Raw genomic sequence first — 57,671 nt, forward strand, 5'->3', positions numbered from 1 at the left:
AATCGATCTTTTCAACTGTTGCCAGAAAACGTGCAAAATCGATCTGGCGGTGGTTCTTGAGCGTGATCTCGGTGAAGACTGTCAGTGTCTGGCCCAGTTTCGAAACATTGATCTGTGCCGAATATCCGGTGATATAACCTTCCGATTGCAGCTTTTTTACCCGCATCAGGCATGGGCTGGGCGAAAGATTGACCAGTTCTGCGAGTTCGACATTGGTTATCCGCCCATTTTTCTGCATTTCGGATAGGATTTTTATGTCGATTTTGTCGAGCTTCATAGCAAAACCACTCATGCTGTATTCTGAAATCAGATTATTATCTTTTTCGCTTCAAGCTGCAATCGCGCCAGATGCGGTTTTCCATATTCAGTGATCGAGCGAAGCAAACGGGCTTTCTGCGCAATAATCGCCTGTCGCAGCCGCAGCAAACCATATGAAATTCTGTGTAAAGGCAAACTCCGATGCACGTCTTGGCGCGGCGGGCAGTAGGATGTGCAAAACACTGGAGTTCCACACATGTCTGCACCGCTCTTGCACATTGAAACCAGCCCAACCTTGCCAGAGGCAGCGGATGTGGTTGTGATTGGCGGCGGCGTTGTTGGCGTGTTTACAGCCTATTACCTCGCCCGCAGTGGCGTGAAGGTTGCGCTTATTGAAAAGGGCCGCATTGCAGCCGAACAATCGAGCCGAAACTGGGGTTGGTGCCGCCAACAAAACCGCGATGCGCGCGAGCTTCCGATGGCGAGCAGAAGCTTGGAGCTCTGGGATAAAATCGCCGAGGAAACGGGGGAAGATCCCGGGTTTCGCCGTTGCGGGCTTCTTTATCTGTCGCAGGATGAAGCGGAGATTGCAGGCTGGGCGCGTTGGCGTGATTTTGCACAGACTGTTGGTGTAACCACGCATATGTTGAGCGCAGCGGAAGCGGCAGAGCGTGGTAAAGCGACGGGGCGCAGCTGGAAAGGCGGCGTTTTCTCGCCGACCGATGGTATCGCCGATCCGTCACGTGCGGTGCCGGTTGTGGCACGCGGGATTATGGCGGCAGGTGGCAGCGTTCATCAAAACTGCGCTGCGCGCGGTCTTGAGCTGAGCGGCGGACGCGTCAGCGGTGTGGTGACCGAAGCAGGCACAATTGCCACGAAAACCGTGGTGATGGCGGGCGGTGCATGGGCATCTTCCTTCTGCAACCAGTTGGGCATTCGCTTTCCGCAGGCAGCCGTTCGCGCTTCGATCCTGTCGGTCGCGCCCGGTGCTGTCGGTTTGCCTGATGCATTGCATACATCTCAGGTATCGCTCACACGACGCTATGATGGCGGCTATACGCTGGCAATCAGCGGTCGCGCGCGGGTTGATACGACCCCGCAGCAATTGCGTTTTGGCCGTGAATTCATACCGATGTTCATGCGTCGCTGGCGCAGTCTTGCTCCGGGCGGTACTCAGGGCTGGTGTTCAGGTCACGAAACGTTGAGGAAATGGTCGCTCGACAAGATTACACCCATGGAAAGAAACCGTATCCTCGATCCGAAACCGGATGAGGGACAGATCCGACTGACCTATCGAAGAGCGTGTGACCTCCTGCCGGAACTGGCAAAGACACCGATTGCGAACCGCTGGGCGGGCTATATTGACAGCACACCGGACGGCGTTCCGGCGATTGGTGAGATTGAAAATGTTCCGGGTTTCATTCTGGCGGCAGGGTTCAGCGGACATGGATTTGGCATCGGTCCCGGTGCGGGGCATATGATTGCGGATGTGGTTTTGGGACGTAAGCCGATTGTGGACCCTAAACCTTACAGGCCGGAACGCCTGAACCGCAGCGCATGGGGCAAGGTTGCTGACTTTTAAACCAATTCAAGCCAAAGCGCGCATCTATCAGCGATTTAATTTTTCGAACCGCTTAAGCAGCCGTTCGCGCCGCAGACGTGAAAGCCGCTGCACCCAGAAAGTGCCATTGAGCTGATCGATTTCATGCTGATGGCAAACGGCAAGCAATCCTTCGGATTCTTCCGTTTTTTCAATGCCATCGAGGTTTTGATAACGAATTTTGATGCGTGCATGCCGTTCGACGTCTTCGACAACGCCGGGCATTGAGACGCTGCCTTCCTGATGCTTGATCGTCTCGTCGGAAGCCCAGATTATTTCCGGGTTTACATAAATATGTGTGCCGGTTTCTTTTGAAAGCTCAAGAACAACAACCCGTTTGGCGACACCAATATGCGGTGCCGTGATACCGATGCCGGGTGCTGCACGCATTGTATCGAGTAGGTCGTTTGCGAGATCGCGCAAGGTTTGATCAAATGCGGTGACAGGTTCTGCCACTTCGCGCAGGCGTTGATCGGGATATTGGACGATAGGGCGAACGGGCATAGAGCTACTCTGTTTTGTTGATCATAACGCTGTAGCCAAGCCTGTCAGATTCCGCAAAGTGTTTTGGAGCGATCAGGCGGGAATGACGAGCTTGAGAGCAATCAGCCACATGACGGCTGCAATGATTAATTCCAGAATGCGCCATGAGGATGGTCTGGCGAAGACCGGACGAAGCCAGGACGCGCCATAGCCAAGTGTGAAGAAAAACAGGAAAGAGGCTGTCACAGCACCGGCCGCAAAAGAGAATTCCTCTCCGGGAAAGCGCGTCGAAATTGTTCCAAGCAGCATGACTGTATCGAGATAGACATGCGGATTGAGCCATGTGAGGGCAAGGCACGTGATCAATGTTTGCGTGTGGCTGGAAGCACGCATTTCCGCCGATATCAGCGCGCTGGACGATCTTAGCGCCGCGTAGAGGCTTTTTGCACCATACCAAAACAGGAAGGTCGCTCCGCCATAGCGCATCACTGGGTCGAGCCATGGCATGAGCAAGGCAATTTTCTGAAAGCTGGTCACGCCCAGAACAATGAGAAAAGCATCCGAAATCGCGCAGGCCAGCACGACCGTGAGAACATGCTGATTGCGGAGTCCTTGCCGCAGAATGAAAGCATTTTGCGCTCCAATTGCAACAATCAGGCTCAGGCCCATCATCAGGCCGGTCACATAAACTGAACTATTCACCACTTTAAGAAGTCCCGAATTATCATTCAGGCTGTTGCTATCGTATCGGGAATGATTAGGCTAATTAATGTGACTTGTTCAGATTAAGAAAAACTAATCCATGCTTGATTATCCGGCACTGCGCGCGGTAACCACTGTTGTCCAGACTGGCAGCTTTGAAAAAGCAGCCATTGCACTCAACATCACGCCATCCGCTGTTTCACAACGCGTCAAGCATCTTGAAGAGCGGCTTGGTGTGGTCCTTATTGTGCGCGGCAATCCGTGCCTCGCGACTGAAAAAGGTGAATGGCTATGCCGCCATATGGAAAATGTGGGCATGCTGGAGAGCGAGTTGTTCAGACATTTGCCCTCACTGGTCCGCGAAGACGACAAGCAGCAACGCGTGACGCTGCATATCGCAACCAATGCGGATAGTCTGGGCACATGGTTTGTTGAAGCCATGTCCAGCTTTTCCAAACAAACCCGCTATTTGCTCAACATAGCTGTCGATGATCAGGATCATACGGCGGAATGGCTGCAACGGGGACGGGTGCTTGCGGCCGTTACAAGTCTGGAAAAGCCGATACAGGGATGTCGACGCCTTTCACTGGGCGCGCTTCGCTATCGCGCGACTGCCAGCCCGGCGTTTGTTGCGCGTTATTTTTCGAAGGGCGTAACGCAGGTCACATTGGCCGATGCGCCTGCGTTGACCTTTAATCAGAAGGACAGATTGCAGTCGCAATGGATCGCTCAGGTGATGGGCCGCGATCTTGCGCATCCCACGCATTGGCTGCCATCCACGCAGGGCTTCATCGAGGCCAGCCTGTCTGACATGGGCTGGGGTATGAATCCTGAGCACCTGGTGAAAGAGCATTTACAGGCCGGGCGGCTTGTCGAGCTGATCCCAAACACGCCGCTGGATATCGCACTTTACTGGCAGATGAACCGGCTGGCTGCGGATCATTTAAGCGAGCTTACGCGCGAGGTTGTGCGTACAGCAAAGGCTGCTCTCGTCACAGCATAAGCATCATCAGGCCTTCTTTCGGAATGAAGACGCGTCGATATTGAGCTTTTGCAGGCGCGCATAGAGGCTGCGACGCGGAAGTTGCAGCATCTCTGCTGCTTCTCCCACATCGCCATTAAGACGCGTGAGCGTGTCCTGCAAAACCTTGGTTTCGAACTGATCGAGTTGCTGGGTAAGCGGCAGGGCGCTCGGCTCACGCGCCTGATCGACGTCCAGTCCCAGCACGACTTGTTTTGCAAAATTGCGCAGCTCGCGCACATTGCCCGGCCATTCATCGGCGTTGAGCCGCGTTTCTATTGCCCCATCTATGGTCGGTCGCGGCTGACCGAACTGTTTTGCGGCCTCATCAAGGAAATAAGCGAACAAAAGGCCGATATCCTTGCGACGTTCACGCAAGGGCGGAATACGCAGCCTTACGGTTTCGAGCCGGTAAAGCAGATCGGACCTGAAACGCCCTTCCTGTACCGCACCTTCAAGCTCGCCTTTTGCGGCAGCAATGATCCGCAGATTAACGGCTCGGGGCTCGCCTGAAACGCTTGGCAATTCGCGCTCTTCGACAACGCGCAAAAGTTTGCCTTGCAGGACGGGCGACATGCTGTCGACCTCATCAAGAAAAAGTGTGCCGCGCTCAGCGTCAATGATGCGGCCACGCTGGATGCGGTTGCCAAACAGCACCTCATCAGCAATGGCATCGGGTAGCGCTGCGCAATCGATTGCAACAAAGCCACGGGCATGGCGTGCGCTCCAGCGGTGCAAAAGACGTGCGACCAGTTCTTTGCCGGTGCCGGTTTCGCCTTCAATCAGCACATCCACATCGACACTTGCAAGCTGGCGGATGGTTTCGCGCAGTCGCACCATGACGGGCGTCTCGCCCAGCAACGGGAAGCCCTGTTCAGCCTCTGCGGCCGCTTTGCGCAGGCGACGGTTTTCGAGAACCAGACGGCGCATTTCCAGCGCGCGCCGCACGCTTGAAATCATATGGTCCGCCGCAAAGGGTTTAGCTATAAAGTCGAAAGCCCCTTTTTTAAGCGCTGTCACTGCCATGCCAATATCACCATGTCCGGTCATCAGGATGACCGGCAGTTCGGGATCGCGCGTAAGCAGCGCTTCCATCACGGCATGTCCATCGATGCGCGGCATGCGAATATCGGTGACGACAATACCGGGAAAGTCTGCACTCAGATTGGCGAGTGCCGAATGGCCATCGCCGAAGGTCTCGATGTCCAGTCCGGCAATTTCGAAAGAATCCGCAAGAGCCGTGCGAAAGGCCACATCGTCATCGATGAGCATAACGCGCAGTGATTGTGTGTCCGTCATGATTGTTTTGCCTGTTTTAACATGGCTGAGAAGGCAGCGCCGCCTAAGGGGGAAGGCACGATGCGCAAACTGCCTTCGAGTTCTGACATGATGTCGCGTGCAATGCCCAGCCCCAGACCCAGCCCATCCGGTTTGCCGGTGACAAAAGGGCTGAACACATCATCGCCAACCGCAGGATCGATGCCCGGTCCGTTGTCGGCAACGATCAGCGATATATGTTCATTTGCTTGCAAGACATGCAAAGCAACGCGCGGTTTAGATTGGCCTGCCACGGCATCCAGTGCGTTCTGTAAAAGGTTGACCAGAACCTGCTCAAGTCGCACACGGTTTGCCAGAACTGTGAAGTCGCAGCCATTTGGCATTTCAAGCTCAATACCGGCAGTACGAAAGCGATCGCCCATGATGAGAAGCGTGCCCTCCAGCAATTCATCAAGTCGGATCGGGCCGAGTTGGCCATGCCCACGGCGTGCAAAACGGCGCATTTCCTGTGTGATTGATCCGATGCGGGCGGTGAGTTCGATGGATGTGCTCAGGTTGGTTGCAACCTTGTCCAGTTTGCCTTTTGCCAGATGATGCTGTGCATTTTCGGAAAGCGTCTGAATGGTCGCGACAGGCTGGTTTATCTCATGCACGAGGCCTGCGGTAATGGATCCGAGCGATGCAAGCCTGTTTGCCTGCGCCAGTTCCTCGCGGGCTTTGCGAAAACGCTGATCGGCACGCTCGCGTTCTGTTATTTCAGAACGAAGCTCTGCTGTGCGCTCCATGACCGCTGTTTCAAGTGCCGCCCTGTCGGCTGCCAGACGAGCGGCCCGCGTCATGCGCCAGTAAACAGCGCCTGAGAGCATTGCAATAATGAGCAGTGCTGCCACTGTAATCAGCCGTGCCAGATCCTTTGCTGCGCGCATTGCGGGAGCGATGGCCTCAATATGCAGAAGCCTTAATTCCGTTCCGGCGATCTGTTCGCCAACCGTGCGAAATTCTGTGCCTGAGGCACCCCGCATCATGCTTTCAGGTTCGAATGCATAATGGCTGGGTTGCAGATCGGCGATGTTGAACTGACCGCTTTGGGCTATTTTTTCGCGCTCGGCTGCGGAGATTGGTTGAAAGGACCGAAGGTCTTCCGCTTTGTCTGTGGATGCGAGAATGATGCCGCGCGGATCAACCACGAATGTCTGGCCAGGATCGTTCGCCCAGGTCTGAACGAGTCGGTGAAATTCGAATTTAACGACGACAACACCAGCCGGATTGGGCTTATCGCCTATTCGCTGCGCGAGAAACAGGCCGAAGCGCCCACTGACGTCGCCGATAGCGTAATATTCCGCTGCACCTGAATCCATGGCACCCTGAAAATAAGGGCGGAAGCTATAGTTGCGACCGACGAAACTTTCCGGCGTGTTGGCATTGGACGACGCAATCACGGTGCCATCGCGTGCGATCACATAAATGATAGGCGAGCCGATTTCGTCAGCAAGAAATTCGAGTTTTTTGTTTAATCTTGATGTTGCATTTTGCGGCCCGCCGGCAAGCACATCGTGAAGGTCGCCATATTCTTTCAACACGACGGGCAGAAGGCGAAACTTGGCAAGCTCACTGTCGATAAGCCGGGTCTGCTGCCGTGCAATAAGCGTCGCATCCTGACTGAGCCGTTCAAGCGCGCTTGCCTCTGTCCAGGAGCGCGCAGCCGTCCAGACGCCCGCAACAAGCAGGAAAGCCAGCAGGATCAGCAGGACTCTGCTGAGTTTTGACAGTGTCTTCATTTGTGCAGGATTATGCAATTATCTTTGAAAAGTCACGCAGAATTTTGCACAAAATACAAGTAAGAACTGTGGCGGAATTGTGAATAATTCAACCAATTCAAATGATTAAACTTTTTAATCTGTTGCACTGGCGATCAAAAACGATGTCACGCATTTTAGCGCCACTTCGAAATGGGAGTTTCGTAGGGAGGAGCTTATCCGCGTAACCACGAGAATATGATTATTTCTTGTTCGGCATTTACACCGGCAGCCAGGTTTTGTGTGCAACGCACCTGACCGAGGGCAATCAAAAATACCCGGAAGCCTGCGTACTTTGTGGCGTGCTTACAACGGGTGGAACCTCAAAGACTGAGAGATTTGAAGGAGTGACCGCATGGTCTCAATGACATCTGAACGGAGCGATGCGACAAGCACCAATAGCCGTCTTAAATCCATTATCGGTGGATCAACCGGCAATCTGGTCGAGTGGTTTGACTGGTATGTCTATGCCGCCTTCACGCTCTATTTCGCACCGCATTTCTTTCCATCGGAAAGCCAGACTGCGCAACTTCTCAGCGCTGCAGCGGTTTTTGCCGTGGGCTTCATCATGCGTCCGATCGGTGCCTGGATCATGGGGATTTATGCGGATCGCAAGGGCCGCAAGGCTGGTCTTGCCTTGTCCGTGACATTGATGTGTGCAGGCTCCCTGATCATTGCGCTCACACCCGGTTATGAAACGATTGGTATTGTTGCGCCAGCGCTGTTGGTTCTTGCGCGTTTGATGCAGGGCCTGTCTGTTGGTGGCGAATATGGTGCGAGTGCGACTTATCTTTCTGAAATGGCAGGAAAAAGCCGCCGTGGATTCTTCTCATCGTTCCAGTATGTGACGCTGATTTCCGGCCAGCTTCTGGCTATTCTTCTGCTGATTGTGCTGCAAAGAACAATGGAAACCTCAGCGCTTGAATCATGGGGCTGGCGTATTCCGTTCTTCGTTGGAGCATTGCTAGCAGTGGTTGTTTTCTGGCTGCGTCGTGGTCTTGCTGAAACCGAAAGTTTCAAGAATGCGAAGACGAAAGATGCACCAAAGTCCGGCTTCTGGACACTTATCAAGTATCATCCGAAAGAAACGGCTCTGGTCATGCTTCTGACCGCCGGTGGTACGCTCGCATTCTACGCATATTCGATTTATATGCAGAAATTCCTTGTCAACACATCTGGCTTCAGCCGTGAAGTTGCAAGCCAGATCAATGCGATTACGCTGTTTATCTTCATGTGTCTTCAGCCGCTGGCTGGTGCGCTGTCGGATAAGATTGGCCGTAAGCCGCTGATGATCGCCTTTGGTACTGCGGGCGTGCTGTTCACCTATCCAATCTTCTCGACACTTGAGCAGACGCGGGATCCATGGATCGCCGGTCTTCTGGTCATGGGTGCACTGGTCATCGTCACCGGTTATACATCGATCAACGCGGTCGTTAAGGCCGAGCTTTTCCCGGCACACATCCGCGCGCTTGGTGTGGCCTTGCCTTATGCTCTTGCAAATACATTGTTTGGCGGAACGGCCGAATATGTTGCGCTCAGCTTCAAGAACGGCGGTTGGGAGCGTGGTTTCTACTGGTATGTAACGTTTATGATCGGCATATCGCTGATTGTGTATTTGCGGATGCGTGACACCAGCAAGGACAGCTTGATTTCGGAAGATTAAAAACAAGTATGCCGGGCCAAAAGCCCGGCATTTTCATAGAGCGTTACAACAAAGGATTAGAGTGCTGATCCGATCCAATCAGATCGAAACGCGCTCTAAGATGTCGCTTTACGTTGCCGTGTGAGCATCGGTCCATATTCCAGAACATAGAGGCCAAAAGCCAGTATCCATAACAGCGCCGAACCTGCGAACAATGTATGAAAGAAATTCGGTATCATTTCTGCAAAGGGCCGCAAAAGAGCAGCAAGAATAATACATAGATAGGCAATCTGTGTGCTGGGTGTAGCGGTTAATGGCCGACCGGTATGCCCGCGAGTTGCACGTGTCATAACTGCAAGCATCATGGTGCCGATGACGCCAACTGTCATGACATGGAGCGCTGAATAAGGGTTGAGATGGCCAAGAGCTGCACATGCAATGGCAATGTAACCCAGCGGCACGAAAGCATAGGCCACGTGCAGAACCAGCAGTATCTTTTCACGTGCCACGCTCCAGCCGCGCCAGCGATAGAGCCTTATCGTGTGCAGGACTGCCGTAATGATTGCAAGAATGGCCGTAAGAGTTGATTCAGGTGCCACAACCCATGAGATGCACGCCAAAGCCGCAACCATAATGCACAGGACATCGTACCTGTTAAATGGAACCGGAACCCGGGTTGATCCGGTTTTGTTAAGCCAGTTGCGGGTGAAGCTTGGAATGATACGTCCACCAATCAACATGACCAGCAGGACATAGGCGCTGACCCCGATGCGGTTTGCCATCGCAACATCGCCGTCCGTTATTGCCAGATAGTGAAATGTGAAATTGGCAATTGTAACCACGCTGACGGCAATCAGAACTTTTAGATTTTTCCACTGACGGCCCGCAATGATCTCGCGTGCGCTAATAAAAAGCAGCATTGGCAGAAACAGGCTTTCTATCGCAACTGCCAGATAAAGATTGGTGATGTCTGGATTGAGAAAGAGGACGCGCCCGATAAGCCATGTGCCGAAAAGTATCGCAAGCGGAGCGCCGGAAACCGGCAGCCTGCCTGTCCAGTTGGGTATGGCGGTCATTAGAAAACCTGCAAGAATTGCAGAAGAAAAGCCAAAGACCATTTCATGTGCATGCCAGTTCAGCGCGCCATAAGTGCCTCCGACTGAAACGCCGAAAGTCAGCGACAAGATCCAAAGCAGCATGGCCAGAACGGCCCAGATGGCTCCGCCCAGAAAAAATGGGCGGAAGCCATAGCTGAAAATTGCCGGCCCGGTCTTTTTGAGGCCGCGCGCTATTGCGCCTCGGCGTTCGGAGGGCATCGCTGCGGAGGTGGCCAGCAGGCCTTCCTGTACTTTCATAGTATCCTCTCACTGACCGGTTTTAATGCAATTATCGGCAGTCTTTTATTGGGCGTCTGCAATCGCCTTTTCCAGCCGCTTCTGGACCGGCTTTGGCTTCTTGGCCGCGACAATAGCATCAAGATTTGCCGGGTTCTCGCCGACAACCAGCAGCGCAACCATACCCATTGCGTAATGTGGCGTGCATTTTACGAAATAGGCGCCGGGTTCGGTGACCGTGAGTGTGTAGTTTTCGTTGACCTTGCTCTTAAACGCTTCCACGCCTTCCGGGATCATGCCCTTGACCGACTCCACATTGTGGCCCTTGTCGGTAGGAATGAAGGTAATCGTGTCGCCGGGGTTGGCCTTGATATAGGCAGGCTCAAAAACCATCGCACCTTCTGCGCCTTTGTTGAGCATATGAACTTCGATGTTTTCCGCGAGAACGGGTGCTGCCATCATCAGGCTCAGCCCAGCAGCGGTGAGGGAAATAGCAAATTTGCGCATCTTTTTTGATCTCCATAGCTGGCTCAGGCGACATCACAGCGGTGCCTGATAATGACCAGTCTGATGCAGACTTAGAACGGCTTGGCGCTCACATCTTTGATTGGGATCAAATATATTCACATAGTTGAGAATAAAACTCAGATATCGCCTTCTGCCGTGTGCTTTGAGACGGTAGCCTTCTTATTTCTTTGAGGCCCTTGCTGGCTATCTTGCCATGAAGTGCGATCATTGGGTTAAGCTGCTCGGTCTCAGCCGTGATAGCGGCTACTATTGTGCGCGCCAACATTCATCTCTTGACCGACAAACTGCGGGTCAGGCTTACTTCACACGCTAACGCCGATGACGAACGCCTGAAGCTGTCCAGACCAACCGAGCCAACTCTTTACGCATTCTCTGCGCGGTTTCCATTGCTATCGAAGAGATGAAGCTTGTGTGACGGGAAGCTCACCTGAATGGTGCCCTGCGCGTGAAGCGCATCGCGATCCAATGTAAAAACCTTGAAGGGTAAACCGTGAATGCTCAAATGCAGAATGATGCCGAAGCCGGTTGGCTCGACAAGATCGATGGCGGCGGCAATGCCGGCCTCTTTTTCGACCTGCACATGCTCTGGACGAATACCGAGCGTGGCGTTGGCTCCATCCTTGAGCATTAGGGGGTGCGGCAATGCAATGAGCGTGCCGTCTTTGAGTTTAAGACGCGGTCCACCATCCTGTTCGAGATAGGTCACATCAAGAAAGTTCATGGCGGGTGATCCGATGAACCCCGCCACAAAGAGATTGGCCGGGCGGTCATAAAGCTCCAATGGAGCACCAACCTGCTGTACCACGCCGCCATGCATGGCGACGATACGATCAGCTAAAGTCATCGCTTCGATCTGATCATGGGTCACATAGATGGATGTGGCCTTGAGTTCACCATGCAGTTTTTTGATTTCAGCACGCATCTGCTCGCGCAGGCGGGCGTCGAGGTTGGAAAGCGGCTCGTCAAAGAGGAAGGCCTTGGGCTGACGCACAATCGCACGCCCCATGGCAACACGCTGGCGCTGGCCACCGGAAAGCGCTTTTGGGCGTCGTTCCAGCAATGGTTCAAGGCCGAGCTTTGTGGCAGTCGATTTGATGGCGTTTGCGATCTTTTCTTTTGGCGTTTTGCGCAATCGCATACTGTAGCTCATATTGTCGGCAACGCTCATATGCGGATAGAGCGCATAGGACTGAAACACCATCGCAATATCGCGGTCTTTGGGGGCTAGCTCATTGACGCGCTTGCCAGCGATCTGAACCTGCCCGGATGTGATGTCCTCAAGGCCTGCAATCATACGCAGCAACGTAGATTTACCACAGCCGGATGGGCCGACCAGCACGATGAATTCGCCATCTTTGATCTCTAGATCAACGCCGTGCAGAACCGCATGTTCGCCATAGCTTTTGCGGACTGACTGAATATCGATAGAAGCCATAGGGAAAAAACCTTTCAGCCTTTGACCGCGCCAGCCGTGAGGCCCTGCACGAGGTATCGTTGAATGAGGAAAAAGAAGAGACAGGCCGGGATCAGCGCGAGCACGCCCGCTGCCATCATCTGTCCGAAATCGACCGAGAATTTTGAGACAAAGCTCAAAAGACCGACCGGGAACGTGGCTGAATCATTACCGGAGATCAGCATCAGCGCGAATAAAAGCTCGCTCCACGCTGCGGTGAAAACAAAGCCGAGCGTTGCGGCAATGCCGGGAAGCGTCAGTGGCAGAATGATCTGCCGAAAAGCCATGAACTGCGTCGCACCGTCGATCTTGGCCGCTTCTTCGAGGTCTTTCGGAATGCCGTCGAAAAACGATTGCATCAGGAAAGTGGCAAAAGGCACATTGAACGCCGAATAAACGATGATGAGGCCGATCAGGCTGTTGGTGAGGCCGAGCGGTGCCATGATCTTGTAGATCGGCGCAATCAGCATCACGAGCGGAAACATCTGAGTCAGCAGCATCAACGCCACAATCCAGTATTTGGCCCGGAAGTTGAAACGTGACAACGCATAGCCGGAGAGTGATGCCAGCAGCGTCACGATGATGGCAGTCAACCCGGATACGATCAGGCTATTACGGAAGAACAGCGGAAACGAGCTGTGATTCAACACATGGCTGAAGTGATCAAACGTCATACGCGACGGCCAGAGTCTCACGCCTTCGCTGTAAAGCAGATCGTTGGGTGTGACGGAAACTTTCACCAGCCAGAAGATCGGAAACAGTGCAAACAGGACGAATAGCAGAATGGCAATGCGATGTGCACCAACAAGGAAGAGTTTACGGTTGGTCATGGCCTCAATCCTTGTTCAGAAGGGTCTGGCGCAACAGCACGATAAGCATTGAATAGACCATCAGCAGGACAAGCAGGACCATCGCAATCGCCGAGGCATAGCCGAAATCGAGCCGTTTGAAGGCCTGTGTGAAGATGTAGCTGGCGACAATCTGCGTTCGATCAGCGGGACCGCCGCCGGTCATCACGACAATCAGATCGGCACTGTTGGCAATCCAGACAGTGCGTAGCAAAATGGTGATAGCCATCGTTGGCGCAAGGTAGGGAAGTGTGATCGATAGAAAACGCTGCGCGGGGCCAGCCCCATCAATGGCTGCTGCTTCATAAAGATCGCGCGGGATCGCTTGCAAAGCGGCCAGCATGGTGATTGCAAAAAATGGGATCCCCCACCACACACCAGCGGTAATGATACCCCACATGGCAAGATTGGGATCGGACAGGATGTTGTCTGGCGCGCTCAGAATACCGATCGCATGCAGCCAGTGCGGCAGTGGGCCGATCACCGGATTAAAAAGCCACGCAAAGTTAAGACCTGTGAGGAAAGTCGGCACAGCCCATGGCAGGAAGATCAGCGCCTGTGCCAGCCCACGTCCGGCAAATGGTTTGTCCAGCAGCAGGGCAAGAATAAGTCCGAACACGAATTGCAGCAGTACCGAGCATCCGGTCCACCAGAGTGTGTTCTTCAAAGAACGGTAGAAAGCCTGATCGGTCGCAAGTTCGCGGAAATGATCAAGCCCGACATAGCCACCGGAAAACGGGTTTAGTAACTGGATGTCGCGAAAGGCATAGGAGACGCCGAGGATCAGCGGAACCAGTATGATTGCGCCAACCAAGATGAGGGCAGGGGCGCTGTAAAGATAGGGTTCGGAGGCGTGTGCAAGTCGCTGCAGAAAGCTGCGGCGGTCCTGACTTGGTATTTCGCTTGGCACCGGGGCCTTTATGGAAGCGGTGTCGTTCATTATTTTTCCCTTCGCGGGGCTGCATCATTCGCTTTGCAGGCGTGGCTGTTCCACGCCTGCAAACTGTTTATGTTGCTATTGCTTTGAAAGGTGCTTCTGCTGTGCTTTGGTCAGATATTCTGCCCATTGGTCGGCTAGCTGATCCGGCGTAATGTCTCCGAGAAGCGCTTCCTGCGAGGTTTTGATGACGAGAGAATCCTTGAAGAAGGCAAATTCTTCCAGATAGGTCGGCATGACGGTTGGAACGACGTCCTTGTCAGCCAGTTCATCGAACCAGCCCTTGAACTGTTCGCCGCTATAGAACGGATCGTTCTGAGCGGATTTGAGAACCGGCAATGCGCCGGTGCGCTTGTTCCATTCGATGTTGCCTTCCGGGCCTTCTAGCATCGAAATCAGCTTCCAGGAGAGGTCCTTGTTCTGGCTGCCGCTCATCATAGACCAGCCGGCAAAGCCGATGGTTGGGAAGGTCTTGCCATCCGGGCCCTTTGGCATGATGGCAACGCCGAAATCTTCCGGCTTCATACGTTCGGCAATGGCGATCAGTGCATCCGGGTCTTGGTTGAGGAAGGCGCAGGTGCCGCTATAGAAACCGGCTACGGTTTCGTTGAAGCCCCAGTTAACGCTATCTTTTGGTGCAAGGCCGTTCTTGTAGAGATCGACCATCCAGGTGATGCCCTTTTTCCAGCCTTCGCTGTTCATGGTCGAGGTGCCGTCTTCATTGAAGAACTTGTTGTCACCGGCCATGGATGCGGCAAAAATCACCCAGCCATTAAGGCCACCCGGACCGCCGCGCATACAGTAACCCGATTTGCCGGGAAGGGTTGCGACCTTTTTGGATGCTTCAACAAACTCGTCCATTGTTTTTGGTGGTTCGGAAACACCTGCTTCGGCGAGCAGCTTTTTGTTGTAGAACATGGCATTCAGATAGAAGCCATAAGGCAGCGTATAGGCTGTATCATTGACACTGCGGCCAAGCTCAAGCGCACGCTCGGTCAGGTCTGGTGTCGTTTCCCACTTCTCAAGATAGGGTTCGAGGTTTTCCAGCATCCCGTTATTGGCATAGAGCGAAACCCAGGTGTCGGGCATTTCCATGACGTCGGGAATTTCACCGGCCGAAACCATCGTTGCGAATTTCTGGAAGGATTCGCCCCATGGCAGCGAGATGATTTCGACCTTGGTGCCCGGATTGGCTTCTTCAAACTTCGCAACGATTGCTTCAAGCGTCTTGGTGCGCTCTGGACTGGTAATGACTTCAACAAGCTTCAGGGTGGTATCGGCAAGCGCCGTACCGCTTAAAAGCATGGTTGCGAATGCGGCTGCTATTAGTTTTTTCATTGCAGTTCCCCTTATTGCTCCTCACTGAATTTTCGTTATTCGGTCGATGCTGCGAGCGCTTCTTCAATATCCCGCCACAGCGCTTCCGTCCCTTCCAGCCCGACATGCAGGCGTACGGAGCGCGGGTCGATGCCGAACGTATGTGCCGAATTTGGTTGCGCCTTTTGTTGCAGCACGACTTCGCCCGGCACGATCAGGCTTTCATGTCCGCCCCAGCTTACGCCGAGCTTGAACAGATCAAGATGATTGCAGAATTCGCGGATGTTCACGCCTTCCCGGAAGATGACTGAGAAGAGACCGGACGTGCCCTTGAGACCCGCAGGCAGGCGATTGGCAAGAGCTGGGTGGCAGACGGTCTCAACCATATCCAGTGCCTGAAGACGCTTTGCAATTTCCAGTGCCGAAGCCTCGTGCACCTTCATACGGGTTGGCAAAGTGCGCATACCGCGAATAAGCAGCCACGCATCAAAGGGTGAAAGCTTTCCGCCGAGATATGGGTATGTTTCTGCGCGGATTGCATTGAGCAGCTCTTTTGAGCCTGTCACAACACCGGCCACGACATCGCTATGTCCGCCAAGATATTTCGATGCTGAATGTACGACAAGATCAACGCCAAGCGACAGCGGGCGCTGGAAGATCGGGCTGGCCCAACTGTTATCGATGATACTCAACACGCCATGCTGCTTGGCAATGGTTGCGAGCGCGCCGACATCATGAGCTTCCATGACCCAGCTTGTCGGGCTTTCCATATAGAAGATTTTCGCTCCGGGTAGGGCTTTGGCGACTGCTTCCTCGTCACGTCCGTCGACATAATCGACCTGCACCTGCATGCGTTTCAGGATGGTCCCGAAAAGCCGGAACGCATCGGGATAGACATGGCGTACAGCCACAATGCGATCGCCCGGCTTAACAAATGCCAGCACGCTTGAAGAAATTGCAGCCATGCCGCTGGCAAAGCCCAGTGCGTCTTCGCCGCCTTCAAGTTTTGCCAGCATTTCTTCGAATGCCCGCACGGTCGGGTTAAGCCCACGTGTATAGATCGGACGAACCTTTTCGCCGCGATACGAGGCGACCATGTCGTCATAGCTTGGAAAGGTGAAAAGCGAAGTCTGCACGATGGGCGGAACCACGGCATCGTAAGCGTTGCCTTCATCATGGGCAACCGTAAGCGCTGCGAAATCCAGCGGATCCATCCCGTCGGTCATTTGGACATTTCCTTGATGTCTTCCTCGACAATGTCGAGAATCTTGAGTGTTTCCTGCCGTGCGGCTTCAGGGTCCTGAGCCACGATGGCGTTGAAGAGCGTGCGGTGGAACGGAAAGGTTCGCCGCGCGAAGTCCATGCGCTCGAATGGATGGTCCCAGAAGTGCAAAAAGGCTTCGCGCATCTGTTCGAGCAATTGTCTGAAAAGCGGATTGTGGGTGGCGTCATAAATGGCTAGATGGAAGGCGAGGTCTTCCGGACCTGATGTTCCTTCCGCGATGTGAACACGCTCCATCTCGTTGAGATTGCGTTCGATGATGACGAGGTCTTCAGACGTGCGTTTGCGGGCGGCAACCATGCTTGCCTCGGCTTCAATGCCACGGCGCACTTCAAGCGATTGCAGCAAAGCATCGCGCAATTGTGCGGGATCGAAAGAAAGCGGCATGTGAATGGTGGCAGATGAAACAGGCTTGAGCAAATAGGTGCCGCTGCCTTTGCGTGCTTCAATCACTCCTAAGGCCTGAAAGTATCGGATTGCTTCGCGAATAGTGGAGCGACCAACAGCCAGCGCGGCCATCAATTCACGTTCGGCGGGAAGGCGATCTCCGGCCTGAAGCTGAGCGGTCTGGATGTAGGTTGCGAGTGCATCGGTTACCTGCCGTGCGCGATCCATCGGCGGGAGTGGTGCAATCTGCAGCAGCCTGCGATCTTTCATTCCGCCATCTCCCTCTGGCTTCATGCATCTGTATCTGCCGCATTGTTCTGGTTTTATTTTCAGCCATGCAGCAGTTTGAGCGCTGTCAGGCCGCATCCCCTTATTGGTTTTAAAATTGGTCTGACATCCTACAGATATTTAAAAGCATCGGGTGCTGTCAAGCATTTCATTTGTCAAAAAACCAAGGCTTTTGTCTGACTGCGTGTCTATTGCCATTGAGGACTCTGACTGAGTGGATGCTTTTGGTGAACGTTTAGCGCACAAGATGACTTCTGATTGTAATTGCTGGCCTTTTGATGGCAGAGCCGCAGGTCTTTAAATCAAGTGCTTGGCTTGGACTATGTCCGAGGTGATAAGTAAGATTAAAGTTGCTGTGTTTTGCGCATGCCAATTTTAAGAGGTAGAAAAAATAAGAAGGATTGATGAAAAATTTCTACCAGTGAGATTTATATTGAGTATTTGATTGGATAATTAGTTTTGCACATATGGAAAATCAAATTTTCCATATGTGCAAGAGTTATATTTATTTGCTGGTGGCAGGTGTGGATTTACATTGATTACATTGTGGGGCGAACGTAATTCTACGCTCAATCGTGCCTATAGGAATTGAGCGGCTCAAAAGACAATCATCCAATAGCGGCTATAATCGTCCGCAAATACCTAAAGAAAGCGCACTCAGGCAAATCCTTATCCATTTTCTTTGATCATTTCGCTCTGATGTAAAACACCAGCGCGCACTATAAGCCTACTTCCTTTCGCATAGTCTCTAGGCGTTCCATAGCAACGACCCCATCAGCGATGTTTGGGGCGGGTGTTTCCGCTCCCATAAGCGCGGGCATGACATCTGCCAACAATGAATGATAGCCCTTAGGGTCTTCATTGGCCGCTGCGGTAAAGTTAGGCTTCCAAGTGAGTGTATCGCAATCGCCTGACAATGTCGCATTCGGATCGTCAATCTTGAATGCGGGATTACGATGCCAGCGCACGTCGATAACATCGTCCACCTCGATACGCTGGTGATCTCCCATCAGTTCAATGCGTTCGACGGGGGTTCCGCGCGACTGAATCGTCCCCATCGCAATGGTGCCGATAGCGCCACATTCAAAATCGAATGCCGCGTGGATCAACAGCTTACCCGGTTCTTTTTCGACTTTCTTGGCTGTCAGCTTTCGAACAGGGGAAACCAAGTGGGAGACGAGGTCCATATAATGGACGCAGTGGTGCAGGAAAAAGCCAGTGTAATCGACGTTGCCCGCGAAATAACCGGGGGCTGTCATGTAATAGCCGGTTAGGCCCAGAACATCGCCGAATTGGCCCGATTTTATGATATTGGCTGCGATTTTGTTGCCGATCGAATAGCGTTTCATGAAGCCGAGCAGCAGTGGCTTTTTTGCTTTTTCGGAGGCCTTGAGAAGTTCACGTGCGCCTTCGGCAGACCCCGAAGGTGGTTTTTCCATGAATACAGGCAAGCCGCGTTCCAACGCTGCCTTGCCAAATGCAAGGTGCTGGTCAGGGCCAACAGCCATGCCAATGGCATCAAGACCGGGTGTGTTGAGGAGGGCTTCAACATCATTTGTCAGTGTTCGCACCCCGAACTGCCGTCCGGCATTCGCAAGTCGTGTCGGGTCTATGTCGCAAAGCGCGGCAATTTCCACATCGTAACGAACAAGCTGCGGGAGCAACATCTGGGTTGCGTGGATACCGCAACCAATCCAACCAATTTTGAGGGTCATCGACGATACTCCGTAAGCAGGAGGTGGCTTTTCATGAAGGCGGTGCTGGCTGACAGACGATCACTTTCGTCCTCGTGTGGCGCTCTCCATTGCGCAAAAGGAACACCAAAGCGATCATCCTGACGGCGGAATGGTTCAAGCGATATTGGACCGGTATAACCGATCTCGTGCAGGGCGCGACAAACCGCAACCCAGTCTGTTGCGCCTGTGCCGGGAAAGCCGCGGTGATTTTCATTGGCCTGAAAATGCACAACCAGATCGCCTGCAAGCCTGATCGCTTCTGGAATTGAGCTTTCTTCCATATGCATGTGGAAAGTATCGAGCATCAGTTTTATCGCTGGCTGGTCAACTGCATCCAACAATTCGATTGCTTGCTGGGTTGTGCAAAGGACATCGCTTTCAAAGCGGTTAAGTGGCTCGACTGCGAGCAGAACATCGCTTCCCTGCGCATATTCACCGGCAATTTTCAGCGCTTTTACGCAGCTATCTTTGCGGCGCAAACGCTCATCTTCTGAAACTGGCTGTGGCGGGCGGCCAGCAAAGACGAGAGGGTTTCCGGTCAGAGGTCCACCAACAACCTGCGCTCCAAGCGCATGGGCGCAATCAACCGTGTATTTGAGATAATCAATGCCGCCCTGATAGGCATTGTTGTCGGCGGAAGAGATATTGCGTTCAAGATTAACGCGTGCTGCAAGCACGACGAAAAGTCCTGCATCATCGAGGGCTTTGCGTGTTTCTTTGAGGTCCAGTTCACCGGGTTCTGGCACCAGCAACTCAACAAATTCAAATCCGTGTTCACGCATTTTATGGAAAAGGGAAAAATGCTGGGCTGTGAAAGGCCGCGCATATTGCATTGAAATCAACCCGATGGGGTTCATGATATTTCCTCGATTGCTTGAAGAACTATTGGGGAATGTAGGGGTGTCAGCCTTTGACTGCCCCTTGTGTAAGGCCGCCGATAAGGCGTTTTTGAACGAGAAGGAAAAGAATGGTTGCGGGCATGGCGCCAACAACGGCACCCGCTGCGAGCAGTCCCCATTCGATTTGGTATTCACCAATCAGGGTCTGAATTGCGACGGTAACAGGGCGCACATTTCTGCCGCCAAGTGTCAGCGCATAAAGATATTCGTTCCATGCGGTGATGAAGATATAGATGCCAGTGGAAATAATACCGGGCATCATCAAGGGTATAATCACGCGCCGTAAAGCGGCGAGACGTGAGCAGCCATCCATCATCGCGGCTTCATCAAGGCTTTTGGGGATTGCCGCGACGTAGCTCGTCAGCATCCAGACTGAAAACGGAATGGCAACCGTGGAATTCGCAAGAATAAGGCCGAAATAGGTGTCCAGAATGCCATATTTTCGCATGATGATGAAAAGCGGCAGGATGAGCAGCACAATGGGGAACATGTTGATGAGCAGAAATTGCATCATGAACAATTTGCGCCCGAGAAAGCGAAAACGCGAGAGTGCATAGGCCGCGGTTACAGAAACGGCGAGGCCCAGCACCACTGTGCCAACCGCAATAACCAGGCTGTCGAGCATATTTTTGTAGAACTGCGCTTTGTTAAACAGCCGTTCGTAATTATCGAGGCTCCAGCCCGATGGTGAGAGCGAAACACCATTGGCTGAAAGCGCCTCGGTGGGCGTTAGCGACGTGAGCACCATCCACGCAAACGGTGCCAAAGCAAACAGCACGATGCAAGCGACGGGTAAGTCGGTGGTCAATATGCGTTTAAGCGTGCTTTGACGTTTCATTTTTCGACCTCTCGCATTGTACGAGCCAGATAAAGAACGACCAGAACGCCGAGCAGCAGCGTGAAGGTGACAGCGATAGCGGTGCCGTAGCCGAAATCGAGGTTTTGCCGCGCTTTTACGAATGCATAGAGAGGCAGCGTATAGGTTGAGTAGCCCGGGCCGCCGCCTGTCATGACGAAGATGACGTCCATGGAGTTTGCAACCCAGATCACGCGGAGCAAGCCTGCTGTTGCAAGCACAGGCGCTATGCCGGGCAGAGTTACGTTTATAAACTGACGCCAAGGCGAAGCACCATCAATGGATGCTGCCTCATACTGGCTTTTGGGAATGCCCTGTAAGCCCGCCAGGATCATGATCGCAAAGAACGGAAAGCCCTGCCATGTCAGTGTGGCGATGATTGCGTAAAGGGCGATATTTGGATCGGCGAGCCAAGGAACTGCCTGGCTTACAACTGAGAGATTGAGCAGGATGTCATTGAGAACGCCGGTGTTGGGATCGTAAATCCAGCGCCACATGAGCGCAATCACGACACTTGGCAACGCCCACGGAATGATGACCAGCGCACGCGCCAGACCACGCCATGGAAACTCTCTGTTGAGGAGCAGCGCCGTAATCAGACCAAGACCCATTTGAAGCGGTACGGTCAGTCCGATCCAGATGCATGTATTCCAGAATGCAGCCCAGAATACCGGGTCTTGCAACAGCTTGATGTAGTTACCAAAGCCAACAAATGCCGTCGCTTTGGGTTTGAAAAGAACCAAATCGTAAAAACTCGTCCAAACTGCCTGCACCATCGGCAAGAAGACAATCACCAGCGTCACGATAACGGCAGGGCTCAGCAACCAGTAAGGCAACCATGTTTTGCTTCGGCGGCGAAGTCGCGCCGGTGCAATGGATGTGGAGGGCAATGCGGACATAGGTTATCTATCCATGCTAATGAAAGAACGGGATCTCGAAGGGGCAAGGGGAGGCATGACAGCACAATTGTTTGCTGCCATATTGCTCCCGCGCTTCAATCGATTAGTTTTGGAAAAGCTTTTCCAGTTCCTGCATCATCTGTTCGGAGGTGATTTGCCCAGCGAGTGCGCGTTGCATTTCAATTTGCCAAGCCGTGTTCACGAATTCCGATGTGCCCTCATTTTGTGGAAGCACATGTGCGAAGGGCAGTGAATCAACCGTGGCATCAACGAAACGGCGTTCGTGTAGCTTCCAGTCTTTGGCACCGCTTTTTGTCACGGTCATCTGACCGGTTGCACTGTTGAAGGAGACGTTATTTTCGCCTTCTGCAAGGAAGGAAATCCATTTCCAGGCAGCGTCTTTCACTTCTGAGGATGAAAAAATCGCAAGCGATTCATCACCATAGGAGGTCCAGCGATTGCCTCCGCATTCAGGCACAGGCACTGCCGACACCTTGTCGCCTAAAGCGGCAACGAGGTCTTTGGACGATCCGATATGGTGGATTGTCATCGCAGTTTTTCCGCCTTTAAAGGCCGAGATAATCTCCTGAAACCCGTCATTGGGCGCTGATGGTGGAATGACTTTGTCCTTCTGGAAAAGATCAATTACCCATTGATTGGCTGCCACCGCAGAGGGCGTCGTCAAGCCACCCGGCTTCAGCTCACCACCCTGTGAAAGAACAAAAGCGCCCCATTGATCCCATCCGCCTTTGCCTCCGCGAAGGCCAAAGCCGTAGCGATTTGGGGCCTCTGTGAGCTTGATGGCAGCGTTGCGGAAGTCTTCACAGGTTTTAGGAGGCTCAAGGCCTGCTTCTTTGAAGAGGTCAGCGCGATAATAGAGATAAAGGACGACATATTGAATAGGTAGATAGTATTGGCTGCCGTCTGCTGCTTTGTTCAACTCAAGGAGATTGTCGAGCAGGTCGTCTTTTCCGGCCCAGCCATTGATCCGCTCGCCAAGCGGCTCAAGTGCTTCCATTTCGGTCAAACGTGGCTGTGCAAACAGCTTGACCATGGCAGCATCAGGCGCGCTGCCACCAATAATCGACGTATAGAGATTATCGTAGTAGCTATTCCACGGAATATTTTCCGCCTCGATTTTGAGGTCTGGATTGGCCTTTTCAAACTTGGCAACCAGTTCGGACATCGGATTTTCCGGGTTGTCGAAATGATACCAGAAGCGAACGGTTTCAGCAGATTGCGCGGAAAATGTCAGTGCAGCGGTAAATGCCGCACTGAGCATAAGAGATTTCAACATTTCAACTCCTCGCAGTTGTTTAAAAGGCCTCTCTTGTTCAGGCCATTCGGCTTAATGCCTGCGCCGCGTCCTCCAACGCTGCTTCAGCTGCCGTCAGTTCATTTGTGTATTGTAGAAAGCCATGCACCACGCCTTTTGTGATGGCTATTTCGTCCTTGCGGCCAATTTTTAACAGTCGCTCATGCAGCAAAATCGTATCGGAAAAGAGGGGGTCAATGCCTGCGGCTGTAAGATAAAGCGCGGGCATTTTTTCAAGAGCTGCATCTTCAGCGTGAAGTGGACAGGCCAGCGGATGTGAAGCAATGTCTTGCCCGCTCGCATACCAGTTCCAATAACGCTTCATTCTGTCGGTGGTAAGCCCCGGACCATTGATGAAGGCTTGATAAGATGGAGTTTCAAAATCCATGGCATAGTTGCCATAAAAGAGCAGGGCGCCCTTGGGCAGCGCATAATTGTTTTGCGCCGCGTGCAGCATCGCTGAGAGGGAAAGATTTGCGCCAGCGGAATCACCTGCGATATAAACGGGGCCATCCAGCCCTTCGAATTGTCCATCAATTAATGCCCGCATGGTGCCGATGACATCATGAAGGCCGGCGGGAAAAGGGTTTTCCGGTGCTCGCCGGTAATCAGGCAAAACAACGGTTAAACGGGTCTTTTCTGCGAGCACCCGTGCGCAGCGCTCATGCGTTTTGGGGCTGCAAAAGGCAAATCCGCCACCATGAATGAAAAGAAGGGTTCCGGGCCTTTTGTTGATTGGTTCCAGAACGAGCAATGGGGTTTGTTGTGAGCCGATGGACGGGTTCGCAGCTATTTGCGTTAAACGCACGGCCTGCATTTCTGGAAGATTGATATTCCAGCGCTGGTTGTTTTTTTCTGCAAGCGTGCGACCCTCCGCAGGCGGAAGTGTCGTCGGATCAGGGGCGCCAGATAACTCAACAGCGATTTTTTCGAGAAGAGCCCGCATTTCTGGCAACGGTTCATGATCGAGGATATGTGTCATTGCGACTGACCTTCTTCCGGGAATACAGCTGGCCCAAAATCGACAATGGTTGCAATATGATGGCGCATGGCGATCTGTGCAGCTTCAATGTCCGCTGCTTCAAGTGCATCAATAATTGCGCAATGACGTAGCGCGGTTCCACGCAGGTCGCGTGCACTGCCGCTTTGTGAGATTTTGAAGCGATGATTATGCACGAGGCAACGATGTAAAATGGGGTTCAGAGCGGGCAAGTCTGCTTCGTCAAAAATGCGTCTGTGAAAATCACGGTCAATTGCAGCCAGACGATATTCGTCTTGTTCGTCGGCTGCCTGCAGCATCCCCTCCAGCATTTCTTTAAGATCATCCGTCAGCTTTTTGGATCGCCGCATCATCACGCGTGGAATACCATTGCATTCAATGGAATTGCGCAGGCGAAACATTTCAACAGCTTCATCCGGCGTACAAAGAGAAACTTGAGTTCCCCTATGTCCTTGTCTCAGCACAAGGCCTTCTTCCTGCAATTGGAGCAACGCTTCACGCACCGGTCCTTGGCTGCACTGAAAATGCGCGGCGATTTCCAATTCTGTCAAATTGGCCCCAGCGGGCAATGTGCCAAGCATAATATCCCGCTTGAGCGCTTCAAATACGACTGCTGCTTTTGGAGGCCTGCTCTGAACGAGTTTGGGTGAAAAATATGCCACGCCGATGTCTGAGCCTCCTTGCCTAATGTCTCAATTATCATTATTGATAATAATATCGATAAAAGACGTCAAGCGAAAACTCTGGGAGGAGAAGGCATGATCGCCATCGCGTTGGAACGTATCCAGAAGACTTATGGCACCCATAAAGTCATCCACGATCTCGACTTTCGGATCGAGAGTGGAGAGTTTGTTGTTCTGGTCGGTCCCTCCGGTTGCGGCAAATCCACTTTGCTCAGAATGATCGCTGGTCTGGAGGATATATCGGGCGGTGAATTGAAATTTGGCGATGCCATCGTCAACGAGCTTTCGCCCTCGGAGCGTAACATTGCGATGGTCTTTCAGGATTACGCGCTCTATCCGCACATGAGTGTGGAAGAGAATATGGCGTTTGGACTCAAAATGCGCGGCTCGAATGATAATGACGTATCATCTCGCATTGGAACGGTGGCCGAAACGCTTAAAATTGGCGAGTTTCTTGCGCGTCGCCCTGCACAACTTTCAGGGGGGCAACGCCAGCGTGTCGCTATGGGGCGCGCGATTGTGCGAGAGCCCAATGCATTTTTGTTCGATGAACCGCTCTCGAATCTTGATGCCGCTTTGCGTGTTGAAATGCGGCTGGAAATTGCGAAACTACACAGAAAGATTAAAGCGACCACCGTTTATGTGACGCATGATCAGGTCGAGGCGATGACACTTGCTGATCGAATTGTGGTTATGAACAAGGGCAATGTCGAACAGATTGGCAAGCCGCTTGATATATATCGGAAACCTGCCAGTCTTTTTGTTGCGCAATTCATCGGCAGCCCGACCATGAACGCTCTTCCTGCTGAGGTTCGACAGAACAGTGGAGAAACTCTCGTGCTGTCCTGCACAGGGAGGGACATTTCTTTGCGTTCCCACTTCGCACCGCTCAATGTTCAGGATCATGTTACGCTGGGCATTCGGCCAGAAGACCTGGCGGCTTGTTCAGCACAAGACGCTTGGTTCAGCGGTGAGCTTGCGGTGGTTGAACGATTGGGAAGTCAGATGTTTGGCTATATCGAAATTGGCCAGCCTAAAATGCTGACCGTTGAGTTCCCGCGTGATAGCGAGTTGGAGCTAGGGCAACAGGTGCACGTCAAAGGAGACGAAAGCCGGGTCCATCTCTTCGGCAGCGAAACAGGTAAGAGGATTTAGGTTTTGTTGCGGTTGCATCAACTGTTAAAAGCGCAGTGATGGCCATATATGAGAAACGCTGATTTTGCTATATGTAGCAGATCTGGCGGCTGGAAAGGCGCTACTAACAGACTGCCCACCGCAAGACATTCGTCTCCAAAACTGAACATCTGGGCGGCAGGCCCCAAGGCAACTATGGCGCCTTTCAACATTGAATTCATGTTGAAGTTAAATTCTAATTATGACGCTTTAAAAGGAGCGCTTGCATGCCATCATATTGCTTGGCGTTTAGCGTATAATGTTTGGTGGCGGTATTTTGCGTAAAGATTCAATTATATCGGGGCGTTGCTCTGCAATGGTCGCTATAATCGCTTCGGAGAGCGCGAAAATTGCCGAAGGAGAATTAGGCAGGAAGTCGCTCGTCGCCGTCGCATAAAGCACGACATCTGCCAGAGATGCGAGTGGCGATGTCGGGCTGTCCGTTAAAACCAGGATCTTTGCATGTTTTGAGTGCGCAGATTTTGTGAGTTCCAGTGTGCTCTGAGAATATCTAGGAACGGATATAGCAATCACCACATCATTCTTACTGATGGAGTTGATGATATTGCTTGAGTAGGAGCTTGCACCGCGCAACAGTGCATTGGTGACGCTTTTTTCAGTATAAAGCGCCAAGCCTTCTTCCAAATATGCTGCTGCGTAGTGACTTGCGCCAGTTCCAAGAATAATAATTCGATGAGCCTGTAATAATGACTGGATGAATTCGTCAGATGCAGCCTGATCAATATTGGATATTGTAGCCTGAAGCTTTTCAACACTATCAATAAGCTGGCGGTGCAACGTCGATCTTTTACCAAGAGATCCGAGGTCATCTCCTTGAGAGTTGCGCATATTACCCGGAACTGCCTGGAAATCAGAAACGATCTTTTCTCGGAATTCACTGAAGCCGCCATACCCGGCGGTTCTGACAAAACGGGTTATCGTGGCTGTTGAGCTACCGCTAGCCTCGGCGACGCCTTCAATTGACATGGCTACGACGTCCAACGGTCGCGCCAGAACAAAATCCGCGATCTTCTGATGTGATCTGCTCAGAGACGGGTAAACCTCTGTCATTCGCTGAGCAAATTCAGACTTGGGACTCAAAGTTGTGGCCATTGATCATTTCCGCCGTTGACGCCTAGAAATTTTCATATAATCTAAAAATGAAAATAATCACATCAAAAAAGATGTTTACTCCAAGGGAACGCATATAATTATGTACAAAACGCTCTTAATAGCCAGCCTTTTTGCGACCACAGTTTTGGGTGGCGTTGCAAATGCCCAGACCCTTAAAGTCGCGCTCTCATCAGAAGCGACTGCTGTTGACCCCCATTACCATGACCTCACCCCGAATAATGCGCTGGCCGCACATATTTTTGATAGCCTTACGCGGCAGGATGAGAAGCAGAAATTGCACCCGGCTCTGGCGGAATCGTGGGAGAATGACGGCAAGAACAAGTGGACCTTCAAGCTTCGTGAGGGCGTTAAGTTTTCGGATGGAGCGCCTTTCACTGCCGATGATGTTGTTTTTACCTTCTGTCGTACGCTGAAGAACGAAACGGCGGTTTCTGGTTCATTTGCCGACATCACAGCGAATTTCGAATCGGTCGAAGCGCCGGATGCAAAAACCCTGATCATCACGACAAAAGTTCCTGAACCGCTGCTTGCGACCTTCATGGGTACAGTGGGTATTTTAAGTTCCTCGATTGTTGACCATGGCAAGATCACGTTTGATCCGGCCAATAATTGCGGTGTCACCGGCGCGTGGCCTGTTGTTGGCGACTTCAATGACGGCAAGAAAGCGATTGGAACGGGTCCTTACAAGCTCAAGAACTATGTAAAGGGTTCATCGATCGAGCTTGAGCGCAATGATCATTACTGGGGTGAAAAAGAGCCGTGGGAAAGCGTTCGCTTTGTTCCTGTTCCCAATGCAGGAACGCGACTGGCAGGCCTGCTTGCCGGCGATTATGATCTTGTTGAAAACCCTGCGGCGCGTGATTTGGCGCGCATCAAGGACGACAAGCGTTTTGTTGCTGAAGTCACCCCAACCACTCGCGTTATCTATTACCAGCTTGATGTCGGTCGTGAGCAAAGCCCGTTCGTCAAATCTGCCGATGGTAAAAATCCTCTGCAGGACGTTCGTGTGCGGGAAGCCATGTCGCTTGCCATTGACCGCAAAGCAATTATTGCCCGCCTGATGGACGGCGCTGCGGAACAGGCAAACGAATTTCTGCCAAAGGGCATGTTCGGCACATTGCCAGATGCGCCAGAACTTCGTTACGATCCGGCTGCTGCCAAAAAGCTGCTTGCCGAAGCGGGTTATCCGGACGGGTTCCAACTTACGATTTCAACGACCAATGATCGTTACATCAATGACAGCCAGATTACGCAAGCGGTTGCACAATATCTGACGCAGATCGGCATTAAAACCGATGTGGACGCAATGACACGCGCTCTCTATTTCCCACGCCGTTCAAAGAAAGAGCTGAGCGTTGCGATCGGTGGATGGGCGTCGACCAGCGGCGAAGCATCGTCTTTCCTGCGCCAGTGGCCTGCATCTCCAAATGAAGCAGGCACGATGGGAGGCTCCAATTATGGCGGGTATAAAAACCCTGCTTTCGATAAGTTGATTTATGAAGCAGTGGAAACAATGGATGATGATAAGCGCTCTACATTGTTGCAGGAAGCGACGACCGAAGTGCTTAAAGATTATGCTTTCATTCCGTTGCACTTTGAAAGCGGTATCTGGGCTCACAAGGCTGATATCGATTTCACAGGTCGTTCCGATCAGTTCACTCTTGCTATGTCAGCGAAGCCGAAGAAGTAGTTTCTTTGTCACTGCAGTGCGCGCCTTATGTTGCGCGCACGCGCCGCTTTCGATGTAATTCGGGTAAAATGCGATGACTGCATATGCTTTGCAGCGCTTGATCCAGAGCGCGCTGGTGTTGCTCGCCGTTTCGGTTGCCGTTTTCTTTGCCATCTATGGCATCGGTGATCCGATCGAGCTGCTTGTTCCACCGCAGGTCAGTGCGGCCGAAAGGCTGGCGCTGATCAAAAGACTTGGACTGGATCTGCCAGTCTGGCAGCAATATTTCACTTTTCTCGGCAATGCTCTGCAAGGCGATCTCGGGACATCCTTTGTGCATGGTGTACCGGTTGTATCGTTGATCTTAGGGCGACTTCCAGCCACTTTGGAACTGGTGCTCCTGTCTATGACGCTTGCTACAATGGTCAGTGTACCTTTGGGCTTGTATGCGGGTCTGAATACCGAAAGTCGCTTTTCGCGCATTGTTATGGCCGGAACGGTTATCGGTTTTTCTCTTCCCAGTTTCTGGAAGGGAATGATGCTCATCCTGCTGTTCAGCGTGGTTCTTGGCTGGCTTCCCACTGCTGGAAGGGGCGAGACTGTTGAAATTCTGGGCTTTCAGACGAGCTTGTTTACACTTGATGGTCTCCGCCACCTCATTCTGCCAACGCTTAATCTCGCTATTCCGACCTCGGCCTTGCTGGTACGGCTCGTTGCAGCCGGTACAGCGGAAGCCACAACGCAGGATTATGTCAAATTCGCCCGTGCAAAGGGCGTTCGCCGCAAGCGTATCGTGTTTCGGCACATCATGCGCAATATTCTGATACCGGTTGTAACTGTGGCAGGCATTGAGTTTGGTAGTCTGGTGGCATTTTCCACGATAACTGAAACCGTATTCTCGTGGCCGGGGATGGGCAAGCTCCTAATCGATAGTATCTATCAGCTCGACCGTCCGGTTGTGGTTGCCTATGTCATGCTCGCAACTTTACTCTTTGTCGGCGTCAACTTCCTCGTGGACGTTCTTTATGCGGCACTCGATCCAAGGGTCAAACTCTCGGGAGAGATGGTATGACAAAGCTGGTTATCCCCCAATCCGCCAACACATCTTTGCGCAAACGGGTGCTTAAACGTATCCGCAATAAGCCTACGATGCGCGGTGCGGCTATCCTGCTTGGAACGATGGTTTTCCTTGCCATCCTTGCACCCTTTATTGCCGTCCAGAACCCCTATGATCTGGCCTCGTTGAGCGTGATGGACAATCGTCTTCCACCGGGCTCATCCAGTATGACCGGAATGACCTATTGGCTCGGCACGGATGCGCAGGGACGCGATATGGTCAGTGCGATCCTTTATGGTCTTCGCACAAGTTTACTGGTTGGACTGCTGTCGACGCTTGGCGCGATGATTATTGGTGTCACTGCTGGATTATTTGCTGCACAGATCGGAGGCATTGTTGATACGCTCATCATGCGTTTTGTCGATTTCATGCTGGGTTTCCCTTCTATCCTTGTCGCTCTCGTGCTTCTGGCTTCCGTGGGGCGGGGAATAGATAAGGTGATTTTCGCGATCATTGTGGTGCAATGGGCACAATATGCCCGCTTGATGCGCGCTTCGGCTATGGTTGAACGGCGAAAAGAATATATCGAGGCTGCAGTCAATTTCGGTCTGCCTACGCGCCATATCATGCTGGCACATCTCCTGCCAAACTCGGTCGGTTCTGTTCTTGTCATGTCCACAATCAGCATCGCTGGCGCTATAACGCTTGAGGCCACTCTGTCGTTTCTGGGCGTTGGTGTGCCTGTGACACAGCCATCTCTTGGACTGTTGATAGCAAATGGCTTCGAATATCTGCTCTCTGGCGAATACTGGATTGCCGTGTTCCCCGGTATAGCACTTGTCCTCCTGATCATTTCCTTGAATTTTGTGGGCGATCGCGTTCGCCGCAGCTTCAATGTGAGGGCAACGGCATGACAGCGCTTCTTGATATACACGGTCTGCGGACTGTCTTTCATTTGCTCGGCGGTGCATGGTCTGCTGTTGATGGCATTGATCTCAAGGTCGAGCGTGGTGAGATCCTTTGCCTTGTGGGCGAGTCCGGTTCGGGAAAATCCGTCACAGGCTTCTCCATCGTTCAACTGATTGATGCGCCGGGAGAGGTTGTTGAAGGCAAGATCTTCTTCAATGGGGCTGATCTCCGCACCGCCTCAGATGAACAATTACGCTCGCTGCGTGGTGATCGTATTGCGATGATCTTTCAGGATCCGCTTTCCACGCTCAACCCTGTCCTTACTGTTGGAGAGCAGATGCTTGAAGCAATTTTCGAGCATCGAAACTGTAGCCGTGAAAATGCCCGCAAGGAAGCGATGGACGCTCTGACCAGAGTTGGCATTTCTTCCCCGGAAGCACGGCTCAAGCAATATCCGCATGAGTTTTCAGGTGGTATGCGTCAGCGCGTAGCGATTGCAATTGCTTTGCTTAATGGCCCCGATCTTATTATCGCCGATGAGCCGACAACTGCTTTGGACGTCACCATACAGAGCCAGATTCTTTATGAGGTTCAGAAGCTTGCGCGTGAAACGGGGACCGCGGTTCTTTGGATCACACATGATCTGGCAGTTGTGGCCGAGTTGGCTGACCGCGTGGCGGTGATGTATGCAGGGCAGATTGTCGAGAGTGGTTTGGTGGATGATGTGCTGGATCAGCCCATGCATCCCTATACGCTCGGTCTTCTCAGTTCCTCAACTGGCATGGTTAACCCCGGCGAGCGTCTTCACCAAATCAATGGAAATGCGCCGCGCATTGATGCGCGGCCGTCGGGCTGTCCGTTCCGAACGCGCTGTGATCGCGCGATTGACCTTTGTACGACAATTTATCCGGAAAAACAGAATTATGGCGATCATAGCTTTCGCTGCCACAATCCCGTTGCGACCCTGGAGGTAATCTCGTGAGCGACATCTTATTCGAGATGAAGGGTGTACGTAAATATTTCGAGTCCCGAACCACCACCGCTGAAAAACTGCTTAGTCTGGCGGGTAAAAAGCAACCCAGCCGAACCCTGCGCGCGGTTGATGGCGTTGATCTCAGTGTCAGACAAGGTGAGGTTCTTGGGCTGGTCGGGGAATCGGGTTGCGGGAAGTCCACTCTGGCGCGTATGGCGACTGGCATTCATAAGCCGACATCCGGAGACGTTATTTACAAGGACAAAAACGTCTCCGAATTACGTATCCGGGAAAAGCTCGATTTCCTGCTTAAAGTGCAGATGATTTTTCAGGACCCGTTTGCTTCACTTGATCCGAGAATGAAGGTTCACGAGATCGTGGCGGAGGCGCTCAAGGTTCACAAATTAGCGCCAAAAAATCAGATATCCGGAATGGTGGATCGTGCGCTGGAAGAGGTCGGTCTTGATATCGCGTATCGCGAACGCTATCCGCATCAGTTCTCCGGTGGCCAGCGACAACGTATTGGTATTGCACGCGCGCTTGCGGTCAAGCCGGATTTTCTGGTGTGTGATGAGCCTGTTTCTGCGCTCGATGTTTCCATTCAGGCCCAGGTCATCAACTTATTTATGGATTTGCGCGACCGATACGGTCTGACATACCTGTTCGTCAGCCATGATCTGGGTGTGGTGCGCCATATCAGTGATCGTATTGCGATCATGTATCTTGGCCGTATTGTCGAGATCGGATCAGCTGCGGATATTTTTGCCAATCCAGCACACCCCTATAGTGCTGCATTGTTGAATGCTAGCCCGTCAGTGAAACGACGCAGGCGCAATTTCGAGCCGCTGAAGGGGGATTTGCCCTCTCCGCTTGCGCCACCAAGCGGCTGCCCTTTCCATCCGCGCTGCGCACAGGCCATGGCTGTGTGCCGTGATCATCGTCCCGCGCTTAAAGAAATTGCCTCTCGTCAGAGTGTGGCGTGCCATTTGCATAATCTGGAGTTTCAATGATTACCTCTTCTCTTAATCCAGAGGTCGGGAAAAGCGTTTTGCCTTTCCTTGACAGGTTTCACCCTGATCGTCCGCTGGAGGTAAACTTCTATCGGCCATCTCACTATAAGCCGGATGGCCCTGTTGTTATTGTTCAGCATGGCATGTTGCGCAATGGTGACGAGTATCGAGATTTCTGGATACCCGCTGCAGAAAAACATGGATTGCTGATTGCGGCGCCAACCTTCTCGGATGCATCGTTCCCGATGGCGGAAAGCTATAATAACGGACTCATCCTCCGCAAAGATGGAACAGTCCGTGACCAGTCAGAATGGCTTTATGGTGTTCCTGCGCGGGTATTTACAGCATTGCAGGCGTCTGGTGCGACCAACCGCGAAACCGCTTTCCTTTATGGTCACTCTGCAGGCGGACAATTTGCGCATCGTTTGCTCGCAACGCAGCCGTCACACCCTTTCGGTGCGGTCATTGCTGCAAATCCTGGCTGGTATACCTTGCCGGATATGGATCGAAAATTTCCCGAAGGCATGGGTGGAATTTGCTTGTCTGATGATCAGCTCGCACGCTGGTTTGCATATCCGATGCATATATTTGCCGGTGATCAGGATATTGCTGAAGATGATCCCAACCTGCCTTCTCAACCAGAAGCACTTGCGCAAGGTGCATCACGCTTTAAGCGCGCACATTTTATTTACAGTTTCGCAAAGATGCACGCCCAAAAGCTTGGACTGCCATTTAACTGGAAGTTGATCGATATTGAAGGTGTTGGCCATGATGGCGCTGCTATGTCTCGCGCTGCTGCTTCTTTCTGGTTTGAGGGCAGGATTCCGTCGGCCGATGAACTTGTTCTTGATGATGCAGCACAGCTCTAAAAACAGAAGTTGGAACGTGTGATGAATGCAAATAATCGAAAAGACCTCTGGCAAAAAGTCGATGATGAAAAACAACGTCTTATAGAACTGAGTGACCGCGTTTGGGGTATGCCCGAGGTGTGCTACACAGAGTTTCGATCCGTGGCCGAGCACAAGGCGGAGCTTTTGTATCACGGCTTCCGAGTCACCGAAGGCATAGCGGAAATTCCAACTTCGATTATTGGAGAGGCGGGAGAGGGCGGACCTGTCATTGCCTTCCTGGGCGAGTTTGATGCGCTTCCTGGCCTAAGTCAGCAAGCCGGCGTGGCCGAGTACAGGCCTTTGGAAGCTGGTGGTCATGGTCACGGCTGCGGGCATAACCTGCTTGGTTCAGGCGCGATGCTTGCCGCAATCGCGCTCAAAAATTACCTTTCCGAGAACGGCATTCCCGGCCGTGTGCGTTATTATGGCTGCCCTGCGGAAGAGGGAGGCGCAGCCAAAACCTTCATGGTTCGCTCAGGCGCATTCGACGACGTTGATGTCGCGATCTCATGGCACCCATACAGTTTCTGGGAAGTTGCTCCAGCGCTTTCTCTTGCAAATACGCGTGCTGATTTTATCTTTAAAGGTCGTGCAGCTCATGCTGCCGCAGCTCCGCACCTCGGGCGCAGCGCGCTTGATGCTCTTGAGCTTATGAGCGTTGGTGTCAATTATATGCGCGAACATATGCCATCTGACGCGCGCGTTCACTCTGCAATTCTTGATACTGGCGGTATTGCGCCGAATGTCGTGCAGGCGCATGCACGGGTTCGATATTCGATCCGGGCGATGGAATTGCAGGATATGAATGATCTTGTTCACCGCGTGCATAAGATTGCACTGGGCGCAGCAATGATGACGGAAACAACGGTTGAAATGAAGATAGTGAGTGCTGTGTCCAACACATTGGATAACAAACCGCTGGAACGGGCGCTTTACACAGCTATGGATGAATTGGGTGCGCCGGATTTTGACGATCAGGATCGTGCTTTTGCACGTGAAATTCGTAAGACATTTTCTGAAAAAGACATAGCGTCTGTCTATAAAGCTATCGGTATGCCGATAACTGATGAGCCACTCGCAAATTTTCTGACACCAGAAAATACAAATCGTAAGCCGTTTATCGGATCAACGGATGTGGGCGATGTGAGCTGGGTCGTACCGACGGTACAGGTTCATGCGCCGACAGTCGCCATTGGAACACCGTTTCATACCTGGCAGATTGTTGCGCAAGGAAAATCGCCCGCAGCACATAAAGCGATGGTACATGCTGCAAAGGCAATGGCTTCCACGGGATTAAATGTAATAACTGACCCGCTTTTGTTGAAGAGTGCAAAAGCAGCATTGGCTGAACATACATCCAGAACACCCTACATTTGCCCATTGGGTGCAGACGTGTCGCCGCCCCTGGATATGTCACGCGGATGACGTTTTGTCGATTGTAGAAACCAAAAGGTAAAATCACCTCAACTTATGAGGCTTTCCAATGATCCAATCACAGCAGGAAATTCTCTAGGCATCGTGGTCGGAATGAAAAGCCCGGTATGAGTAATGAGAATTTAAACATATGGTAAAAGCCTGATTGTTCATATGTGGCCCTGTCCATCGTCGAATAATATGAGGTTTTTGTCTTTTGAAACTTCTCGCTTCGATTAAACGTTGATTGCAGTCGCTCTGGCGCGGTGATTCAAGTGGCACCGCCCCCCTCAATATTGAGGGGGGGGGCGAGGAGGTCACAGTTGCGATTGGGATGTCGGTCTGAAAGAACACAGGCAGCAACGCTACTTTACCGGGTTCCGTCAGAGGAATTTATCTCCGTTGGGCTTACTGGAGACGGAACAGCTCTTGTTACGGCTACTGGCTCGAAACTGATTGCTGATGATACAGTTTTTCTGGGCTATAGCGGCAACCGGATCTGGCCCGGCAATAGTAATTGTGTTGTTGTCCAGGGGACGGGTTTGGCGAACCCTGACCTTTCTTGGTGCCGTGCACCGCGACCGGCGGATAGCACCTTGCGCCTTCGATGGGCCGATCAATCGCCAGTGTTTTTGTGCGCTTGCTCAGGCCAGAGGCATCGTTGACATGGGAAATCTCGGTAGCGACAAGTCAGCCGTGATCCGCAACGCGGTCAGGGTGACGGGCGCAAGGCTCTGTTTCTTGCACCCTATTTACCCGACCTTAAACCAGATCGATCGGGCAGAGTGCATCAACTATCTCGAACATACTGGATACGTTTCCGTTAAAAAACTGAAGCTTGCTAGGGACCTTCTGGTTTCAGAACAACCGCTGCTGTTGGTAAGAGTGGCCAAACAAAAGCGTAAATGCTAAGTTTTTTGCTTCACCGTGCTGCCCAATTTGCACCCCGCCGAAAAATCGTCTGCATTTGCGGTACCGAGAATTCTTTGGCTTGATGTCCCAGTGCGGAATAAAATACCCGGCCATTGCCATATTTTCTTTTCCAGACGACGGGCATTACCACCCCATCGATCCACCAGGCATGATCACCAGTGAAGGTCGTCGTTGCCAGCACTTCATTGGAAGGGTCCACGTGCATATAATATTGTTCTGAGCGGTATGGGAAGCTTGAGATGCCTTCCATGATAGAGTCGTCCGGGCGGGTCACATCGACCTGATAGTCGATAATATCGCCAGGATGAGCAACCCACTGACCTCCGATCATGAACTGATATTCAACACATTCACGAAAGCTGTCGCCCGCTCCGCCGTGAAAACCAGCAATGCCAACTCCATTTTCAACAGCTTTGGCAAGGTTTTTTATTTCTTCTTTTTCAATTTTCGACATCGTTACAATGGGAACGACGAGGCTAAGGTCATGCACGGACGGATCAGCAAAAGCCTCTGTGCTGTGCTCGACATAGACTTTGAAACCTTCTTCTTCGAGGATGTCTTTGACGATTACCGAACATTCCTGTGGTTCATGTCCGCTCCAGCCGCCCCAGACGATCAGCGCTTCTTTCATTGTTTCCTCCTCAGGATTAATTTGCAATCTGGTTATTAACCAGAGACGTTTCGAGTGGGGCAGGTCGCTCCACGTCTGTCATGATAGATATTGTTTTGCCCATATCAGACGCAGTCTGGAATGCTTCCATGACTTCGAGTACATGGAGTGCAAGTGAGCCATTCGCGCGATGCGGCCGGTTATTCCGAATGGCATATGCCATATCGGCAATTCCAAGTGAGCGATAATTCCCGTCGGCATAAGGTTGAGAAACTGGTTTTTCTTCAAACTCTCCGCCTTTTTTGAGCAACAAGACATCGCCGCCAAAATAATTCGGGTCCGGAACGATCAGCGTGCCTTCAGTGCCATAAATTTCGATGGGCACATGTTTGTGCCCGGCGACATCAAAGCTCATGGCCACTTGCACGACCGCGCCATTTTTAAATGCCAGAACGCCTGCAACATGGGTAGGAACATGAACAGGAATATGCTCACCGTTCCTTTCGGCGCTCGTAATGATGCGTTCTTTCCGGGGTGTCGTCGCGAAGCTTGCGACTTTGTCAACCGGCCCGAGGAGGTTGACGAGTTCTGTAATATAATAAGGTCCCATGTCGAGCATCGGCCCCCCGCCCACTTCGTAATAGAAGGCCGGGTTGGGATGCCAGCGCTCATGACCTGCGCACATAAATGTTGCCGTTCCACCGACAGGAATTCCCAAGACACCTTCATCTATAAGCGAACGCACGGCCTGATGGCTTCCGCCAAGAAAAGTGTCCGGAGCCGAGCCCAAACGGAGGTTCTTTGCCTTTGCAGCTTCAAAAAGCCGCTTACCTTCGGCAAAATTGATACCCAGCGGCTTTTCGGAATAAACGTGTTTGCCGGCCTCAAAGGCTTTTAATCCCACCTCAACATGTGCTTTTGGAATCGTGAGATTGACAATGATTTCGACACTGGGATCGGCAAGCAATGCCTCCACTGTTCGAGCCTGAAGGTTAAACTCTTCGGCGCGTTTTTGCGCCACTTCCATATTCATATCTGCAATACCGCAGATATTAAGTATCGGAAACGAAGCCATCGCTTTAAGATAGGCGCTGGAGATATTTCCGCAGCCAATGATGCCAATGCCGACCTTATCCATCTTGTTTCCTCCCAGAAATCCGTAACTTTAAGCTGAGTTAAATTGCAGGCCCCGTCGTGCTCCATGGAGACTCGTAGAGTTCATGCAGTGCAACGGCAGCGGCGCCCTGTGCCCATAATTCGTCACTGGCAATATCGAAAACCAGTTCAGCAACGCCCTTCAGGGCTTGTGGAACGGCAATATTGTAACTTTCACGAATGCTGTTGATGAATGGCTCTCCAAGTTCAAGACTGGTGCCCGTAATGATGACGCGCGGTGGTGCAAACAAAGTTACGATATTTGCCAGTGTGAGACCTATTGCAGCGCCGGCGCGTTTGGCAGCATTTAAGAGTTCCTCATCGGAAGCGCTAATGAGTGAATGCGCGTATTTCATGCCCCTTCCGAGGCGCATGGCTTCTGCAAAACGGGCATCATCCGGGCGAGTGCCAAGAATTGCGCTTTCACCGGCATGGCTTGCAAGCCTGACGGTCGTGTCATTGGTATAACCGAGTACGAGATCGCCTAGATTATGGCTGAGCCCATCAGCACCGCGAAACAGCTGATTTTTGTGCAGGACCCCAAGCCCAAGCGTTTGCTCAAGCGAAATCAAAACCATGTCTTCAAATTCACGTGCATGGCCAAACCAATGGTGCGCAAGTGTTATTGCATGTGCATCACTTTCAACGATCGTGGGCACATTCAGGCGAGTTGTCATTTCTGAGGCAAAATTAAAATTATGCTCTCTTAGGATTGGTGTGCTTCGAATGATACCAGTACGATGCTCTATGACGCCTGGTATGCCGAGGCAGATCATGTCGATATCTTCCAGCGACACACCGGCATCCAGGACACATCGGCGTACCCCGTCTTCAATAAGATCCGCAATGACGCTGATTGGTTGACGATCAACTCTTATTGGAAGCGACAGGTTGGAAAGGATCTCGCCACGAAAGTCCGTGACCACGAAAATCATGCGATTGGACGCGATTTTTGCACCGACGACACGCGCTGCTTCAGGATTAAGCTCAAGCATGACCCGCGGCCTCCCGCGCGTCGTCTCGTTGCGGATATCCCCTTCATGCCGTGTCAGTATCAGCCCATCATCCAACAGTGATGCGGTTATCGCCGATACAGTCGTGGTGGAAATCTCAGTTCGCTCGCTGATCTGAATGCGCGAAATGGGACCATGACGACGGATCGTATCTAATACGTTCAGCCTGTTGATAGCGCGCATCAGTTCGGGGTCAGCGGTCTTCATGAGGTCCTGTTGAGATCAAAGCTGATCAGATATTATTTAAATCGGATTGCGGATTAAATAGCGTCACTTCTATCGTTCATGTCAAGCCTGCTTGCGAAAAATTATGAAATAGCCTTGACATCGACAGATATGTCGGATGAATTAATCCGCATTGGGGAATAAATTGTGAGGATGACCCCAAGGGAGGATCTCGAACATGACGTATTGGTACGCAGGCGCAAGCCTGAGCGGCAAGTTGATGTCTTATGCCGCAAAAGCAAGCATAGCATTGATGCTAGGCACCGCAAGTGCTTCGGCGACCACGACCGTTAAATGGATGCACGTGGAATTGGACCCCAAAGCGGTCGCTGTCTGGGAAGAAATAGCAAGAGACTATGAAAACCAGCATCCTGATGTTCGGATCCAATTGCAATTTTTGGAAAACGAGGCTTTCAAAGCCAAGCTCCCGACGCTGCTACAGTCAAATGACGTCCCTGATTTTTTCTATAGTTGGGGTGGTGGTGTTCTTGAGGAGCAGTCAAAAACCGGTGTTCTCAAGGATCTGACAGAGGATTTCAACGCCTCTGACGGTAAACTGCGTCAAGCTTACACGAGTTCGTCTATTGAAGGTCTTTCCTTTGATGGCAAGCTCTGGGCAGTTCCTTATAAAGTCAGTCTTGTCAGTTTCTTCTACAATAAAGAACTTTTCGCGAAGGCAGGTTTAGATTCCAACAATATCAAGACATGGGATGATCTGAGTGCCGCTGTAACCAAGCTTAAAGACGCTGGCATTGTTCCTATTGCCGGAGGGGGGGGTGATAAATGGCCCCTTCACTTCTACTGGAGCTATCTTGTGATGCGTAACGGCGGCAAAGCGGTCTTCGATGCTGCCAGCAAGGGTGAAGGTGAAGGCTTTTTGGATCCGGCCATTCTCAAGGCAGGTGAGCAACTTGCGGACTTTGGCAAGTTGGAACCATTTCAGCCGGGCTATCTAGGGGCAACCTGGCCGCAGGCGCTTGGTGTTTTTGGTGATGGCAAGGCTGCAATGATCCTCGGTTTTGATAATACCGAGGCCAATCAACGCAAGAATGCGGGCGATGGAAAAGGGCTCGCTTTGGAAAACATAGGGCGGTTTGCATTTCCTGTGGTCGAAGGTGGTGCAGGAAAAGCGAGTGATACTTTAGGCGGGATCAATGGTTGGGCAGTGACCAAAAATGCTTCCAAAGAAGCCATTGATTTTGCTCTTTTCCTAACCAACAAGGAAAATGAGCAGAAAATGGCGGAGGCAGGCATGATCTTGCCGGTTGCAGCCGGTGCAGACAGTGCGGTTAAAAACCCTCTTTTGGCCGAATCTGCCCGTCAGTTGGCGGATTCAACATGGCACCAGAACTATTTTGATCAAACATTGGGTGCTGCTGTCGGACGCGTCGTGAACGATGTATCGGTCGATATTCTCGCAGGGCAGATGAGTTCCGAAGAAGCTGCGCAGCAAATTCAGGATGCTTTCGAGCTCCGTTAAGCGCGTTCTGAGCGCACGTTAGAACATGACGTGCGCTCCGCATCCTAATTATTGGCATCATGAAAGCGGAAAAGATGACGGATATGTCTGTGACTTCGGCATCCTCGCCTCCACGTAAAACACATCTAGTCAAAAAGAAAAAAAGCTCTGTCGCCCACGACCGCACAATGACCTTGCTGGTCTTTTTGCCTCCGGCTTTATTGCTGTTTACACTCTTTGTTATTTTGCCGATGGGTGAGGCGGCGTGGTACAGTCTTTACCGCTGGAATGGGTATGGAACGCCGACGGAATTTGTGGGCTTGAAAAATTTTCAGGTCCTCTTTGGCAATGCAGCCTTCTCTCAGGCACTGTTCAATAACGGTCTGATCATTTTCGTCTCCGTCCTTGTGCAAATCCCGTTAGCGATCTGGCTCGCAATGATGCTGGCGCATCGCATTCCCGGTGTTGTCGCCTTCAGGCTGATCTTCTTTTTGCCTTACGTTCTTGCAGATGTTGCGGCGGGCCTGATCTGGCGCTTTGTCTATGACGGCGACTACGGTCTGTTTGCCGCGGCTTCCAACTTCTTTGGTTTCGCAAATCCATATGTTCTGGCAGACCGGGATGTCGCAATTTACGCTGTGCTTGCTGTCATTGTCTGGAAGTATTTTGGCTTTCACATGATGCTTTTCATAGCCGGCCTTCAGTCTGTCGATAAAGCTGTTCTGGAAGCTGCTGAAATCGACGGCGCGAATGGCTGGCAGAAGTTTCGCTATGTAACGCTGCCCATGCTTGGTTCCACCGTGCGCTTGTCCATTTTCTTTGCCGTCATCGGTTCGCTGCAGCTCTTCGACATGATCATGCCGCTGACAGGCGGGGGGCCATCCAATTCAACACAGACGATGGTGACCTTCCTCTACACATACGGTGTCATGCGTATGCAGGTTGGGCTTGGCAGTGCGGTTGGTGTCGTTTTGTTCGTGATCTGTGTGACACTTGCCTTCGGTTATAAAAGGATTTTCATGCGCCATGACTGATACATCAAACGCTGTCCGCATGACGATACAGACCCGACTTTATCTCTATCTTTCGCTTGGCTTCATTGCCGCTATTGTTTTGGTTCCGCTTCTGACAACAGCGCTGGGTGGCTTCAAAACGCTGGGTGATCTGCGGGTCAATCCATTCGGCCTTCCGGCGGAATGGCAATGGGCGAATTACGGAGATATTCTCTTTGGGCACCGTTATTGGCTGCAAATATTCAACTCATTGATCATCGCCGTTTTGACGGTTTTCCTGACACTGGTTGTGTCGGCGATGGCGGCCTTCACCTTTGCGCATGTGAAGTTTTTTGGCTCGTCTTTCCTGCTGAATTATTTTCTGCTGGGGCTGATGTTTCCTGCGGCAACAGCAATCCTGCCATTGTTTATCCGCATTCGTGATCTGGGGTTGCTGGATACCTATTGGGGTGTTGTGCTGCCGCAGGTCGCATTCGGTCTCGGTATGAGCATATTGCTGTTTCGCAATTATTTCCGAAACCTGCCGGAAGAGTTGTTTCACGCGGCATTCGTCGATGGTTGCGGTTATCTGCGCTTCTTCTGGCACATTTCTTTGCCGCTCTCCCGTCCAATTCTCGCAACAGTGGGCATCGTCTCGTTTGTCGGCAGTTGGAACAGCTATCTCTTACCGTTGATCATGCTCAATTCGGAATCAAAATATCCGTGGCCGCTTGGCATCATGGTTTATCGCGGCGAGTTCGGCACCGAATGGCAACTTGTCCTTGCTTTCATAACACTGACGATTTTGCCAACCGTCATCGTGTTTTTCCTTGCACAAAAACACATCATCGCCGGCTTGACGGCAGGTGCGGTAAAATCCTGATCGGGAGACGCAATCATGGCTTCAGTAGAACTTATTAACGTTTGTAAATCCTATGGCTCCGTCGAAGTCATCCGCGACATTTCTCTGTCGATCAATGACGGTGAGTTTGTTGCGCTTGTCGGGCCGTCCGGCTGCGGGAAATCGACTCTTTTACGTATGGTCGCCGGACTTGAGGAAATAACCGATGGTGAAATTGCCATTGGTGGTCAGATCGTCAACGGTATGACGCCGCGGGAGCGCAATATCGCTATGGTGTTTCAGTCTTATGCACTCTACCCGCATATGACTGTTGCGCAGAATATGGGTTTTAATCTTAAGCTGGCCGGGAAGCCCAAAAATATCATTGATGAGCGGGTTGCGGAAGCAGCACGCATGCTTGATCTAGGCAAGTTGCTGGATCGAAAGCCCTCGCAGCTTTCTGGTGGTCAGCGTCAGCGGGTTGCCATGGGGCGAGCGGTTGTTCGCGATCCTTCTGTTTTCCTTTTTGATGAACCATTATCAAATCTTGATGCAAAACTCCGTGTTCAAATGCGCAGCGAAATTAAAAGCTTGCATCAGAAAGTCGGAACGACTTCCATCTATGTGACGCATGATCAGATAGAAGCGATGACCTTGGCGGATCGGGTTGTTGTTCTGAACCAGGGCCGGATTGAGCAACAGGGAACGCCACTCGAACTCTATAAAACCCCTGCAAACATCTTCGTGGCGGCCTTTATTGGTTCGCCAGCCATGAATCTTATCGCTGCAGTCATTGATGCAGATGCAAATGCACCGATAGCGCGTCTGAAAGACGGTACGGCAATAGGCATTTCATCTCAAAGGAGTGTAAAGCGGGGCCAGGAGGTTACGATTGGCCTTAGGCCGGAACATATTGGTTCTGCCACCGGCGGAGATATTCGCCTTGAGGGAAGAACAATTTTGGTGGAGCCGACCGGCGCACAGACACATGTGGTTTTTGAACTTGGTGAAGACCAGATAACTGCTGTTGTCGATGGTGAACAGCATGTGCGCGTTAACACAGCTTTTTCGGCGGCGATCAACAATGAGCGCGTTCATGTTTTCGATCGCGCCAGTGGCTTGGCACTGTAAGTGCATTGGGATTGCGCCATCTACAACGCACAGAACCGCAGGTTTAAGCCTGTTGTTCTATGAGATTTTAGCTCATTATATCAGGCCAATACCCCATGGAACCGGGCGTTGGCTATGCGGCGACGGCGGCGCGCAGTGCAGTTGCGAGCCTTTTGACGGCTACCTCGATTTCGTGTGGAGTATAGGCAGCAAAGCCCATCAGGAAGCCGGGTTTTCCGTCGCCGGATGCATGAAGTCCTGAAAGGCCAAGAAGTTCTATCCCCATGCGCCGCGCTGCATCAATTGCCGTGCGTTCGGAAAGTCCGCCGATCAATATGCAGGGCATTTGCAGGCCACCGATCGGCACTTGCGGTTCGACGAATTCTGAAAGATGTTTGCGAACCAGCGTTGTCAGAACGTCCAGGCGCTGCGCGTAGATGTTGCGCATGGTGCGAACATGGGCACCGAAATGTCCACCTTCCATGAACCGCGCCAAGGTCAGTTGTGCGATGGAGGCAGTATGCCCGTCGAGCAGGGTTCGTGCCACGGTCATAGGTTTGACCAGCTGCGGTGGTAACACAACATAGCCAATCCGAAGGCCCGGAAAGAGGGCTTTTGTGAAGGTGCCGATATAGATGGTCCGGTCATGCGGGTCGAGCCCCTGAACGCAGGCGGTAGGCTTTCCAGCATAGTGGAACTCACTGTCGTAATCGTCTTCGATGATCCAGCTCTGATGCCGTGCGGCCCATTCGATCAAAGCGAGGCGACGATCCAGCGCAAGGGTTGCGCCTGTCGGGAACTGGTGCGAAGGTGTCAAAAAAGCAGCTTTTGCACTGCGCGGATCATCGATAATTTGGTCAACCATTACCCCTTGTCCATCGACGCGCACAGGCAAGCATTCAAGCCCAGCAGCTTCAAATGCCTTGCGCGCACCATAATAGGCCGGATCTTCAATGAAGATCGGGTCGCCGGGATCGAACAGCATGTTGGCGCACAAGGTCAGCGCCTGCTGCGAGCTTGTCAGGACCACTACGCGTTCTGCGGTGGCGCGTGCGCCGCGTTCAAGATTGACATAGTCGGCAATAGCACGGCGCAATGGTTCCGTTCCTTGCGGATCGCCGTGATGTAAAGCCTGCGTGCCAACTTCTTTGAGCACCTGCCGCTCAAGACGCTCCCATAATGGAAGTGGAAAACTGCGAGTTTCCGGTATGCCGTGTGCGAACGGGCGTGGAGAGAGCATTTCGCGCACACCGCCACTGCCGAACATGGCAGCACCGCGCCTGCTGAGGTTCGGCGCTTGATTGCGTAAAAGTGCGTCACGCTGCGTCAGCCGGCGGCCGGGCGTGAACTCTGTCATTTCCGCGACAAAGCTGCCGCTTCCGACGCGCCGTTCAATAAAGCCTTCTGCGTGAAGCTGGGCGTAAGCGGACTCGATGGTGTCGCGTGAAACGCCGAGCGATTTTGCCAGCGCGCGCGAGGCCGGAAGCGGTTTACCCGGACCCAGCGCGCCGTCGACGATCAGTTGCCGGATGGCGCGTTGTATCCGTGCATGCAGTGGCATCGCCGCATGCGCGGGATGGGCAAGCCAAGCCTTCACAGACTCCAGTTGCGAATGCTTGAACAAATGGTCTGTACCTCTCTTCGTAAGTGGATGGGAACAACAGGCCATTTGTCCTCTAGAAGTCAAGGCAAAAAACGGGCCGCAAGCCACAATTCAGGAGCTTTAACAGAGCCATGTCGCATCGTTTGCCTTCACGATCATCCATTCGTCTGAATGATCTTACCCATCCAATTATAGCAGGACTGATTTCGGTCATCGTCAATTATGGCGGTACCTTCATTCTGGTCTTTCAGGCCGCGCGTGTTGCCGGTCTGAGCCCTGAACTCACGGCATCCTGGGTATGGTCTGTCTCCATTGGTGTTGGACTTACCGGCCTTTTTCTGAGCTGGCGTTATCGAGAACCGATCATCACCGCCTGGTCGACGCCGGCAGCGGCCTTCCTTGTAACAGCGCTTGCCACAACGCCCTATGCCGAGGCGATCGGCGCTTATATGGTCTCGGCTCTGGCCTTTGTTCTGCTTGGTCTTTCCGGCTGCTTTGAGAAAGTCATTCGGTTGATCCCCTCTGGCATCGCCTCGGGTCTTCTTGCCGGTATCCTGCTGCAATTTGGTATCGGAGCTTTTGGCGGCGCGAGTGTCGATCCTGCTCTGGTTGGGCTGCTGATCGTTGCCTATGTCGTGCTGAAGCGTTTTTCTGCGCGCTATGCTGTGGTTGGCATTCTGGTGATTGGTCTTGTTTTTCTGGTCACGCAGGATCGTGTCGATATGTCTGGCCTGCAGCTCAAATTCGCGACGCCGATTTTCACCATGCCGGAATTCTCGCTCAATGCTCTTCTGAGCGTTGCGCTGCCACTGTTTTTGATCACCCTGACCGGCCAATACATGCCGGGAATGCTGGTGTTGCGCAATGATGGCTTCAAGACAAGCGCCAATCCCATTGTTACCGTAACCGGCCTTGGTTCGCTCATCATGGCCCCCTTTGGCTCGCACGCTTTTAACCTAGCGGCAATTACTGCGGCAATCGCCACGGGTCGGGAGGCGCATGAAGATCCGTCCAAGCGCTGGATCGCTGGTATTGCGGCAGGCGTTTTCTATGTGCTGGTGGGCGTTTTTGGCGTGACGCTGGCAGCGGTTTTCATGGCGTTTCCGGCAACGTTTATCACCGCGCTGGCCGGTCTGGCGCTGCTCGGTACCATCGGCGGTAGCCTTGCCAATGCGATGGCAGACCCTGCATCCCGCGAGGCGGCGCTCATAACCTTCCTCGCATCGGCCGCAAACATCAACCTGCTCGGTATTGGTGGCGCCTTCTGGGGACTGGTGATCGGGCTGGCCGCTTATCTGGCGCTCAATGGCCGGTTGCCTCGCCGTGAAAGTGCCAAATTGGCAATCAGCGAAGATGCAGCGGAGTGAGGCTGATGAATATTATATCCATTCAAAGCCAGGTCGTGCATGGCCATGTCGGAAACAGCGCCGCCGTCTTGCCAATGCAGGTGCGGGGGCTGACCGTTGCGGCGGTTCCCACCACATTGTTATCGAACAATCCTCATTTTGAGACCATGCGCGGACGTGTGCTCGAATCGGAGCTCGTCGGTGATCTGCTTCGTGGTGTCGAGGAACGCGGATTGATCGAAACGAGCCGCTATATTATCTCGGGCTACTTGGGCTCGCGCGCCAATGGTGATGTGGTTGCCGCTTTCGTTGAGCGGGCGCGCAGGATCAACCCGGATATCGTTTATGTCTGCGATCCGGTGATGGGCGATTCCAATCTCGGTGTCTTTGTCGCTGACCAGGTGGTCGAGTGTCTGCTTGGTCGCCTTGTTCCGATCGCGGATGTCTTGACCCCCAATCAGTTTGAGGTCGGCCTGATTGCGGGCGGCGGGATATCGTCATGGCGTGCGCTTGAGGCGGACGTTTTGAAAATACAGGCGCAACGCCAGGCGCGGTTGGTCGTTACCGGCTGCACTCTTGCCGACACGCCGGATGGTTTGCTGGAAAACATCGTTTTCGAGGACAAGACGAGCACAAGACTGACATTTCCACGCCTGCCTATCGCGCCGGTTGGCACAGGCGATCTCTTTACCGGTCTTTTGACGGCCAATCTGGCTCATGGTAGCACGCTGGTCGATGCGGCGCGCGGCGCGGGTGCCGTCGTGCTTGATGTGCTTGAGCGGACAATCGCCAGTGGCCAACAGGAAATGCGGCTCGCCAGTGTCATTGACGCGCTGTTGCCAGGCCGACCGGAGGCTCTCCACTGACCCTTTTCAGAGTGCTGATCTGACTGGATCAAATCGGCACTCTAATCCTTTATTCTAACGCATTATCCGACGCAAAGCAGCGTCGCGCTTTTTGGAAATGCTTTATCGAAACTTCTTTATGCGCTGGATAGATATGGCAACCATTCCGTGTTCAAATCCCGTACCGACGGCAACGGACCAATGAAAATTTGCGCGACACGACTGCCTTGAATAGCCCAAGGAAAGAACAATATTCTGCATCCCAGAATGAGATGCGTTTCACTTAGGGCCTTCTGAACTATTCGGCTGCGACCAACGGAATCTGCGGCTCGGATGCAGCATCAACCGGCTTGAGCGACATATAGCCGTTCTGAATGTCGAGCACATGCGAATAGACGTTTTGGCCGTCTTCCAGCGTTGGCAGTTTTTCCTCATGCATGATGGAGAGGACAATTGCATCCGGGCAATGTGTTTTGAGCGCTGTGTGGAAACGTAGCTTCGACACAGGATCAAGCGCACCGGTTGCTTCATCAAGGAAGATCACTGATGGCTTATGCAGCAGAAGCCGGGCAAGCATGATCTTCTGTTTTTGCCCGCCAGAGAGCACCATGTCCCATGCCGATCCATCTGCATTGTCATCATTCATCCGCAGGATAAATTCGCCAAGTCCTGCTTCGTGTAATATGGCTGCAACCGTGAGATCATTGAACTGGCTTTCGTCTTCGGGAAGACAAACAAGTTGCTTGAGCGACACGCTTGGAAACTTTGCTTCCTGTGGTGTGTAGATGGCTTTTGCCTTCTGAGGATAGATGATGTCGCCGGTTCCATATGGCCAAAGACCATTGAGCGCTTTGATAAACGAGGTTTTGCCCGAGCCGGATTCGCCACGCATATAAACCCAGTCACCGGAGCGGATATTAATAACACCGGAGCGCAGAAACGGCGCTTCCGTGTCGGGTCCGAGCATGAGCGCAAGATTGCGGACCGAAAGACCAAAATGTGGGTGCTGCGCGGAAAATGTGAAACGGTTTATACCTGAACGGGCATAGAATTCGGCAGGCTCCTGCACGGCTTCAATGGCTTGTGCGAGACCTGTGACACGACCGGCATTGGCGCGCAGATTGGCAATTGCTGGCATGACCTGAATGAACCACGAGCAATCATTGATCATGGCGGCCACCAGTTCGGCACCGGTCACATAGTTGCGGAAGCTGACCGCCCCGCTCATATAGGGGATCAGGCCCGGAATATAAGCGATGATGCGATTGGACAGAAAGCCATAAGCCTGTGAAAAGGCGAGATAGGCAGCATCAAAGCGGTTGAGTTGGTTCCAGGTTCCATCAACGTCTTGATAAAGACGCTTGTTGACCGTGCTTTGTACGGCTTCACCTTCGGAAGCCGAAATCTGGAAGCTGCGGCGTAGAAGCGTGGTCCATTCACCACGATAGGAGCCTTCCGCTTTTTGCATGCGCAGGTTGAGCTTTTCCAGTTTGCGGCCGATCTTGATCGCAATCAGTGTGCCAATCGGCACGTAGACTATGATAGCGGCAAAAGCCACGACCGCACCACCATAAGAGCCAAGAAACTCCAGTCCGTTTACTTCTGTCGAGATTTCCAGAAGTTTCTGGCCAACGAAGAACGCTGAGAGTAGGACACCAACAATGCCCATAACAAGACCAATGGCGCCGCCGGTCATGCCCTTGATGGATTCCTGCAAACGCTGATCGACATTATCGGGCAGGCTCGGACCTTTTCCCTGTTGCAGATGGTAATGCGTGTGATTGCGATCAAGCAGTGCATCGGAGAAGCTGTCATTGAGCCATTTGCGCCATTTCCGGTGCAAGGTGGTGGACAGAAGATGCCGGAAGCCGACCAGCAGCACATCCTTGCCAAGCATCAGTATGACCAGCATACCGGCATTGATGGCAATGGCCATCAGCGGGTCCTGCACCGGTGCACTTTTGACATTGACGATGGAATTCATCAGAAGGCCGGATGCTTCCGCAACCCAGACCGTCGTCTTGCTGATGAATGCTGTGAAGATGAAGATCGCGATCGTAAGGGCCCATGCCTCTTTCCAGCGGTCTGAAACCCAATAGGCGCGCATCACACCCCAGAAAGTGGTCATTTGCGACACGGCAGTGCGGTTCCCTGCGCTCAGGGACTGCTGGTTTATCTGCCGTATCTTTTTCAATTCGTGCCCGCTCCAAAATAACGCTTTGTAACAAATTGCAACAAACTGTGGTTAACGAAATGTTAATAGTCAACGTAAAACGCGATCACATTTCTGCGCGAAAAATGAAACATTTATCAATGCGTTGAATTTTATGGTCTAATTCGAGTTCAACAGTTGTGACGGTTGTGCGTTCGCCATGCCCTTGTGTTCGAAAAAACACGGTTAATGATCGCTTAAATCGGGCAGTAATGAAATCTGGCAACGGATTCGCTTTGGGCATAGGTCTTGCCGTAGTGAAGCGAAGGTCGGCAAAAATTGCGCTTTAGAGCGTATTTCGATCTGATTGAAACAGACCGGCGCGCTAAACCGCCCACTCAACATCCGTTGTGAAGGCAATCGTCAGCCAGCGGTCAGGGCCTTCGCCGCCGAGCGCATCGCCGATTTCATCGCGCAATGCATCCCATTCTTCGAGTTTCTTTGCAGGTTGTGCCTTTGGTACAATAAAATAGAGTTCGATTTGTTTACCGCGTCCGACCTTGGCGACATAGGCGCGGTAAGATTTGAAGCCATAGCGGTCCACAACCTGCTTTGCCACGTCATCGACGTGCTTTTTAAAGTCGACAGGCGTAACCAGAAGCATGTCCGATAATGCCTGTTTGATCGTTGCGGCAGGCATTGGAATGATAATGACGCAAACAAGCGCAAGCACGGCAGGATCGATGTAAGGCGTGATCCAGTCGAATTGGGTTTCCTGAATGAAATAGCCAATGGTGAAGGCGATCAGAAGTGCCGCCGTTATGCCGCCAGACATGATCCAAGATTTTGCATCAAGGGCGATAAAATCTGATTTGAGCTTGCGGTTGGCGCGCATTTCAAGAAATGCCATGCCAAGACATGCAATGAGGGCTAGCACGGCATAGAAGATAGCATAGCTGAATTCCAGATCGCGGCCACCATCCATCAGGCTACCGATCGCGTTGATCAGCGCGTAGATGGCCACACCTGTGAGCATGATGCCATTGAGCCCCAGAACCATCGGCTCAAGATGCCAGAAACCCATGGTGAAACGGTCGCGCAATTTTCCGCGCGGCGGCTCTGGCAGCGCAGAAAGCGCGATCAGGCGTGAAACGACAAGTGCAAGACCACTCATCGCAGCATCGGCCAGCATATAGACGCCATCAAACACAATCGAAAATGACCCAGATAAAAGGCCGAAGACAACACCAAACCCTGCAATAAAAATAGTAACTGCTATGGATATTTGAAGAACAGACTGTTCACTACGCAATTTTTACTCCGAACTATCACGCAATGCGCGACAATAGACGCAGCGGTGAAAAATGCGGTTGCCGGATTGCGGCGGAAATCTATATGAAACTGCCTAAAGAGGCAAATTTAGCTATATTTTGTGTATAAAAAGCAGAAGCCCCCCAATAAATATTCGGGAGGCTTCGTGGTCAGATCACTGCGATTTCTGGTCTTTGACGAAAGTGCTGTCAGTTTCGCCTTTGAAGAAATCACGACCATAGACGAGCAGACAAAGGATGACGCCGGTAGCAAATGCCCAGGCTGCACCGCGTGTAGCCAGAACGGCGCCAACGATGCCGGCAATGCCAAGATCGCGCTGCGAACGTGCTTCCAGAATGCCAACACGCACCGACACATATCCCTGAATAAGCAGAGTCAGCGCCAATGCTACACCCAGGATCGGCTGAACAAGCGTCACAATCGGCATCAGGAGCAAACCTGTATTGGTTCCCCAGCGGAAAGAACCTGCGCCACCAAAAAGCGAGTGCATGGCTTTTTTCCCTTGCGAGAAACGCTCTACAATCACCACATGCATTGCCGACCAAAGTGGCCCGCACATGCAGACATCTGGCCCGAGCACACTCATTGCGGCATTGCGTCCACCGAAGATCAGGTGCGCGCGGTCAGGACTATAGTCGATCTTTTCGTCAGGGCGCGCTTCGTCAGCTTCCTTCAATATAGCTCGGCTCTGCAATACATCGCCAAAGAGCACGATATAGGCTGCCAGCATCGTGGGAACAGCGGTGAGGAACATGGACAGCGGAGGCATGCCAAGGCCAAATATTGTATATTCTCGCCAGAGAGTGCCAAAATCCGGGCTTGTGAAGGACCATTCGATTGTTGGCCATGGTGCTTCGCCAAAAAGCGGCGCGATGATGACTGCAAGCAAAATGATCGGAAAGATACCGAGCTTGCCGATGGTTGCCAAAAGAGGATTGCTGTTTTTGATACGCGCAAAATGGCGCGAAAAAATCACATAGAAACCCATGCCAACAGCGATGCTGATCGTAAACGGGAATGTATCAAAGCGACCGCCGACTTTGAAAACAGTAATAACTGCAGCAAAACCAGCTCCCACGATGACACCTGCTTTGATGGCAGATGGTATCAGCTGAACGACACGATGCGCCAACCCTGTCGCCCCGATGAAGATCGAAAACAACCCGAGCATCATCTGGAACGCGACAAGGGCATGCACGCGTTCCGGTCCTTCGGGGAAAGTGGCGCAATAAGCCATGAGAAGGGGAATAGCGGGGGTGATCCAGCCTGGCACAACCGGATCGCCTAGCAGATGGTGCGCGAGATAGAAAAGACCGTTCAGGATGACGACGGCGAGCGCCACTTCAAAGGGCATGCCAAGAAGTTCTGTCATCAATGGAATTGCTGAAAGGTCCACCGCGCACATCAATAGACCTTGGAAATAGTCAGGCCATTCGAATTTATAATGAACGAAGGGCAAGCGGATTTTAAACGGTCCCGCAGGCCAATATGGCTGCTCCTGACCGTCGATGCGTTCAGTGCTCAAGATTTTAACTCCGAAAGGATGAAGCAGGCCGTAGAAGAGCGCTTATTGGGAGCACTCTTCCGCGACTGGATTTAAATGATATTTGCTAACTCAGAAGGCTTCGCGATAAAGCGCAAGCGCGTCAGCTTCCGTCACGTCAACAGGGTTGTTACCCAGAAGACGCGTCTGAAGCATTGCATCGCGTGCAAGCATTTCGAGGCTTTCTTCTGTGACGCCGACATCGCGCAGGCGGCGTGGAGCACCGGAACGGTTCATCAGGTCTTCCATATATGCAACGAAAGCTGCTGAACGTTCTTCGGTTGTACCCTCTGATTTACCAATCAGAAGGTCAGCGAGTTCTGCATAAAGCTCGGCAGCACCCGCCATGTTAAAGCGCAGCACTGGCCCTAGCATCAGGGCATTGGAGAGGCCATGCGGTACATGATAATGACCGCCAAGTGGATAAGCCAGTGCATGAACCGCACCAACCGGCGAGTTCGAGAAAGCTTGCCCTGCGAAATTTGCACCAAGCAGCATGGCTTCACGGGCGTGACGATCTTTGCCGTTTTCACAGGCCGCAACAAGATTGGCAGACAAGAGCTTCAACGCTTCGCGCGCAAAAGCATCGGAAAGAGGATTTTTCTTGATGCGGCTGGTATAGGCTTCGATTGCGTGAACCATGGCATCGATGCCGGTGGCTGCTGTGTGAAGCGCTGGCAGACCGCAGGTCAGCTCTGCATCCAGAATGACGAAATCCGCGTAAAGCTGGCGGGAAACGACACCCATCTTGGTGGTTTCGCCGGTGGTCAGAATCGTGATGTTTGTCACTTCCGATCCGGTGCCAGCGGTGGTCGGAATCTGGATTAGCGGCAGACGCGTGCCCTGCACTTTGCCAATGCCATAAAGTTCAGACAGTTCCTGCTCAGAAACGATAAGCACGGCAGCAAGCTTGGCAATATCCATTGAAGAGCCGCCGCCCAGCCCCAATACGATATCGCAGCCTGCCGCCTTGGCCTGATTGACACATTCAAACAAAACCGATTCCGGCGGATCAGCAACAACAGCATCGAAAATACTGGTGACGAAGCCCGCCTTTTCAAGTGAAGCCAGTGCTTCGTTGAGTACGCCAGCCTTGTGCAGACCCTTGTCGGTTACGATGAGGATTTTGCGTTCGGAAAACCGTTCGCCCAGAATTTCGCCAAGACGCTTCGCGGCACTCCACTCAACGAGCATTGAGCCAACGGTATCGAACGAAAATGGCTTGATCCCTACAGTCATACTTTCCACCCTTATCCAAATTTCCCCAGCGCCGAGGTCTCTCATTCCTCGCCGGTGCCGAGACGCTGGGTTTTAAATGGTCTGGCTTTCACATATAGCAAAGCCAGACCAGCAGTTTCCCGATGCCGCCGGTGCATCGGTCGTCTGAAGAGATGCTTGGGAGGATCCCTTCTTAATTGTTCAGCATGCTGAACAATGTTCAGAATTTGATGGATCGATACAGGATATGAAGCCCGGCTGTCAAATTATCCCTTCGAGGAAGAGCGGGTATCATAAGCCATTCAATGGCGCGCTCTGTTGAGCAGTCGCGCAAACCATTGATCCCGTGTTGAGATTTTTTGCATGATTTGTAAGGCGAAACATAATTTCTGAGAGCTGCTGTGGCTGGGCTCGGATTATGTGCCGGGTGCTGGACGGCTGCGCTATATATTGTGTGTGAGCGTCTCTGTCAGATTGTCGAATGCCGCGAATCTATCTATCGGATTACCTGTTCACTGGTTTGGCCCGTCTGTGGTCGGGCACCATAAAATATCCCTGTTATTCACAGCCGCAGCGCAACAAAATTAGATTTAATTTTTTTGAAGCATCTATCCATTGACGAAGTTTTAACTTCAGGTACTACATATTGTGTTCAAGGTTCTTACGATTCGTGAGAATTGAAAGCGAAGATGGGAATACGGTGCGCTGCATTCATCGTGGATGTTGTTAAGCCGTAGCTGCCCCCGCAACTGTAAGCGGCAAGCTCAAATCCAGATGTCACTGGCACAGGCCGGGAAGACGGATGAGGGCGGTGAGCCGTGAGCCAGGAGACCTGCCTTGAACGTAACGTCCACGGGCGGGGTGTCCGGTTGGCGCGCGATAAAGTGTGGTACTGTGCTGCCACGTTTTTTGGTGCCCCGTATATCCCTCTCAATAGCTTCGGGGTGAAAAGCATGTCGAGTGATTTGAAACAGAATAGTTCCGGTCCGCCCTTTACGGGCTAGTGTGCATGGCTTGCCAGTGGGGTGAGCCGCATTTCTTCAGTTTCCGAGTTTTTTCGCGCGCATTTTACCATGTGCGAGCGTCTTTGTGCGTCGTTACTCCAGTAGCCGCAACCCATACCAATCAATCCCCAGTGAGGAAAAAATGAACGTCACCGTCTATAGCAAGCCCGCCTGCGTCCAGTGCACAGCAACCACCCGCGCGCTCGATCGTCAGGGCATTGAATATGATGTTATCGACATTTCCGCGGATAGCGATGCGTATGATCTCGTTCAGGGACTGGGCTACCGTCAGGTGCCGGTTGTTGTTGCCGGTGAATCCCATTGGGCTGGTTTTCGTCCGGATATGATCAGCGCGCTGGCATAATCCCTTCCGCTGCCGGGGTTTGTTATGGGCCAGATCGTCTATTTTTCCAGCCGTTCGGAAAACACGCATCGCTTTGTGATGCGTCTGGGGCTGCGCTCAAAGCGCATTCCGCTGGAAAGCTATGAAGACAATGGGGGCCTGTTGCGCGTCAACGAGCCTTTTGTGCTCGTAACACCAACCTATGGCGGCGGAGGCGCGAAAGGTGCTGTTCCCAAGCCGGTCATCCGCTTTCTTAATGATGCGGATAACCGATCCCTCATTCGCGGCGTCATTGCCGCTGGAAACAGCAATTTCGGGGAGGCCTTTGGCCTCGCAGGCAACATCATTTCTGCCAAATGTCAGGTTCCCTACCTCTATCGTTTTGAGCTTCTGGGAACCGACGAAGACATTGGCAATGTTAAAGACGGGATGGAACGATTTTGGACACGGCAGACACAACCCTGACCCGTGAGCACGAGACAGTCGCTGCTTCGCAAAAGCAGGAGTCATCTGCGGCGACGGTTGCTGCATCAGGCAGCAAGCCGCAGAAACCTGCTGAGACCTCGCTCGATTATCACGCGCTCAATGCAATGCTGAACCTCTATGATGATGAGGGGAAGATTCAGCTGCATCGCGACCGCCAGGCGGCACAGCAATATTTCCTGCAGCACGTCAACCAGAACACGGTGTTCTTCCATAATCTGCGTGAAAAGCTCGATTATCTGGTCGCTGAAGGCTATTATGAGCGGGAAGTGCTGGACCAGTATTCCTTTAATTTCGTGCGCGATCTTTTCGATCATGCCTATGACAAGAAGTTCCGCTTCCCGACCTTCCTTGGCGCATTCAAATATTACACCAGCTATACGTTGAAGACCTTCGACGGTAAGCGCTATCTTGAGCGCTACGAAGATCGTGTCTGCATGGTGGCGCTGACGCTTGCACGTGGCAACGAACAGCACGCACGCGAAATGGTCGATGAAATTATTGCGGGCCGTTATCAGCCAGCAACGCCGACTTTCCTCAATGCAGGCAAAAAGCAGCGCGGCGAGCTGGTCTCGTGCTTCTTGCTACGCGTTGAAGACAACATGGAATCGATTGGTCGCTCCATCAATTCGGCGCTTCAGCTTTCAAAGCGTGGCGGCGGTGTGGCTCTGAGCCTGACCAATATTCGTGAATCCGGCGCACCGATCAAACAGATTCAGAACCAGTCTTCCGGCATTATTCCGGTGATGAAGCTTCTGGAGGATTCATTCTCCTACGCTAACCAGCTTGGTGCGCGTCAAGGTGCGGGTGCGGTTTATCTGCACGCTCATCACCCTGATATTATGCGCTTCCTCGATACCAAGCGTGAAAATGCGGACGAAAAAATCCGCATCAAGACATTGTCGCTTGGTGTTGTGATTCCCGACATCACGTTCGAACTCGCTAAAAACGACGAAGATATGTACCTCTTCTCGCCTTATGACGTTGAACGCGTCTATGGCGTGCCGATGACCGAGATTTCGATCACCGAAAAATATCGGGAAATGGTTGATGACGGCCGTATCCGCAAGAAGAAGATCAATGCGCGTGATTTCTTTCAGGTTCTGGCGGAAATCCAGTTTGAGTCCGGCTATCCATACATCATGTTTGAAGACACGGTGAACCGCGCCAATCCAATTGATGGCCGCATCACCATGAGCAATCTCTGCTCGGAAATTCTTCAGGTGAGTGAAGCCAGCATCTTCAATGAAGATTTGTCTTATGAGCATTTGGGCAAGGATATTTCCTGCAACCTCGGCTCGCTCAATATTGCAGCAGCCATGGACAGCCCGGATTTTGGCAAGACCATCGAAACCTCAATCCGTGCTCTGACGGCTGTTTCAGACATGAGCCATATAGGCTCGGTGCCATCCGTTGCACGCGGCAATGATGAGAGTCACGCCATCGGCCTTGGCCAGATGAACCTGCACGGCTATCTCGCCCGCGAGCGCATTTTCTATGGATCGGAAGAAGGCGTCGATTTCACCAATATCTATTTCTACACGGTGGCCTATCACGCTGTTCGCGCGTCCAATCTTATCGCCGTTGAACAGAAAAGCTCGTTCAAGGGCTTTGAAAAGTCGAAATATGCGACGGGCGAATATTTCGACAAATATACCGATCAGGTCTGGGAGCCTGCGACGGATAAGGTCCGCGAGATTTTCGAGAATGCCGGTATTGCGATCCCGACGCAGGAAGACTGGCGGGAATTGAAAAAATCCGTCATGGAAGGCGGACTTTATAATCAGAACCTGCAGGCCGTGCCGCCAACAGGCTCGATCTCCTATATCAACCATTCGACCTCTTCGATCCATCCGATTGTTTCCAAGATCGAAATCCGTAAAGAGGGCAAGATTGGCCGTGTTTATTACCCGGCTGCCTTCATGACGAATGATAATCTTGAATATTATCAGGATGCTTACGAGATTGGCCCGGAAAAGATCATCGACACCTATGCGGCGGCAACGCAGCATGTCGATCAGGGTCTGTCGCTGACGCTGTTCTTCCGTGATACCGCGACGACACGCGACATCAACAAGGCGCAAATCTACGCGTGGAAGAAGGGCATCAAGACGATCTACTACATCCGCCTGCGCCAGATGGCGCTCGAAGGTACGCAGGTTGAAGGCTGCGTCTCTTGCGCTCTCTGATCAGGATCGAGACAAATGAATATGCAGTTTAAAAACAACAATGCGAAAAAGCCGGCGGTCGTGCGGGCCATCAACTGGAACCGGATCGAAGACGACAAAGACCTCGAAGTCTGGAACCGTCTGACCGGCAATTTCTGGCTGCCGGAAAAGGTGCCGCTCTCCAACGATATCCAGTCGTGGGAAACGCTCAAAGCCGAAGAAAAGCAGCTCACCATCCGCGTGTTCACAGGTCTGACGCTTCTGGATACGATCCAGAACGCCGTTGGTGCTGTGACACTTATGGAGGATGCCTCAACGCCGCATGAAGAAGCTGTTTTGTCGAACATTTCCTTCATGGAAGCGGTTCATGCACGGTCTTACTCGTCGATCTTTTCGACACTGTGCTTAACGCCCGATGTGGATGATGCCTATCGCTGGTCGGAAGAAAACGAATTCCTGCAAAGGAAGTCGCAGCTGATCCTCGAAAATTATAACGCTGAAGATCCGCTCAAGAAGAAGATTGCCA

50 protein-coding genes, 1 pseudogene and 1 riboswitch (2 of these 52 running past the window's edge) are annotated in these 57,671 nt (G+C 52.3%); of the genes and pseudogenes, 22 read left to right on the plus strand and 29 right to left on the minus strand.

Features of this window, described 5'->3' with window-relative positions; translation table 11 throughout:
- Positions 1–277, minus strand: the 5' portion of a protein-coding gene (locus ABE530_RS04340; protein WP_094508510.1) for an Lrp/AsnC family transcriptional regulator. It extends 200 nt beyond the left edge of the window; the window shows 277 of its 477 coding nt (coding positions 1–277); it begins with the start codon at positions 275–277; its stop codon lies beyond the left edge, outside the window.
- A 237-nt stretch (positions 278–514) separates the two neighbouring features.
- Between ABE530_RS04340 and ABE530_RS04345 the strand changes: the two genes are divergently transcribed.
- The gene (locus tag ABE530_RS04345) at positions 515–1,840 is read left to right on the plus strand and encodes an NAD(P)/FAD-dependent oxidoreductase (protein WP_499693714.1); all 1,326 of its coding nucleotides are present in this window, start codon (positions 515–517) and stop codon (positions 1,838–1,840) included.
- Positions 1,841–1,867: 27 nt separating this feature from the next.
- On the opposite strand, the gene ABE530_RS04350 is transcribed toward ABE530_RS04345, so the two are convergent.
- Together ABE530_RS04350 and ABE530_RS04355 are read right to left on the minus strand one after the other, a co-directional pair.
- Complete coding sequence (locus ABE530_RS04350; protein WP_499693715.1) at positions 1,868–2,362, minus strand: peptide deformylase; 495 nt, start codon at positions 2,360–2,362, stop codon at positions 1,868–1,870.
- Positions 2,363–2,434: 72 nt separating this feature from the next.
- Positions 2,435–3,013, minus strand: a complete 579-nt coding sequence (locus ABE530_RS04355) for a LysE/ArgO family amino acid transporter (RefSeq protein WP_499693907.1) — start codon at positions 3,011–3,013, stop codon at positions 2,435–2,437.
- Positions 3,014–3,143: 130 nt separating this feature from the next.
- On the opposite strand from ABE530_RS04355, the gene ABE530_RS04360 reads away from it, so the two are divergent.
- The gene (locus tag ABE530_RS04360; protein ID WP_499693716.1) at positions 3,144–4,046 is read left to right on the plus strand and encodes a LysR family transcriptional regulator ArgP; all 903 of its coding nucleotides are present in this window, start codon (positions 3,144–3,146) and stop codon (positions 4,044–4,046) included.
- A gap of 6 nt (positions 4,047–4,052) precedes the next feature.
- On the opposite strand, the gene ABE530_RS04365 is transcribed toward ABE530_RS04360, so the two are convergent.
- Positions 4,053–5,363 carry a sigma-54-dependent transcriptional regulator gene (locus tag ABE530_RS04365; RefSeq protein WP_499693717.1) on the minus strand — a complete coding sequence of 437 codons (1,311 nt, stop codon included), beginning with the start codon at positions 5,361–5,363 and terminating at the stop codon, positions 4,053–4,055.
- Positions 5,360–7,120: a sensor histidine kinase gene (locus tag ABE530_RS04370; protein WP_499693718.1), complete on the minus strand. Its 1,761-nt coding sequence runs from the start codon at positions 7,118–7,120 to the stop codon at positions 5,360–5,362. Before ABE530_RS04370 ends, ABE530_RS04365 begins: the two co-directional genes overlap by 4 nt.
- Positions 7,121–7,493: 373 nt before the next feature.
- On the opposite strand from ABE530_RS04370, the gene ABE530_RS04375 reads away from it, so the two are divergent.
- Positions 7,494–8,801 (plus strand): MFS transporter, encoded by a 1,308-nt coding sequence (locus ABE530_RS04375; RefSeq protein ID WP_396998443.1) that lies wholly within the window; start codon positions 7,494–7,496, stop codon positions 8,799–8,801.
- Positions 8,802–8,896: 95 nt separating this feature from the next.
- On the opposite strand, the gene ABE530_RS04380 is transcribed toward ABE530_RS04375, so the two are convergent.
- The 15 genes from ABE530_RS04380 to ABE530_RS04450 all read right to left on the minus strand — a co-directional run bounded on the left by ABE530_RS04380 (position 8,897) and on the right by ABE530_RS04450 (position 24,521).
- Entirely contained in the window at positions 8,897–10,135 is a 1,239-nt protein-coding gene (locus ABE530_RS04380) for an NnrS family protein (RefSeq protein WP_499693719.1), read from the minus strand.
- Between the two features lie 45 nt (positions 10,136–10,180).
- A complete protein-coding gene (locus tag ABE530_RS04385; RefSeq protein ID WP_499693720.1) occupies positions 10,181–10,621 on the minus strand; it encodes a pseudoazurin in 441 nt (146 codons plus the stop codon).
- A 382-nt stretch (positions 10,622–11,003) separates the two neighbouring features.
- Entirely contained in the window at positions 11,004–12,077 is a 1,074-nt protein-coding gene (locus ABE530_RS04390; RefSeq protein ID WP_499693721.1) for an ABC transporter ATP-binding protein, read from the minus strand.
- Positions 12,078–12,091: 14 nt separating this feature from the next.
- Entirely contained in the window at positions 12,092–12,925 is an 834-nt protein-coding gene (locus ABE530_RS04395) for a carbohydrate ABC transporter permease (protein ID WP_499693722.1), read from the minus strand.
- 4 nt (positions 12,926–12,929) lie between these two features.
- The gene (locus tag ABE530_RS04400; protein WP_499693723.1) at positions 12,930–13,883 is read right to left on the minus strand and encodes a carbohydrate ABC transporter permease; all 954 of its coding nucleotides are present in this window, start codon (positions 13,881–13,883) and stop codon (positions 12,930–12,932) included.
- A 75-nt stretch (positions 13,884–13,958) separates the two neighbouring features.
- Positions 13,959–15,218 carry an ABC transporter substrate-binding protein gene (locus tag ABE530_RS04405; protein ID WP_499693724.1) on the minus strand — a complete coding sequence of 420 codons (1,260 nt, stop codon included), beginning with the start codon at positions 15,216–15,218 and terminating at the stop codon, positions 13,959–13,961.
- 35 nt (positions 15,219–15,253) lie between these two features.
- Positions 15,254–16,423: a PLP-dependent transferase gene (locus ABE530_RS04410; protein WP_499693725.1), complete on the minus strand. Its 1,170-nt coding sequence runs from the start codon at positions 16,421–16,423 to the stop codon at positions 15,254–15,256.
- Positions 16,420–17,136: a FadR/GntR family transcriptional regulator gene (locus ABE530_RS04415; protein WP_499693726.1), complete on the minus strand. Its 717-nt coding sequence runs from the start codon at positions 17,134–17,136 to the stop codon at positions 16,420–16,422. Before ABE530_RS04415 ends, ABE530_RS04410 begins: the two co-directional genes overlap by 4 nt.
- A gap of 737 nt (positions 17,137–17,873) precedes the next feature.
- Complete coding sequence (locus tag ABE530_RS04420) at positions 17,874–18,869, minus strand: Gfo/Idh/MocA family protein (RefSeq protein WP_499693727.1); 996 nt, start codon at positions 18,867–18,869, stop codon at positions 17,874–17,876.
- Positions 18,866–19,747: a sugar phosphate isomerase/epimerase family protein gene (locus ABE530_RS04425; protein WP_499693728.1), complete on the minus strand. Its 882-nt coding sequence runs from the start codon at positions 19,745–19,747 to the stop codon at positions 18,866–18,868. The genes ABE530_RS04420 and ABE530_RS04425 overlap by 4 nt, the downstream gene beginning before the upstream one ends.
- A 46-nt stretch (positions 19,748–19,793) precedes the next feature.
- Positions 19,794–20,627, minus strand: coding sequence for a carbohydrate ABC transporter permease (locus ABE530_RS04430; RefSeq protein WP_265985739.1), 834 nt, complete (start codon positions 20,625–20,627; stop codon positions 19,794–19,796).
- On the minus strand, positions 20,624–21,544 hold the full coding sequence (locus ABE530_RS04435) for a carbohydrate ABC transporter permease (RefSeq protein WP_499693729.1): 921 nt from the start codon (positions 21,542–21,544) through the stop codon (positions 20,624–20,626). Before ABE530_RS04435 ends, ABE530_RS04430 begins: the two co-directional genes overlap by 4 nt.
- 103 nt (positions 21,545–21,647) lie before the next feature.
- Positions 21,648–22,841: an ABC transporter substrate-binding protein gene (locus ABE530_RS04440; RefSeq protein ID WP_499693730.1), complete on the minus strand. Its 1,194-nt coding sequence runs from the start codon at positions 22,839–22,841 to the stop codon at positions 21,648–21,650.
- Positions 22,842–22,878: 37 nt separating this feature from the next.
- Positions 22,879–23,841 (minus strand): alpha/beta hydrolase, encoded by a 963-nt coding sequence (locus tag ABE530_RS04445; protein WP_499693731.1) that lies wholly within the window; start codon positions 23,839–23,841, stop codon positions 22,879–22,881.
- Complete coding sequence (locus ABE530_RS04450) at positions 23,838–24,521, minus strand: GntR family transcriptional regulator (protein ID WP_499693732.1); 684 nt, start codon at positions 24,519–24,521, stop codon at positions 23,838–23,840. Before ABE530_RS04450 ends, ABE530_RS04445 begins: the two co-directional genes overlap by 4 nt.
- A 96-nt stretch (positions 24,522–24,617) precedes the next feature.
- Here ABE530_RS04450 and ABE530_RS04455 point away from each other — a divergent pair, with 96 nt between their 5' ends.
- Positions 24,618–25,697, plus strand: a complete 1,080-nt coding sequence (locus ABE530_RS04455) for an ABC transporter ATP-binding protein (RefSeq protein ID WP_499693733.1) — start codon at positions 24,618–24,620, stop codon at positions 25,695–25,697.
- Positions 25,698–25,964: 267 nt separating this feature from the next.
- Here ABE530_RS04455 and ABE530_RS04460 read toward each other — a convergent pair whose 3' ends face one another.
- A complete protein-coding gene (locus ABE530_RS04460) occupies positions 25,965–26,828 on the minus strand; it encodes a MurR/RpiR family transcriptional regulator (protein WP_499693734.1) in 864 nt (287 codons plus the stop codon).
- Between the two features lie 100 nt (positions 26,829–26,928).
- On the opposite strand from ABE530_RS04460, the gene ABE530_RS04465 reads away from it, so the two are divergent.
- From ABE530_RS04465 to ABE530_RS04500, 8 genes and pseudogenes are all read left to right on the plus strand, one after another.
- The gene (locus ABE530_RS04465; protein ID WP_499693735.1) at positions 26,929–28,539 is read left to right on the plus strand and encodes an ABC transporter substrate-binding protein; all 1,611 of its coding nucleotides are present in this window, start codon (positions 26,929–26,931) and stop codon (positions 28,537–28,539) included.
- Between the two features lie 73 nt (positions 28,540–28,612).
- Positions 28,613–29,590 carry an ABC transporter permease gene (locus ABE530_RS04470; protein WP_499693736.1) on the plus strand — a complete coding sequence of 326 codons (978 nt, stop codon included), beginning with the start codon at positions 28,613–28,615 and terminating at the stop codon, positions 29,588–29,590.
- Positions 29,587–30,489 carry an ABC transporter permease gene (locus ABE530_RS04475; RefSeq protein ID WP_499693737.1) on the plus strand — a complete coding sequence of 301 codons (903 nt, stop codon included), beginning with the start codon at positions 29,587–29,589 and terminating at the stop codon, positions 30,487–30,489. The genes ABE530_RS04470 and ABE530_RS04475 overlap by 4 nt, the downstream gene beginning before the upstream one ends.
- Positions 30,486–31,466 carry an ABC transporter ATP-binding protein gene (locus tag ABE530_RS04480; protein WP_499693738.1) on the plus strand — a complete coding sequence of 327 codons (981 nt, stop codon included), beginning with the start codon at positions 30,486–30,488 and terminating at the stop codon, positions 31,464–31,466. The genes ABE530_RS04475 and ABE530_RS04480 overlap by 4 nt, the downstream gene beginning before the upstream one ends.
- Positions 31,463–32,467, plus strand: a complete 1,005-nt coding sequence (locus ABE530_RS04485) for an ABC transporter ATP-binding protein (RefSeq protein ID WP_499693739.1) — start codon at positions 31,463–31,465, stop codon at positions 32,465–32,467. The genes ABE530_RS04480 and ABE530_RS04485 overlap by 4 nt, the downstream gene beginning before the upstream one ends.
- On the plus strand, positions 32,464–33,336 hold the full coding sequence (locus ABE530_RS04490) for an alpha/beta hydrolase family protein (protein ID WP_499693740.1): 873 nt from the start codon (positions 32,464–32,466) through the stop codon (positions 33,334–33,336). Before ABE530_RS04485 ends, ABE530_RS04490 begins: the two co-directional genes overlap by 4 nt.
- Positions 33,337–33,357: 21 nt before the next feature.
- A complete protein-coding gene (locus tag ABE530_RS04495) occupies positions 33,358–34,782 on the plus strand; it encodes a M20 family metallopeptidase (RefSeq protein ID WP_499693741.1) in 1,425 nt (474 codons plus the stop codon).
- A gap of 531 nt (positions 34,783–35,313) precedes the next feature.
- Positions 35,314–35,598: pseudogene (locus ABE530_RS04500) on the plus strand (IS630 family transposase); the annotation flags it as partial.
- Between the two features lie 94 nt (positions 35,599–35,692).
- Here ABE530_RS04500 and ABE530_RS04505 read toward each other — a convergent pair.
- The 3 genes from ABE530_RS04505 to ABE530_RS04515 are packed head-to-tail and all read right to left on the minus strand — an operon-like array spanning position 35,693 to position 38,688.
- Complete coding sequence (locus ABE530_RS04505) at positions 35,693–36,334, minus strand: ThuA domain-containing protein (RefSeq protein WP_265986797.1); 642 nt, start codon at positions 36,332–36,334, stop codon at positions 35,693–35,695.
- A 16-nt stretch (positions 36,335–36,350) separates the two neighbouring features.
- Complete coding sequence (locus tag ABE530_RS04510) at positions 36,351–37,451, minus strand: Gfo/Idh/MocA family protein (protein WP_499693742.1); 1,101 nt, start codon at positions 37,449–37,451, stop codon at positions 36,351–36,353.
- 37 nt (positions 37,452–37,488) lie between these two features.
- The gene (locus ABE530_RS04515) at positions 37,489–38,688 is read right to left on the minus strand and encodes an ROK family protein (protein ID WP_499693743.1); all 1,200 of its coding nucleotides are present in this window, start codon (positions 38,686–38,688) and stop codon (positions 37,489–37,491) included.
- 238 nt (positions 38,689–38,926) lie between these two features.
- On the opposite strand from ABE530_RS04515, the gene ABE530_RS04520 reads away from it, so the two are divergent.
- From ABE530_RS04520 to ABE530_RS04535, 4 genes are all read left to right on the plus strand, one after another.
- The gene (locus ABE530_RS04520; protein ID WP_407673288.1) at positions 38,927–40,186 is read left to right on the plus strand and encodes an extracellular solute-binding protein; all 1,260 of its coding nucleotides are present in this window, start codon (positions 38,927–38,929) and stop codon (positions 40,184–40,186) included.
- Positions 40,187–40,260: 74 nt separating this feature from the next.
- Positions 40,261–41,199, plus strand: a complete 939-nt coding sequence (locus tag ABE530_RS04525; protein ID WP_265986803.1) for a carbohydrate ABC transporter permease — start codon at positions 40,261–40,263, stop codon at positions 41,197–41,199.
- On the plus strand, positions 41,192–42,040 hold the full coding sequence (locus ABE530_RS04530) for a carbohydrate ABC transporter permease (RefSeq protein ID WP_265986805.1): 849 nt from the start codon (positions 41,192–41,194) through the stop codon (positions 42,038–42,040). Before ABE530_RS04525 ends, ABE530_RS04530 begins: the two co-directional genes overlap by 8 nt.
- 15 nt (positions 42,041–42,055) lie before the next feature.
- Positions 42,056–43,129: an ABC transporter ATP-binding protein gene (locus tag ABE530_RS04535; RefSeq protein WP_499693744.1), complete on the plus strand. Its 1,074-nt coding sequence runs from the start codon at positions 42,056–42,058 to the stop codon at positions 43,127–43,129.
- Between the two features lie 112 nt (positions 43,130–43,241).
- Here ABE530_RS04535 and pdxR read toward each other — a convergent pair whose 3' ends face one another.
- Positions 43,242–44,732, minus strand: a complete 1,491-nt coding sequence (pdxR, locus tag ABE530_RS04540) for a MocR-like pyridoxine biosynthesis transcription factor PdxR (protein ID WP_499693745.1) — start codon at positions 44,730–44,732, stop codon at positions 43,242–43,244.
- Between the two features lie 110 nt (positions 44,733–44,842).
- On the opposite strand from pdxR, the gene ABE530_RS04545 reads away from it, so the two are divergent.
- On the plus strand, positions 44,843–46,078 hold the full coding sequence (locus ABE530_RS04545) for a benzoate/H(+) symporter BenE family transporter (protein ID WP_499693746.1): 1,236 nt from the start codon (positions 44,843–44,845) through the stop codon (positions 46,076–46,078).
- A 5-nt stretch (positions 46,079–46,083) separates the two neighbouring features.
- Positions 46,084–46,923 carry a pyridoxal kinase gene (pdxY, locus tag ABE530_RS04550; RefSeq protein ID WP_499693747.1) on the plus strand — a complete coding sequence of 280 codons (840 nt, stop codon included), beginning with the start codon at positions 46,084–46,086 and terminating at the stop codon, positions 46,921–46,923.
- 277 nt (positions 46,924–47,200) lie between these two features.
- Here the strand turns inward: pdxY and ABE530_RS04555 are convergent, their stop codons facing one another.
- From ABE530_RS04555 to ABE530_RS04570, 4 genes are all read right to left on the minus strand, one after another.
- Positions 47,201–49,039, minus strand: a complete 1,839-nt coding sequence (locus ABE530_RS04555; protein ID WP_265986813.1) for an ABC transporter ATP-binding protein/permease — start codon at positions 49,037–49,039, stop codon at positions 47,201–47,203.
- Between the two features lie 400 nt (positions 49,040–49,439).
- Positions 49,440–50,366 carry a cation diffusion facilitator family transporter gene (locus ABE530_RS04560; RefSeq protein ID WP_265986814.1) on the minus strand — a complete coding sequence of 309 codons (927 nt, stop codon included), beginning with the start codon at positions 50,364–50,366 and terminating at the stop codon, positions 49,440–49,442.
- Positions 50,367–50,540: 174 nt separating this feature from the next.
- Positions 50,541–51,911, minus strand: a complete 1,371-nt coding sequence (locus tag ABE530_RS04565) for a hypothetical protein (RefSeq protein ID WP_499693748.1) — start codon at positions 51,909–51,911, stop codon at positions 50,541–50,543.
- A gap of 90 nt (positions 51,912–52,001) precedes the next feature.
- The gene (locus ABE530_RS04570) at positions 52,002–53,168 is read right to left on the minus strand and encodes an iron-containing alcohol dehydrogenase (RefSeq protein WP_499693749.1); all 1,167 of its coding nucleotides are present in this window, start codon (positions 53,166–53,168) and stop codon (positions 52,002–52,004) included.
- Positions 53,169–53,785: 617 nt separating this feature from the next.
- Positions 53,786–54,001, plus strand: a riboswitch (cobalamin riboswitch).
- Positions 54,002–54,293: 292 nt separating this feature from the next.
- Here ABE530_RS04570 and nrdH point away from each other — a divergent pair.
- The 4 genes in view from nrdH to nrdF are tightly spaced (at most 24 nt apart) and all read left to right on the plus strand, a layout consistent with a single transcriptional unit that may run on beyond the window.
- Entirely contained in the window at positions 54,294–54,515 is a 222-nt protein-coding gene (gene nrdH, locus ABE530_RS04575) for a glutaredoxin-like protein NrdH (RefSeq protein WP_265986818.1), read from the plus strand.
- A 24-nt stretch (positions 54,516–54,539) separates the two neighbouring features.
- Positions 54,540–54,959, plus strand: a complete 420-nt coding sequence (gene nrdI, locus ABE530_RS04580; protein ID WP_499693750.1) for a class Ib ribonucleoside-diphosphate reductase assembly flavoprotein NrdI — start codon at positions 54,540–54,542, stop codon at positions 54,957–54,959.
- A complete protein-coding gene (nrdE, locus tag ABE530_RS04585) occupies positions 54,935–57,166 on the plus strand; it encodes a class 1b ribonucleoside-diphosphate reductase subunit alpha (protein ID WP_499693751.1) in 2,232 nt (743 codons plus the stop codon). The genes nrdI and nrdE overlap by 25 nt, the downstream gene beginning before the upstream one ends.
- Before the next feature lie 15 nt (positions 57,167–57,181).
- Positions 57,182–57,671, plus strand: the beginning of a protein-coding gene (gene nrdF / locus ABE530_RS04590) for a class 1b ribonucleoside-diphosphate reductase subunit beta (RefSeq protein ID WP_265986821.1). The gene runs 500 nt beyond the window's last position; only the first 490 of its 990 coding nucleotides appear in the window; its start codon is at positions 57,182–57,184; its stop codon lies off the right edge, out of view.

Origin of the sequence: Brucella sp. TWI559, assembly GCF_039674265.1 — a bacterium.
Taxonomy (GTDB): Bacteria; Pseudomonadota; Alphaproteobacteria; order Rhizobiales; family Rhizobiaceae; genus Brucella; species Brucella chromiisoli.

What these genes read in the sequence shown, in the direction of transcription:
- ABE530_RS04385 (WP_499693720.1), bottom strand. Translation starts at nt 10,621, where the DNA reads ATGCGCAAATTTGCTATTTCCCTCACCGCTGCTGGGCTGAGCCTGATG.
- pdxY (WP_499693747.1), top strand. Translation starts at nt 46,084, where the DNA reads ATGAATATTATATCCATTCAAAGCCAGGTCGTGCATGGCCATGTCGGA.
- ABE530_RS04425 (WP_499693728.1), bottom strand. Translation starts at nt 19,747, where the DNA reads ATGAACCCCATCGGGTTGATTTCAATGCAATATGCGCGGCCTTTCACA.
- ABE530_RS04445 (WP_499693731.1), bottom strand. Translation starts at nt 23,841, where the DNA reads ATGACACATATCCTCGATCATGAACCGTTGCCAGAAATGCGGGCTCTT.
- ABE530_RS04415 (WP_499693726.1), bottom strand. Translation starts at nt 17,136, where the DNA reads ATGAAAGATCGCAGGCTGCTGCAGATTGCACCACTCCCGCCGATGGAT.
- ABE530_RS04365 (WP_499693717.1), bottom strand. Translation starts at nt 5,363, where the DNA reads ATGACGGACACACAATCACTGCGCGTTATGCTCATCGATGACGATGTG.
- ABE530_RS04355 (WP_499693907.1), bottom strand. Translation starts at nt 3,013, where the DNA reads ATGATGGGCCTGAGCCTGATTGTTGCAATTGGAGCGCAAAATGCTTTC.
- ABE530_RS04455 (WP_499693733.1), top strand. Translation starts at nt 24,618, where the DNA reads ATGATCGCCATCGCGTTGGAACGTATCCAGAAGACTTATGGCACCCAT.
- ABE530_RS04520 (WP_407673288.1), top strand. Translation starts at nt 38,927, where the DNA reads ATGTCTTATGCCGCAAAAGCAAGCATAGCATTGATGCTAGGCACCGCA.
- ABE530_RS04435 (WP_499693729.1), bottom strand. Translation starts at nt 21,544, where the DNA reads ATGTCCGCATTGCCCTCCACATCCATTGCACCGGCGCGACTTCGCCGC.
- ABE530_RS04380 (WP_499693719.1), bottom strand. Translation starts at nt 10,135, where the DNA reads ATGAAAGTACAGGAAGGCCTGCTGGCCACCTCCGCAGCGATGCCCTCC.
- ABE530_RS04510 (WP_499693742.1), bottom strand. Translation starts at nt 37,451, where the DNA reads ATGGATAAGGTCGGCATTGGCATCATTGGCTGCGGAAATATCTCCAGC.
- ABE530_RS04535 (WP_499693744.1), top strand. Translation starts at nt 42,056, where the DNA reads ATGGCTTCAGTAGAACTTATTAACGTTTGTAAATCCTATGGCTCCGTC.
- ABE530_RS04570 (WP_499693749.1), bottom strand. Translation starts at nt 53,168, where the DNA reads ATGACTGTAGGGATCAAGCCATTTTCGTTCGATACCGTTGGCTCAATG.
- ABE530_RS04465 (WP_499693735.1), top strand. Translation starts at nt 26,929, where the DNA reads ATGTACAAAACGCTCTTAATAGCCAGCCTTTTTGCGACCACAGTTTTG.
- ABE530_RS04460 (WP_499693734.1), bottom strand. Translation starts at nt 26,828, where the DNA reads ATGGCCACAACTTTGAGTCCCAAGTCTGAATTTGCTCAGCGAATGACA.
- ABE530_RS04395 (WP_499693722.1), bottom strand. Translation starts at nt 12,925, where the DNA reads ATGACCAACCGTAAACTCTTCCTTGTTGGTGCACATCGCATTGCCATT.
- ABE530_RS04470 (WP_499693736.1), top strand. Translation starts at nt 28,613, where the DNA reads ATGACTGCATATGCTTTGCAGCGCTTGATCCAGAGCGCGCTGGTGTTG.
- ABE530_RS04480 (WP_499693738.1), top strand. Translation starts at nt 30,486, where the DNA reads ATGACAGCGCTTCTTGATATACACGGTCTGCGGACTGTCTTTCATTTG.
- ABE530_RS04390 (WP_499693721.1), bottom strand. Translation starts at nt 12,077, where the DNA reads ATGGCTTCTATCGATATTCAGTCAGTCCGCAAAAGCTATGGCGAACAT.
- ABE530_RS04525 (WP_265986803.1), top strand. Translation starts at nt 40,261, where the DNA reads ATGACGGATATGTCTGTGACTTCGGCATCCTCGCCTCCACGTAAAACA.
- ABE530_RS04440 (WP_499693730.1), bottom strand. Translation starts at nt 22,841, where the DNA reads ATGTTGAAATCTCTTATGCTCAGTGCGGCATTTACCGCTGCACTGACA.
- ABE530_RS04375 (WP_396998443.1), top strand. Translation starts at nt 7,494, where the DNA reads ATGGTCTCAATGACATCTGAACGGAGCGATGCGACAAGCACCAATAGC.
- ABE530_RS04360 (WP_499693716.1), top strand. Translation starts at nt 3,144, where the DNA reads ATGCTTGATTATCCGGCACTGCGCGCGGTAACCACTGTTGTCCAGACT.
- ABE530_RS04505 (WP_265986797.1), bottom strand. Translation starts at nt 36,334, where the DNA reads ATGAAAGAAGCGCTGATCGTCTGGGGCGGCTGGAGCGGACATGAACCA.
- ABE530_RS04515 (WP_499693743.1), bottom strand. Translation starts at nt 38,688, where the DNA reads ATGAAGACCGCTGACCCCGAACTGATGCGCGCTATCAACAGGCTGAAC.
- nrdI (WP_499693750.1), top strand. Translation starts at nt 54,540, where the DNA reads ATGGGCCAGATCGTCTATTTTTCCAGCCGTTCGGAAAACACGCATCGC.
- ABE530_RS04370 (WP_499693718.1), bottom strand. Translation starts at nt 7,120, where the DNA reads ATGAAGACACTGTCAAAACTCAGCAGAGTCCTGCTGATCCTGCTGGCT.
- ABE530_RS04410 (WP_499693725.1), bottom strand. Translation starts at nt 16,423, where the DNA reads ATGACCGACGGGATGGATCCGCTGGATTTCGCAGCGCTTACGGTTGCC.
- ABE530_RS04530 (WP_265986805.1), top strand. Translation starts at nt 41,192, where the DNA reads ATGACTGATACATCAAACGCTGTCCGCATGACGATACAGACCCGACTT.
- ABE530_RS04400 (WP_499693723.1), bottom strand. Translation starts at nt 13,883, where the DNA reads ATGAACGACACCGCTTCCATAAAGGCCCCGGTGCCAAGCGAAATACCA.
- ABE530_RS04545 (WP_499693746.1), top strand. Translation starts at nt 44,843, where the DNA reads ATGTCGCATCGTTTGCCTTCACGATCATCCATTCGTCTGAATGATCTT.
- ABE530_RS04345 (WP_499693714.1), top strand. Translation starts at nt 515, where the DNA reads ATGTCTGCACCGCTCTTGCACATTGAAACCAGCCCAACCTTGCCAGAG.
- ABE530_RS04490 (WP_499693740.1), top strand. Translation starts at nt 32,464, where the DNA reads ATGATTACCTCTTCTCTTAATCCAGAGGTCGGGAAAAGCGTTTTGCCT.
- ABE530_RS04430 (WP_265985739.1), bottom strand. Translation starts at nt 20,627, where the DNA reads ATGAAACGTCAAAGCACGCTTAAACGCATATTGACCACCGACTTACCC.
- nrdH (WP_265986818.1), top strand. Translation starts at nt 54,294, where the DNA reads ATGAACGTCACCGTCTATAGCAAGCCCGCCTGCGTCCAGTGCACAGCA.
- ABE530_RS04350 (WP_499693715.1), bottom strand. Translation starts at nt 2,362, where the DNA reads ATGCCCGTTCGCCCTATCGTCCAATATCCCGATCAACGCCTGCGCGAA.
- ABE530_RS04475 (WP_499693737.1), top strand. Translation starts at nt 29,587, where the DNA reads ATGACAAAGCTGGTTATCCCCCAATCCGCCAACACATCTTTGCGCAAA.
- ABE530_RS04420 (WP_499693727.1), bottom strand. Translation starts at nt 18,869, where the DNA reads ATGACCCTCAAAATTGGTTGGATTGGTTGCGGTATCCACGCAACCCAG.
- ABE530_RS04405 (WP_499693724.1), bottom strand. Translation starts at nt 15,218, where the DNA reads ATGAAAAAACTAATAGCAGCCGCATTCGCAACCATGCTTTTAAGCGGT.
- ABE530_RS04495 (WP_499693741.1), top strand. Translation starts at nt 33,358, where the DNA reads ATGAATGCAAATAATCGAAAAGACCTCTGGCAAAAAGTCGATGATGAA.